We start from the raw sequence: 57,671 nt of genomic DNA on the forward strand, positions 1-57,671 counted from the left end.
CACAATTATATGGACTTCTTCCACTTGTAGACCGATTACGTCATTCAGCACATATTTCACCTTGGATTGAATGTTATGCGCTACTTCGGAAATTTTCGTTCCATAGCTCACGATGATGTAGAGGTCGATATGCAGCTTTTCATTTTCGCGCCTAACTTCGACGCCGCGGGTCAAATTATCCCGTCCGAGCAACTCGGCAATTCCGTCCTTCAACTGTTTGCGGGAAGCCATTCCGACAAGTCCATAACAATCCATGGCCGCAGAGCCGGCAATAATGGCTATGCAATGATCTGAGACATGTATGGAACCTAATTCGGTGCTTAGCTGCAGAGGCATGGAAATACACTCCCTTACTGTATATATTATGGACTACGTTCATTGTACTATAAACGGGACCTTTATAGAAGTCCGTTCAATAAATCCAGTATTTCTGCGTCATTACTAGCTTTGAAAGCGATGTGCAACAATGTTGTCCATATATTTAGGTTGAATAGAACCGATGTTTATGATACGATATTCAAGTGTGTTTAAATGTTATTTCGCTTACGAATGAAGTTTTCCTCACGCATAACGAAGCCATTGTTAAATGGAATCAGTTTTGCTCTAGCAAGACTTAAAGGAGGTGTAGTCATGTCCCGCAAATGTTTTCTTACAGGTAAAGCACCTGGTAAAGGTAACAACGTTTCCCACGCAAACAACAAAACACGTCGTTCTTGGGGCGTAAACGTGCAAAAGGTTCGCATCTTGGTTGACGGTAAACCAAAACGTGTTTATGTCAGCACTCGCGCACTGAAAGCTGGTAAAGTTACCCGCGTATAATGATGGCTTTGGCCATAGACAAAAGCACCTGAGCGCTCAGGTGCTTTTCTTTTACTTTTCATACGATCACGGCCGAAGGGTGCCCTGCAGCATCTGACCTAATTTTTTTGGAAGGTATTCAAAATCGCCTTTACGAACCCGCCCAAAAATTTAGGCAGTTTGATTGTATAAAATTTCATGCCTCATCCCTCCTCAGACACGCTCATCGAATTAATCCGTGACAAAATTCCTACGCTCATGTAAACATCCTATGCGTTATCAGTTCGTCCTATTCCATCGTGAGCTAGTGAAGCGAGGGGACTACAAGCCCATTATTGTGTCTGATTATCTCTCAAAAAGATAAAAGCAGCAACAACAACAGCGATTAGCAAATAAAATATGATCGCCAGAACGAAGAAAGTAATCCGCAGCCCGACCGTCTCAAACCTCCGAAAGAAACGTATGCCTATGTATAGGGCAAGCAAAGAGAATAGATATCGATAAATTTCCGTCAGCATCGAGAAAATCGCCAGCATCAGGCCTGCAAGAAAGGTGTAGCCGAGCAGCCAGAACGTAGTTTTCAACTTCTCGTTCATGCGCCCGCCCCTATCGTAATACCGCGATTGCCGCGGCAAGATCGTTCTCTGCAAATACGGCATTCCCCGCAACAAGCACATTAGCTCCAGCCTCGCGGATGACCGCTGCGGTCGTCTTGTTAACGCCTCCGTCAACCTGAACATGCACCTCGTCCAGGCCCTGCTCCTCCAGCATAGCGCGCAGCTGGCGCAGCTTTACCAGTGAGTACGGAATGAACTTTTGTCCCCCGAAGCCTGGATTTACCGTCATAATGAGCACGAGATCAAGATCATGCAAAATAGGCTCGAGCACGGATACTGGCGTTGCTGGATTAATGGCTACGCCAACCGGAAGCCCCTTCTCTTTTATATAATGTACCGTTCTATGCAAATGCACGCACGCCTCGGCATGAATCGTAATGCGGTCAGCTCCAGCGGCTATATAGTCTGCAATAGACAGCTCTGGACGCTCGATCATGAGATGAACATCGAACGGCAGCTTTGTCGCTGAACGTACCGCAGAAATGACTGGCGGGCCAAAAGTAAGATTGGGAACAAAATGACCGTCCATCACGTCAATGTGAATCCAGTCCGCTCCAGCCGCATCCACGGCTTTAATTTCTTCACCTAGTCGTGCAAAATCTGCTGATAATATGGAAGGTGCAATAATAGTCATCGTGTTTAGTACCTCCGTTTTTTTTCTTTCATCTCAGCTAGAAACAGGAGGTAGTGATCATGCCTGCTTTTCTCAATTGTGCCGCTCTCAACCGCAGCGAGCACCGCACAGCCTGGCTCATGCACATGCGTACAGCCTCTAAACTTGCAATCTGGAGAGAGCTCTCGCATCTCGATAAAGCAATAGCCTAGATCCTCGATCCCTAGTTCCTGAAAATCCAGCTGGCTAAATCCGGGTGTATCCGCAACTAAGCCGCCGCCGATTTCAATGAGCTCAACATGCCTGGTTGTGTGCTTGCCGCGACCAAGTCTATTGCTGATTTCGTTGGTCTCGAGCTCCAGACCGGGCACGATCGCATTAAGAAGCGACGACTTCCCAACGCCTGATTGACCGGCGAATACCGCCAAATGGCCCTTCAGCCTCTCTTGAAACGGGGCAATCCCTTCGCCAAGACGGGAGCTTGTCCCATATACCTCATAGCCGAGGGCACGGTATATACGATTAACAGAGGCGGCCGCAGCCCGCGCCTCCTCTGTTTCCAAACCGTCATTTTCCAAATCCTGCTTGCTTAAGCAAAGAACCGCCGTAATGCCCGCATGCTCAATATGCACAAGAAACTTATCGAGCAGCTGCAAATTAAGCGCCGGCTCCGTCACCGAAAAAACGAGAATCGCCAAGTCGATATTAGCTACAGGAGGACGGATAAGCTCCGACCTGCGAGGAAGGAGCTCCTCAACGGTTCCCTCCCCATTCTCAGTCAGGCTGTACATAACCACATCGCCAACGAGCGGAGTAAGGCCTCTATTTTTAAAAACGCCCCTGGCACGGCATTGGATCGTTACAGAGTCCGATGCCGTATTTTCCGCTCGCACATAGTAATATCCGCTGAGCGCTTTTACAATCGTGCCTTTGAGATGACCTTCTTTGCTGTTATGGCTGCTGTTGCTGTTGCTCTTCTTCAACTGGCTCATCGCTTTCGGTAACCTCCGTTTGTACCGGCGCATCTGTCGCCTGCACTTCTTCACCCGGAATGGTCAAGGTGGATGATTTCGTACCCTGCAATAATTCGTCGTACGTGATCGTTTTGCTATCGATGAACTGATTGTCACGGAAGACCGTCACTCTAGCTTCTGTATCCGGCGCAATCAGAACGGTCACAGGGAATGTTTGCGTGCTCGTAATTTGCCGTTTATCCCACTCGATATTTTCACCGCGCGCATCGGAATATTCAATTCGAATTTCACTTGTCTTGCCAGCTACAGCCGGCGAGATCGTAATGTTGAATTGGTGCTCCTTTGCATCCGCAGGCGGCCCTGAGCTTACTCGGATCGAAATTTTTGCCCCTATAGATACAAGATCCTTCGGTTTGTACGGGTCTTGGCTAATGACAAAATCCTTCTGATGCAAATAGCTAGGTTCGTACAAAATATCGGCGTTATCAAGCGTCAGTTGACTTGCCTTAACCATATCCTTGGCTTCATCCAAGCTTTTGCCAATTAAATTTGGCATCTTCACAGTCTCGCGGCCTTTGCTGATCATAAAATGAAATTCTACGGATTCCGGATTATATTGCTCTCCTGGCTTTGGCGACTGCTGAAGTATCGTATCCGCAGCCTCCTCGCTGAACACCGGTTCAATATCGATCTGCTCCGCTGTTATGCCTAAAGCGCCAAGCTCGTCAATCGCAGTCTGCAGCGGCTTACCTACATAGTTGCCAAGTTCCTCGAGCTGCGGTCCATCGCTGACTGTAATTTGAATTAAGGAGCCTTCTTTCACTTTCATGTTCATCTTAGATTGATTGAGTACCTGATCCTTCGGAATTTCCTTGTTATGCTCATGAAGGACCGGCTCTTCCACCTTAAGACCTGCGGCCTCAATCATTTGCCGCGCCTCGGTTTCCGGCTTGCCTACGACATATGGCACGTCTACTTCCGCTACGTCAAGGAAGCCGAGCAGCCAGATAAAGCCCCAGATGATGAGCCCCAGCACAGCTAGCGTGACACCAACGACAGTAAGCGGCTTCTTCCAGCCTTTCGCCTTTGGAGCCAGCTCCTTATCATCGATCGCCTCTTCCTTCTTCGCTTTAATCGGCTGCTCTCGCTCCATGGGAGCTGCAGAACCGATATCGCCGCGGATAGCAGGCATTACGCGCGTCTCTTCCAGATCGTTAACATGCGTAAACGTAATTTTGGGCTCCTTCAACCGCTCTGGGCGCATACAAGTATCCAGATCGAGCAGCATTTCATGCGCGGAGTTATAACGCTCGCTCGGATTTTTGCGCATCGCTTTAAGAACGACATTTTCCACGCTTTGCGGAATATGCGGATTAACGATACGCGGCTCCTCGAAATTTTCCTGCAAATGCTTCAAAGCTATGCTAATCGGACTTTCGCCGAGAAACGGAAGCTGTGCAGTCAGCATTTGATAGAGCACGATGCCAAGCGAATACAAATCAGACTTTTCCCCCGTATTAATTCCTTTCGCATGCTCCGGAGAAAAATAATGAACCGAGCCCATAACAGAGCCGGTCTGTGTAATCGTTGACGATGTAACCGCGCGCGCGATACCGAAGTCAGTAACCTTAACGCGCCCGTTTTTGCCAATTAATATATTATGAGGTTTAATATCGCGGTGAATAATATGGTTCTGATGCGCGTGATCAAGCGCATCTGCAATTTGCATGGCAATACGCACCGCTTCATCTGTTTGCAACGGCGCACGCTCTTGTATAATTTCATTCAAATTGTGGCCTTCAATGTATTCCATAACGATATAATGTGTATCCTCTTCTTGTCCTACATCATAAATGCTGACGACATTCGGATGAGACAGCGCAGCTGCTGACTGTGCTTCACGACGGAAACGGCGTATAAATTCCTCGTCATGCACAAATTGCTGCCGCAGCACCTTCACTGCGACCTTTCTGTTAAGCAGCACATCATGGGCTTTATATACAAGCGCCATTCCGCCGCCGCCGATACGTGTTAAAATCTCATAACGTCCGCCTAAATCCTGTCCGATCATCCTTGTCACCCCTCTCGATTCGTGCCAGCCGCTTCTTGCAGGAGAACGACCGTAATATTGTCGTCTCCGCCAGCATGCAGCGCAAGCTGAATGAGATGATCAGCTTTAGCTTCCAGCTCCAGCTGCTCAGTTGTGACCGTTAGCAGCATTTCCTGCTCGCTCACCATATTTGTTAATCCATCGCTGCAAAGGAGCAGAACGTCTTGAGGAGACAGCTCCACCGATTGCACATCAATATCCACATGCGAATCCGTGCCTATTGCACGGGTGAGCACATTGCGGCGCGGATGGTGCGCGGCCTCCTCTATGCTGAGCTGGCCGGATTTAACCAATTCATTGACCAGCGTATGATCATTCGTAATTTGCGTGATGACGCCTTCGGTAATTTTGTAAGCGCGGCTGTCGCCAACGTGCCCAATGATCGCATTATTCTGCTTAACCAAGGCAGCGACAATCGTAGTGCCCATATTGTGATATTGCTCATTGCGCGAGGCCAACTCAAAAACAGCCTCATTTGCTTGCGAAATGGCTTGCCGAATGAGCATTTTACCTTCTTGAAGGGACAGGTCAGCCTTGGCTGCGCTTTGCTCCAGCATACTGCGGAACGCGTCCACCGCTTTCTGGCTTGCTACGTCGCCAGCCTGATGTCCGCCCATGCCATCAGCTACGATGGCAAGGGTGATCCCGTTATTCAATTGACTTACCCAAGATTGATCTTCATTGACATGACGAACCCGTCCGATATCACTGCGGTTTGCCGTTAACAATCAGTCATCACCTCGCCTGAGACTCCATATGTTTCGCTCTTAATTGGCCGCATGCAGCCGCAATGTCATGTCCTTGCTCCCTGCGAATCGTTACGCTCACTTTATTTTTCTCGAGCACGCGTTGGAATTCAAAGATGTCCTCGCGCGGTGTACGGACATAATTCCGTTCAGGCACATGGTTTACAGGAATCAAATTGACGTGGCAGAGCATTCCCTGAAGCACCTCTGATAGCTCTTGTGCATGCTCCGCACGGTCATTGACGCCGCCGATCAATGCATACTCAAACGTAATTCTTCTTCCGGTCTTCGCAATATAGTTATGGCAAGCAGCTATTACGTCATCAAATGGGAAGCGGCGGTTAACCGGCATCAGCTTTGAGCGAAGCGCATCATTTGGCGCATGGATCGATATCGCCAAGTTGATTTGCGTATTTTCCTCCGCGAACTTATACATGCTTGGCACAATACCGCTTGTTGATACAGTTATATGGCGTTGTCCGATGTTTAGACCCTTCTCATGAATCATGATGCGAAGGAATGCCATCGTAGCGTCATAGTTTTCGAACGGCTCGCCAGAGCCCATAATAACGATACTGGAAACACGCTCACCAGTAGCGTCAAGCATTTGCTGCGCAGTCACGACTTGAGCGACGATCTCGCCCGCAGTCAGGTTCCGCTTCAAGCCGCCCAGCGTCGATGCGCAAAACGTACAGCCGATTCGGCAGCCGACCTGCGTGGTGACGCAAATGCTGTTGCCATAGTTATGGCGCATAATAACCGTTTCGATGGCATGCGCGTCATGAAGACCGAACAAAAACTTAACGGTTCCGTCCTTCGATTCAAACTTCGTAATTTCGTTTAATGTTATAATTTGAAAGCTTTCCTCAAGCTTTTCTCTAAGCCCCTTAGATAGGTTGGACATATCTTCAAAGCTCTTCACCCGCTTCACATACAACCAATCAAACAGCTGTCCGCCGCGAAATGCCGGCTCGCCGTTGTCTATCATCCATTGTTGAAGCTGCTCGAGCGTGTAGTCATATACGCATGGTTTCATTTCATCACACCTGTACCTTATAGTAGGGCGGCTAAACCGTTTCGGTCGCCGCCATCGATTTATTTTACCACAAACGCCCATGTTCAGCCATAAGCATAGGTTATGGACGCTTTACCATCCTTGCAATGTAGAAACCGTCACTGTCAAAATGCTGCGGAAGCAGCTGTGCTTGTCCATCGAATTGCTCGTCGATCGCGCCCACTTTCTTGAGCTGCTCAACGACGGCCTCAGGCCAATTGCGATCCAATTCAAATTCAGGATGCTCCTGCAAAAAGTTCGCAACCTGCCGCTCGTTCTCGTCCTTCTCGATCGTGCATGTGCTGTATACGAGAACGCCGCCAGGCTTAACCAAATCACACACCGCGCCCAGCAGACGCTGCTGAACGGCTGCAATATCGGATACATCGCCTGCGGTTTTGGTCCATTTGATTTCCGGTTTCCGTCTAATAACGCCAAATCCGGAGCACGGCGCATCCAGCAGGACGGCATCCATCGATTGCGGCTTGAACCGTTCTGCTAGCTTAAGCGCATCCTCGGTAATCGCCTCGACGTTGCGAAGCTTCAAACGCTCGGTCTGCGTGACGATCAAATCCCGCTTGTGAGCATGCAGATCATTCGCCCATACTTTGCCCTTGCCGCCCATAAGCTCAGCCAGATGCGTGCTTTTGCCGCCAGGGGCAGCGCAGCAATCGAGCACCTGCATGCCTGCTTTTGGCGCTACGACCTCCGCAACCAGCATGGAGCTTTCATCCTGAACCGTCCACATTCCTTCACGGAATCCGTCCGTATCGGCAAGATTGCCGCCGCGATTTATCGCTATGCCCGCAGGCGCGATCACGGATGGCTCGGCATCATAGCCCGCTTCCTTCAATAGCGCTGTTACCTCTTCGCGAGTTCCGCGAAGCGTATTCGCGCGAACGCTGGAATGCGGATGATCGTTGCCAGCAGCGCAAATGGCCTCAGCCGTTTCCGCGCCATAAGCGGCAACCCATCGGCTTACGAGCCACTCCGGATAGGAATGGCGAAGCGCGATTTGCACGATTGGATCAGCATGCTTAATCTCGGAAGCCTGCAGCTCCCCGCGACCGCGATCGATGCTGCGAAGCACGCCGTTGACCATGCCGGAAATGCCGGAGTGGCCTCGCTTCTTCGCAATCGTTACCGCTTCGTTCACCGCTGCATGCGCTGGAATGCGGTCCAAGTACAGCAGCTGATAAGCACTCATTCGAAGCAGCTGATGAACCCATGGCTCAAGCTTATGCAGCCCCTTGGAAACAAATCGGCTCAGCCAGTAATCCAGCGTCGCTTGCCGCTGGATCGTGCCATACACTAGCTCGGTTACAAGACCGGCATCCGCCCGCTGAAGACCAGCATCCTGCAAGGTACGATTAAGCTGCAAGTTGCTGTAAGCGCCGGTTTGCGCAACCTTTACCAGCGTATCCATCGCCAGCTCGCGCGGCGATTTCGTTTTGCGGGAACCAGGCTGTTGCATCTGCTGCTGCGAAGCTCCCGCAGGTTTGCTGCCGCTGGCTGGACGTTTATGGCCTTGTCCAGCTTTAGGCTTCCCTTTCCCGCCATTGCTGCTGTTGCGGTTGGCGCTAGGCTTCTGCGTGCTCTCCGTCATACAGCACCTCCGTCGCCAAGCAGGGTGCCCGCTTCAAGGCGCGCACCCTTCAGCCAATCCGATGCGTTCATCGCTTTTTTCCCTGCTGGCTGAATTTGCTCCAGCACCAGCACGCCATCACCCGTTTGGACAGATATGCCGCTGCTGTCTGCAGCTAGAACCGTCCCAGGGGCAGAAGCTGCTGCTTTCGAAGTTGACGAAGGAACAGCACATTGCCAAACTTTGAAAACCTCGCCATTCAAGTAGGTGAAAGCCCCCGCCATCGGCGACAAGCCGCGCACCTGATTAAATATGGCGCGCGCGGACTTTGTCCAATCGATTCGTTCGTCTTCGCGAGTCAAGTTCGGCGCATAAGTCGCCTGCTCGTCCTGCTGCGGCACTGCCTTCGCCTCCCCAGCAATGATAGCCGGCAGCGTTTTGCCAAGCAGCTCCGCACCTGCGATGCTAAGCTTCTCGAACATCGTTCCCGACGTATCCTCGTCCGTAATCGGAAGCTCAACGACGCTAATCATATCGCCCGTGTCTAAACCCTCGGCCATATACATGATCGTCACGCCCATCGAGCTCTCTCCATTGATAATGGAGCGCTGAATAGGAGCTCCGCCGCGATATTTGGGCAGCAAGGAGCCATGCACGTTAATGCAGCCTAGACGCGGAATTTCAAGCAGCGCTTTCGGCAAAATTTGGCCGTAGGCAGCCGTTACGATCAGGTCCGGCGCAAACTCCGCCACTGCTGCAACAGCTTCATTGTTCCGCATCCGCTCTGGCTGCAGCACAGGCAGGCCAAGCGACAACGCCGCTTCCTTTACAGGCGGCGGCGTCAGCGTTTTTTTGCGGCCCTTCGGCCGATCAGGCTGTGTTACGACAGCGACAACATTGTACTGCTGCTCAAGGAGCAGCTTCAAAGAGGGAACGGCAAAATCCGGCGTTCCCATAAATACGATACGCATGAAGCTATTCGCCGCCTTTTCTAGCTCTTTCCGATATGTCGTAAATGTTCTCCGCCAAATCGGTAAACAAAATGCCGTTCAAATGGTCGATCTCATGCTGAAAAGCGCGAGCAAAGTAACCCTGTGCTTCAAGCGTAAACGACTCGCCGTCAATGTGTTGACCTGTCACGACAATGCGGTCAGCACGGAGCACATCACCGTTTAGGTTAGGAATGCTCAAGCAGCCCTCAGGACCAAGCTGCTCGCCATCCTGCTCAACGATAACAGGGTTAACCATTGCGATCAGACCGTTGTCATCGCCTACATCAACTACGATAACCCGCTTAGAAATACCGATTTGCGGCGCTGCAAGGCCAACGCCATCAGCGTCATACATCGTCTCAGCCATATCTTTTACTAGCTTTTCCAAATTGGAGTTGAATTTCGTTACTTCCTTAGCTACTTCCCGCAATACCGGGTCTGGTTCTTTCACAATTATACGGATACTCATAGTATTCCCTTCCTTTTCGTTCATTAAAATAGTAATAGCTATTTATAATATAACTTGCGGATCTACGTCAATACTGAACTGCACCTGACGCTGCGGCGGTCCGTCTGTGAACGAAGTAAGCGCCTTGCGAATGAGAGCCGAAGCATCGATGTTCCCCCGATATTTTATCACACATTGAAAACGGTAGCGATCCTTGATTCTCGAAATCGGCGATGCTACAGGCCCAAGCACCTCGAGCGCCCTACTAAATCCGCTGTTCAGAGGCAGCAGCACGCCTTTATTCTCTGCTAACTCACGCAGATCCGTTGCAAAGCGCTCGCTGATAGATGACAGCAAGGGCAGCTGTTCATGTGACATCGTCACAAGGATCAGCCTGCAATAAGGCGGATAGCCCATGGCGCTGCGATGCCGCAGCTCCTCGCTTACAAAAGCTGCGTAATCATGCTGCTGCGCCGTTACGACCGCATAATGCTCAGGCGCATAGGTCTGTATGACAACCTCTCCCGGCAAATGATGCCTGCCCGCTCGCCCCGCAACCTGCGTAAGCAATTGAAACGTTCGTTCGGCTGCGCGAAAATCAGGCAAATTAAGCGAAGTATCCGCCGCGATGACTCCGACTAGCGTAACGTAAGGAAAATCGAGTCCCTTCGCAACCATTTGCGTGCCTAGCAGCACATCTGCTTTTCGCTCTCCGAACTGCTTCAGCAGCTTTTCATGCGAGTTTTTCTCCGTCGTCGTATCCACATCCATTCGGATCACCCGAATGCCCGGAAATAGCTTCGAGAGCTCTTCCTCAACTCGCTGTGTCCCTGTGCCAAAATATCGAATATGCTCGCTTTGGCAGGAAGGGCAGGTCGTTGGCGCCTGCTCGGCATGCCCGCAATAGTGGCAGCGGAGAGCACGCGATTTCTGATGATACGTGAGTGAAATATCGCAGTGCGGGCAAGCCGCCGTGTAGCCGCAGGAGCGGCACATCACGAATGTCGAGTAGCCCCGCCTGTTAAGCAGCAGCACCGACTGCTCTCCGCGCTCGAGCCGCTCTGCAAGCGAGCTGTGAAGCAAGCGGCTGAACATGGAGCGGTTGCCCTCTCTCAGCTCCTCGCGCATGTCGATAACGGCAACGGGAGGAAGCGGCCTGCCGCCTACGCGGATCGGCATTGGCAGCAGAGCCGGCTCACGGCCCTCATCCCGGGCCGTTAGCGGCCTGCTTGCCGCCGCGAACGACTCAAGTGAAGGTGTCGCCGAACCTAGCACGACTGCGGCGCCATGCTGCTTCGCCCTACGCACAGCCACATCTCGCGCATGGTATTTCGGGCTTTCCTCCTGCTTGTAGGACGATTCGTGCTCTTCATCAATTATAATAAGCCCTAGTCGTTCAAACGGTGCAAAAATCGCGGAACGCGCGCCGATCGCTACCTGCACCTGGCGGCTGCGAATTTTGCGCCACTCGTCATAGCGCTCGCCATTGGAGAGCCTGCTGTGCAGCACTGCTACCGCATCTCCGAAACGTCCTTTAAAGCGCTCAACCATTTGAGGGGTTAGCGATATTTCCGGGACGAGCACGATCGCTTGCTTCTCCTGCTCCAAGCAAAACTTAATCGATTGCAAGTAAACCTCCGTCTTGCCGCTGCCCGTTACGCCGTGCAGCAGCATCGTCTGAGGCTCGCCTGCATGAACAGCTCTGGCGATTCGATCATATACATCCTTCTGACCTTCGGTCAGCGCAAGTGGCGTCGTTCTCTCGAACGCCCGGCCAGCATAAGGATCGCGCTGCTGCTCTACCTCCTCAAGCACAAGAAGCCCTTTCTCCGCTAATGAACGTACGCTTGCTGCTGATCCGCCTGCCTGTGCGAGCAGCTGCTGCATCGGCAATGGTCCGCCGTGATCGAGCATATAGGCTAATAATTCGCGCTGCTTCGCCACTCGTGCCGGCAAAGCTTCCATTTGCCTGCGGACTTCCTCCGCATCATCAGGAACGAATACGGTCAGAACCTTGCGGATCGCAAGCCGATCTCGGATCGAGGTTTGTTCCACCAGCACTCCCTCGCGAAGCGCGGCCTTCACTGCTTTCGCATGCTCTGGGAATCGCTCCAGCAGCACCTCCAGCTTTACGAGCTGTCCACTCGTTCCCATCCAATCCGTCATAGCTGCTGGGAGATCCTCCTTCGCCGCTTCCTCGTCCTGAATGCCGACAAGGCGCTCAGCCTTCCCCTTCAAAGCAGCCGGGATCATCGCTTGCAGCGCCGTTGTCCAAGAGCAGCAATACTTCTCGCTCATCCACTTCGCAAGCTCGATGAGATCGGGCAGCAATGGCGGTACGTGATCGAGCAGCTCCGAGACGGGCTTGAGCCGCTTCATGTCTACGTCCGTTGTCTCTGCAAGCTGTGTAACGAATCCCTGCAAAACACGCGGCCCGAAGGGTACGCCGACGCGGCTTCCGACTTCGACCCAGTCCTCTAACGCCGCAGGCACCTCATAATCAAACGGCCGATCCGTCTGGCGGCTCGGCACGTCTACAATGACTTTAGCAATCATTCGCCTCTCCCTCCAAGAGAAGGAAGACGGGCAGCAATCAACTCCAGCAAACGTGAAGCAACCTCGCGCTTAGACAAGAGCGGCATCGACTCAACAAGCCCCTCCGAAGCAAACACTTGAACGATATTCGTATCCCCGTTAAAGCCTGCCCCATCCTTGCTTACGTCGTTAGCGACAATGAGGTCGCAATGCTTCCTGCGCAGCTTGTCCATCGCATAGTGCTCAATTTGCTCCGTTTCTGCCGCGAAGCCAACAAGAAACTGATGCTTCTTTCGCTGCCCAAGCGTCTCCAAAATATCCGTCGTCCGCTCAAGCTCCAGCACCAGCTTCTCGCCGCTCTTTTTAATTTTCTGATCGCTAACGTTTACTGCCCGGTAATCAGCCACGGCAGCCGATTTTACAACAATGTCCATGTCGTCATAGACGCTCGTTACCGCCTCCAGCATTTGCTGGGCGGATGATACCCGGATGACCTTAACGCCGGCAGGCGGCGCGAGCGAGGTGCGTCCTGCGACAAGCGTCACATCAGCGCCCATCAGGCGAGCCGCCTCTGCAATCGCAAATCCCATTTTACCGGAAGAATCATTCGTCAAATACCGTACAGGATCAAGCCTCTCCATCGTGCCGCCTGCGGTTACCAGCACCTGTTTTCCTTTCAGCTTGCCGCCTTTGCCGAACCACGAATCAATCGCCATAACGATGTCTTCCGGCTCCGCTAGACGCCCCTTTGCGACGTATCCGCAGGCAAGCTGGCCTGTGCCGGGCTCCACGAACATAACGCCGCGTGATGCCAGAAGCTCCAGATTGTTCACAACGGCAGGGTGCTCATACATATGCACATTCATTGCCGGAGCGATTAATATCGGGCAAGTTGCTGCTAGCAGCGTCGTGCTAAGCATGTCGTCCGCATGGCCTCCGGCCAGCTTCGCAATCGCATTGGCAGTAGCCGGAGCAATGACAATCAAATCCGCATGGTCAGCCAAATGTATATGTGATACGACCGCGGGATCTCTCTCGTCGAACGTATCGATATAGACCGGGTTTCGCGATAACGTTTGCAAAGTAAGCGGCGTAATAAACTTTGTCGCTGATTCCGTCATAATTACATGTACAACCGCGCCAGCCTGCACCAGCTTGCTGCATAGCGCTGCGCCTTTATAGGCTGCAATTCCGCCTGTAATGCCGAGTATAATCGATTTTCCTTTTAGCATGGTGTATCTCCCTATCAAGCGTAAACGGCTAAAGGCCGCAATTGCAGCAAAAGCTCGTTTCGCAATAAAAATGATAAGCCGCATGATGAGCGTTAGGCTTACCATTTTTTATATTTTCACATTTGCAATTCAACTCGGTTGTTCAATACTATTCAAACGCCTACCAGTCCTTGCGTTCCCTCAAGCTCGTAATTTGAGCAACATGATGCTTTCCATGCCACGCTACGAATCCTAGAAAATTGGCCAATCCGATTTGGCTGCCCTTCTCCGGATGGTAGAACATTTTTTCGAAATCTGATGCCTGCATCGAACGAAGAAGCAAGACTAAGCGTACATAAATGCCCTCTACGATCGCTACGCTTACCTCTGGCGAGGCTTGGAGGCTGTCTGCCGTCTCCGCCCAGCGTTCTTCGTTAAATGGCTTGATGGTCGGATTGGACTCTGTGAGCGCAAGCTTGAAGCGTGAGAAGCAATTCATTGAAGCATCTGCAAGGTGATGGACGACCTGGCGCACGGTCCAGCCGCCGCTCCGATAAGATGTATCTAACTGCTCATCGTTCAAATCCGCAAGCGCCGCCTTAAGCTGCCCCGGCAGCTTCTCGATGTCTGCAATCCATTGCTCGCGATGCTTTACGGTCATTCCCTCGAACGAGTACCTGCCAATTGGATAACGCAATTTGTCCATTCCGTTCCCTCCTGTTCATTCGTCCCTGAAACGTAAGTCCCGCCATCTATCATAACATATGCGGCTTCAAAATCTAACCAGACCGATTACATTTTATATGATAAAATCTGATTTCTATGTTTAAATAATACCGTTTTTCAATTGATGCGCCATCTTGTAAAGCTCTGCGATATCGCTCCGGCCGATTTCCTCGAACCTTCTTACTGCCTCATCAATGTCAACAACCTCAACCGCAATGACCTGCTCGCCATCCGGCGGGTTTAAAGGCTCGGCGACAATACTGACTTCACCGTAGCCGACCAATCTCACGAAATGGGGATGGGGAATATGGGGTCGGTAAGGCTTGCTCGCAGACGAATGGCATTTAAAGCATCCAAAGAGCGTGTAGGATACGAGCTCCGCGCCAATCTCCTCCATCACTTCCCGCTCTAACGCATCCAAATAATGCTCTTCAGGCTCTAGCGTCCCGCCAATAAGCTCCCATTTGCCATTATCAATCTTCATCACGACATATTGGTCGCCTACCGTCGGAATGATGCTAATATTGCTCACCGATGCCGCATCCACTTCATAATCGAGCGAAAAGCAATTTTCAACAAAGCCCCATACAATCCCTTTAGAGAGCGCGGGATATTGATTTAATGTAATTGCCATGACTTCAATCTTCCTCTTCATTTATTTAAAATTACTAACAAACTGCACAACGCCAATAGAAATAAACATCACAAAAAATACGATTAGAAAGCCGATCGCAAACCTAGACCATCCTGATCTCTGACGCTTCGAATCAGCTCTTAATTGAGCGACTTGGCCTTCCAGCTTCTGCAGCGTTTGTTTAATTTCTTCCAACTCTTGTTCGTTAGCCAAAGTCACCAACCTCTCCAACAGCCCTATTTATCGTTTATCCATTATCATGCTGTGCTTCATTGAAGCTATTATTAGTTTATCAAATTATTGGCGTTCATACTTAAAAAAGCTGCCCAAAACCGTAAAACGGCTATTGGGCAGCTTTCCTCGCATTAGATGCTTATTTTTGATTTCGCTCAAGCAGCATATCTGTAATTTCCTCAGCTTGTGCTAGCACCGAGACCGGATCAAAATACCAGTAGCGATCAGCTGCAAGCTCGTATACATGGTTATTTTTTACCGCGGGGGTCGCCTTCCAAATTTCACTGTCCTTGAATTGATCCGTGCCATCCTCTGAAAACAAAAGAACATGATCAGCAGCATAATCCGGCAGCACCTCAAGTGTAAGCTCCTTCCACTGCGTTTTCATTAGCTCTTTCTTTATAATGTCAGACGGAGTCAGCTTTAAAGCGCCATAAATAGCTTGACCCCCTCTTCCGAAATTGTCTCCAAACGTATAAAACACTTTAGATGCCGCCTCGATAATCGAGAATGTTTCCGTTGGAGCAATGACCCCTTCGAGCTTACTGCGCAGCTGAGCGATTTTCTTATCATATTCGCCGAGCCATTGCTCAGCCGTCTCTTGCTTATTTAGCAGCTCACCGATTCCTCTTACTTCAGCATGCACGCCTTTAAACGTAGCATTCGTTCCAAACGGAATGTTGACAGTCGGCGCAATTTTCGCAAGCTGCTCGTATGTATTCGAATCCTCGGTCGCCGTAATAATGAGATCAGGCTCAAGCGCTGTTATTTTTTCCAGATTGACTGCGCTTCTATCTCCGATGCTTTCGATTCTCTGAGCTTGATCCTTCGTGTAGGGATTATCAATATAATATTGATCGGCGCCTACCGGCTTAACACCTAAAGCAAGCATCGTTTGCAAATACTGGTCAGCGACTATTCTTTTGGGATTGACCGGAATCTCGATATCGCCATGGATCGTATTGTAGAGACGAGTTTTCTTCTCCTCTGCAGCTGGCGCTTCAGTACTCACGCTTTCCAGTGTCGCTTCACTTTCTGCTTTGTTCAGCTTGCTATCGGCCCCGCCGCAAGCCGTTATCAAAATAATAAATACGAGCAAAACAGATCCTATCCACATACCTTTGTTCCATCTCAACATTCTTTTGTTCCTCTTTCCTTCAGTTATTTAATACGAATGATAATCATTCTCAAAAATAACTTTACCAACAGAGCGCCTCAAACGTCCATGCCTTAATGTGATGCAGCTTGCGAATTTGCTTTTCATGTTCTGGTCAGCAAGGTTACGATATCGAGTAGCTGCTTTTGAGTAGAAGCCGGATCAAAGCCATAAAAGGATTCTCCGTCAATGGAATAGGCCTGTTTATTTTTGACGGCCTCGATACGATTCCAGCTTTCTGTATTCATAGCGGCAAGTACCTTCGCTCGTTCATCCACACATGGCGGCAGTGCAAAAAACAAATGATCGGCGGCGTATGTAGGAACGGACTCAATCGACATCTCAACATAGCCAACTCTGCAGCTTCCGTCCTGCAGAAGACTTTGAGGCGGCGCGAACTGAAGTTGATCATACAGAACATGCGTGCCTCGTCCCCACCTTTCGCCAAAAACATAACACTTGTCCATGCCAAGCTCCACAACAACGGCTGTTCCGCGAGTGCCCATCTTTTGATCCAATTTCCGATTTGCTTGCTCAATTAATCCCTCGAGCCGATTCAAACATTCGCTTGCTTCGCCACCTTTGCCTACGACATCTGCGATAAAACGAAACTGCTCATCCCAATCCATCTGCTCAAACGGCAGGCTTATTAACGGTGCAATAGCGCGCAGCGCTGCGGTTTGTTCCTCACTTATCCTATAATCAAAAATCAGATCAGGCTTATACGGACTTATCGCATCGCTTATACGAACTGGCACATTTCCAAACCATTGCTGTGGTTGTTCTTTCTCCACATTTCGAAAATGATTAGAAGCCCAGCCTGAGACGACCGCAATGCTTGGCATCACACCTAGAGCCAGTAGACTTGCCGAATAATTATAAGTCAAAGAAGCTATTTTCTTCGGACGTTTAATATAGAACATTGGTGCCGTACCAACCACTTGCTTGAATTTCCTGCTCAAATAAAATCCGTCCTTGTAGCCGACATTCAGCGCGATATCAACTAAACCCGATTTAGAGCTTAACAGCTCCTCCTGGGCCGCTCGAATGCGTAATTCCGTCAGGTACGCTTTGAATGTTTTGCCCGTATGCCGCCGGAACTCTCTTGAGAAATGTTCGATGCTAACGCCCGAAAGAGCTGCGAGCTGCTTTCTCGTTATCGGATCTCGATAATTGTCTCTAATAAATTCAAGTGCGGAATCCAGCCAAGGCTGCGCTATTGGTTGCTTTTGTCGGCCATGGCGCTCCGTTTTTGGATTGCTTGTTTCAGTTTTCTTGGACATTCGTCTAGGCCTATTCAGCATGTGGTCAGCTTCAGCAGCATTGATAACCACAGCCCTTCGCTGCGTCAACCATGCATCCTTGTCCAATCGCAGCTGTAACCTTACTTCATCCGCCTCTGCATCTGTGAGAACACCAAGATTCGAAATTAATCGATGCTTCGGCTTTCCAAGCTCATCTCGATAAGATTCAACCACTTTATAGTAATAACAGCTAACGCCTTTACGTTTCACAGGCACTCGTTTTAAAAACATCACAAACCACACCCTCTTTTTATAGGACTACAAACGAAATGATTATTTAAGTGATAATCGTTCTCATTATACCCAATAGGGTATCCATTTGAAATAGAAAATTGTTTTTATCCTTTTGAGCTGCCTTCGTGCAAAAAAAAAGAGCACCTACTATGCAGTAGGCACTCCGTTCCTTGTTAGCGAATATTGTATTAATCCTCTTTAGTTGCGAGGTTTTCTACTTGGAGAATGTCGCCGTAAATTTCTTCCAGCGCAACACCTACATACTTGCGGGAGCGTGGATTTTTAAGCTCCGACTTGTCTCCGTTGCGGAGCATGCGAGCGCGTCTGGAAGCCGCTACAACAAGCGTGTATTTACTGTCAACTTTTTTCACCATTTCATCAATGGACGGATATAACATCGTTCATTCTCCTCACTCATGCTTTCTCAATTGCGGCAACCATACCCGAAACGTAAGGCAAATATCTTTCTCTGCGGCAGTGCTCAGCAATCATGATGCTGCGAATACGATCGCAAGCAGCATCTATCTCATCATTCAATACCGCATAGTCGTAGTGGCCGAGCAAATTCATTTCTTCTACCGCTACAGACATACGATTATTGATCGTATCCAAGGTTTCTGTGCCACGGCCGGTAATTCGTTGCTTCAGCTCATCCAAGGATGGAGGCAAAAGAAATACGAAAATGCCTTCGGGAAACTTTTGTTTCACCTTCAGCGCACCCTGCACTTCAATCTCCAATATAACATCCTTGCCGCTTGCTAAAGTACGTTCCACGAAATCACGAGGTGTTCCGTAGTAATTACCAACATATTCAGCATGCTCCAAAAGTGCGTCTCGCGCAATCATATCCTGGAACTGCTCTCTGCTTTTGAAAAAATAGTTAACGCCCTCTACTTCACCCTGACGCGGCAGCCTTGTCGTTGCCGACACCGAATACACCAGCTCAGGAACCTTTTTACGAAGAACGGAGCAAACCGTCCCTTTGCCAACCCCTGAAGGGCCGGACAATACAATTAGCAATCCCTTATCCATATTACTCCCCGTACTATTCGTCGTTATCGTCGTCCTTAGTGGATAATCGGTGCGCAACCGTCTCAGGCTGAACAGCCGATAATATCACATGATCGCTATCTGTAATAATAACAGCTCGCGTGCGGCGTCCATATGTTGCATCAATAAGCATGTGCCTATCGCGTGCCTCTTGAATGATTCTCTTAATCGGAGCCGATTCCGGGCTTACGATTGAAATAATGCGGTTTGCTGATACAATATTACCGAATCCGATATTAATAAGTTTAATAGCCAAGCCTGGTTCCTCCTCCGCCTACGGCCTTCCCTGTGCATCTGCCTGCAAATGTTCAAATACTCGTTTATATTTTATAAATGTGAATACGACAAGTTTGCGTTCTTGCCAAAAACCGACAGAACTACTGCACTATTGTTGACGAAAAAAGTGCCGGACATACGTCCCGATGCACGCTAAAGCATATGCCGAAGCCGCTGATCGGCAGCCTGTCCTTGCCATGCTGTGTAAGCGTGGCAACAGTATCCATGCTTTATTTTAATTGATTTTTTACAAACGAACAAGCGAAAATGCGAAAACAAGCAAAAAAGCTTGATTTTCGCATTCTTTTCCGCTTATTTGGCTACATACGCTCTGTCTTCTTCCACACGTATTCCGTGAGCTGAACGCCCATATCATAGAACATAAACGGCGTAATTAAATATATTCCTTTAAAATGAGGCAATGCCGCGTCGAGAAGCTCCTTCGCGATTTGCACGCCTTCCGCTCGACCCGCTTCGCCTTCGAGACCCGACATCCGCTGACGAACCTCATCGGAGAGCTGTATGCCCGGCACCTCGTTATGCAAATATTCAGCATTTCGTCCACTAGCCAACGGCATGATGCCAATAAATACAGGTACCGATAAATGCTTCGTCGATTCTGCGATCCGCTCAATCAAGACCGAATCATAAACAGGCTGGGTCATGATATAGTCCGCGCCTGACGTGATTTTGCGCTCAAGACGCTGAACAGCCTTATCCAAATGCTTGACGTTCGGATTAAATGCCGCGCCTACTACGAATTTCGCCTTTTGCTTGAGCGGTTTGCCCGAGAATGCCGTTCCGTCGTTCAACTGCTTGATCATCCGAATCATTTCGAACGAGGTAAGATCGTAAACCGAGCTTGAATCCGGCAGGTCGCCGAACCGGGCAGGATCTCCCGTTACAGCCAGCACGTGATCAATATCGAGCGCATCCAGTCCCATCATATGAGACTGCGTCCCGATCAGGTTGCGGTCGCGGCAAGCGATATGGACAAGCGGACGAATGCCTACTTTCTCCTGCACCAGCGCCGCAAGCGCAATGTTGCTCATACGCGTAACCGCTAGCGAGTTGTCAGCCATCGTAACCGCATCCGCCTTCGCTTCCTTCAGCGCTGCCGCGCCATCCATAAACTTGCGAATATCCAAATCACGAGGCGGATCAAGCTCAACGATGACCGTATGCCGCTTCCTTACTAGATCAACGATTGATGGCTCCTGCACCGCAGCCTTCTGTGGTGCCGTTTCCGCTTCTGCCTGCTTCTCAACAGGCTTAACGACAATTTTCTCCATTACAGCCGTTGGTGAAGCTTGTCCGAGCTTAGGAATATAACCGTCAAGCGCTGCCGCTATTGCCTTGATATGCTCAGGCGTCGTTCCGCAGCAGCCGCCGATCAGGCGCGCGCCGCGATCAGCGAAGCGCTGGGCTGACTCTGCAAAGTATTCAGGGCCTGCGCTGTACGCATATTTGCCATCAATATAATCCGGTATGCCCGCGTTCGGATATACCGATAATGGCAAGCCTACCGGTCCTGCTATCGAATCAATCGCTCTCATAATTCCGTTAGGGCCGCTACGGCAATTGAAGCCAACTACGTCAGCACCAGCTTCCTGAAGCTGATTAAATGCCCCCAACATCCCATTGCCATCCTGCGTGCGGCCAACATCCTCGACCGCAAACTGGCAAATGACAGGTACGTTGGATGCCGCCCTCGCAATGCGAAGCGCAAGCAGCATCTCATCAAGATCGTAGAACGTTTCGAGCAGGAGTCCGTCCACGCCCTCTTCAAGCAGAGCATGCATCTGGCGCTGGTAGGCTTCGATTACTTTTGCCGTTCGCAAATTTTTCAGCTTGCCGTCACGAATGGAGCCTACCGCACCCACGACATAAGCGTCATCGCCGATGGCTGCACGGGCAACGCGCACGCCTGCACGGTTAATCGCATCCATATCGCCCTCCAAGCCATATTTAGAGAGCTTCTCCAAATTTGCTGAGAACGTATTTGTCTCAATAACACGCGCACCTGCCTCGTAATAGCGGCGATGAATGTTCTCGATGACATCGGGACGAAGCGTATTAAATTCTTCGTAAGAAACGCCGACAGGGAACCCCATCTGATAAAGATAGGTTCCCATCGCGCCGTCCCCGGTCAAGATACGCTGCTGGAGCGCTTCCCTCAAATCCGGTTTCATTATTTTCATACCACCCATCTGACGTTGCTCTTACAGTGAGCCGCGGAACGATACCGCAGCAGGACCAGTCATGTATACGTGATTGTCGGACTCGTTCCATTCAATGAGAAGATCGCCGCCTTTAAGCGATACGGTAGCCGTCCGATCCGTTGCGCCGGTCAATACCGAAGCGACGACCGTTGCGCATGCGCCGGTACCGCAAGCAAGCGTTGGACCCGCGCCGCGCTCCCAGACGCGCATGTCGGTATGGGAACGGGAATTAACCGTTACGAATTCCACATTGATTTTGCGAGGAAACAATGGATGCGTCTCAAGCTTAGGTCCCCATGTGTTCAGATCAAAATGAACAGCATCGTCTACATAGATCACGCAGTGAGGGTTGCCCATCGATACAGCGGTGAAACGGAATTCACGTCCATCCACCTCAATCGGATGCTCAATGACACGCTCAGCATCGACGGTAGTCGGCACTTGAAGGCCATTTAGAATAGGCTCTCCCATATCTACGCGGACCGATGACACTTCGCCCGCTTGAACGGTGAGCTGCACCTTTTGAGCGCCGGCGCCGAGCGTTTCGATCGTAATCTCTTCTTTATCGGTTAAGCCATTATCATAAACGTATTTAGCTACGCAGCGAATAGCGTTGCCGCACTGCTCTGCTTCAGAGCCATCGGAATTGATAATCCGCATGCGGAAGTCCGCGACCTCCGAGGGCAAAATATAAACAAGCCCGTCTGCGCCGATTCCAAAAAACCGGTTGCAAAGACGGATGGCCAAATCCGCCACATTATCAGGGAGCTGCTGCTCGCCCGCAATGACGATAAAGTCATTTCCTAAACCGTTCATCTTCGTAAAATTCATCTGTTAGCCCTCTCCTTGCCGCATCTCTAGGTATAATAAAACTATGATTAATTCCTAATAGCATACCGCAAAGCAAGGAGAAAGGCTATTCATAATTTGTATCATCATTTGTATTTTTACGTTATCTTGCCGCGGTTTGCGGACCAATCGGCCATTTTGTTTTGTTGTTGTTTTTCTTCTTCGTGCCGAGCACGCTGCCAATTCCCATTAAGAATGTCGGAATTCCAGCGGCTACAAAGACAAGGCACCATTCGCGGAAGTTAAGCGGAACGGTTTTGAAGATCGGCTGCAAGGCTTCGATATAGAGCACGCCGATCATAAGCAGCAGCGACGAGAGCACGGCGAGCACCAAATATTTATTTTGAAATGGATTGCGGTGAAAAATGGACCGAGAGCTCCTGCAGTCGAATACGTGAATGAGCTGTGCCATGACTAAAGTAGCGAATGCCACCGTCTGCGCCTTCATGAGCTGAGCGGCGCTGCTTGGCGCGTCATGCAGCGTAATCCAGAATGCTCCAAGCGTGCAAACCCCGATCAAAATGCCGCGGCTGATAATTTTCCAGCCGAGCCGGCGCGAGAAAATGCTCTCTTTGGCCGATCGCGGCTTCTGCTGCATCAAATCCTTCTCCGCCTGATCCACGCCAAGCGCCATCGCCGGCAAACCATCCGTGACCAGGTTGACCCATAATATTTGAATCGGCACCAGCGGCAGCGGAAGCCCCGCCATCATCGCCAAAAACATAACGAGAATTTCTCCTACGTTCGATGCAAGCAAATAGCGAATGAACTTGCGGATATTTTCATAAATACCTCGTCCTTCTTCAATTGCGGCTACGATCGTCGAGAAGTTATCGTCGCTCAGGACGAGCGCTGAAGCTTCCTTCGACACATCCGTGCCAGTGATGCCCATCGCGATGCCGATATCAGCCGCTTTTATCGCAGGAGCATCATTAACGCCATCGCCTGTCATGGCGACAACATGCCCTTGCCGCTGCAGCGCCTTGACGATCCGCAGTTTATGCTCTGGCGAGACGCGCGCATAAACGTAAATATTATCCACCAGCCGGTCAAGCTGCTCGTCGTCCATCGCTTCCAGCTGCCTGCCGCTCATGGCGATTCCGCCGCGCGGCATAATGCCGAGCTGTCCGGCTATCGCTTCCGCCGTCAATTGATGATCGCCAGTGATCATAACCGTCTTGATACCCGCGCGTCTGCACATTGCTATCGCTTCCTTCACCTCGCGGCGCGGCGGATCGATCATGCCGGTCAAGCCGACGAATACAAGCTGGCATTCCGCGTCGCTCTCCGTCTCGCATACATCGCCTGCGCGCAAATCGCGATAGGCAAGTCCCAGCACACGCAGGGCCGATTGCGCCATTAGCTCGCCCGCTTCCGCGCATTTGCGTTTTAACGTGGCTGTGAACGGCACAACCTTTCCTTCCCAAAGCACATACGAGCAATGATCCATGAGAAGATCTGGAGCGCCCTTCGTGCAAACGAGGCGTCCGCCCTGATGCGACACGACGACCGACATCCGCTTCCGCTCCGAATCGAACGGAAATTCCTTCTCCCGCTTATAAAGCTGCTCCAGCGCCTTGGCGGATGAGCCTAGCTTGGCAGACAGGACAGCTAGCGCACCCTCTGTCGGATCACCCTTAAGCACCCATTCCTCTTGCACATCCTTGCTTTTGCGTTTGCCCGTTTCCGCAGACTCAACCTTCACGATCTGAGCGTTATTGCATAGGGCGCTAATTTGAAGGAGACGCTTTACGGATTGATCATGCTTAATATCGAGGGCATTGCCCGCTTCATAAATAGCGCCGGTCGGATCATAGCCCTCTCCGCTTACCTCAAGCTGTCTTCCGCCAATCCATACATGGGTAACGGTCATTTTGTTTTGCGTCAGCGTTCCCGTCTTGTCCGAACAAATAACCGATGCGCAGCCGAGCGTCTCAACAGAAGGAAGCTTGCGAACGATTGCTTTCCGCTTGATCATCCGCTGTACGCCAAGCGCTAGGGCGATCGTCACGATAGCCGGCAGACCTTCCGGGATCGCTGCAACCGCCAAGCTTACGCCGGCTAGGAACATGCCATACGCAGGCTGGCCATGCAAAATACCTGCAACGACAACCATAATCGTCAGACCTACTGCGACGACGATCAATATTTTGCCAAGCTGCTCCAGACGGTGCTGCAGCGGCGTTTCCATCGATTCCGTCTGCTCGATTAGCCCTGCAATTTTGCCCATCTCCGTATCCATGCCCGTACGAATGACGACGGCTTTAGCCGTTCCACGCGTGATCATCGTACCCATGAACCCCATGTTGCGCTGATCACCGAGCGGCAAATCTTCTTCTCCAATAGCAGCAGCATGCTTCCCGACAGGCACAGATTCCCCTGTCAGGGCCGATTCCTCGACATAGCAGCTATTAGCCTCCAGCAGCCGAACGTCAGCCGGTATCCGGTCTCCGCTTTCCAAATAAATAAGGTCTCCGGCAACAAGCTCCTTAGCCGGAACTGTCATTAATTCCCCGCCTCGGATAACTTTAGCCGTTGGAGCTGACAATTCCTTGAGCGCCCGCAAGGAACGTTCCGCGCGAAATTCCTGAACGAAGCCTAGTACTGCGTTAATGGCGATGATGGCCACAATCGTGATTGCGTCCAAATATTCGCCAAGCAAGCCAGAAATCAAAGTCGCTCCCATTAAGACGAGCACCATAAAATCTTTAAATTGATTAAGGAACAGCAATATCGGCGATACGCGCTTCCCCTCGCTCAATTCGTTCCGACCATGCTTCTCCAGCCGCTGAGCCGCTTCCGACGTCGTCAGCCCTTGATCTGGGGAGCTGACTAACGCATCAACCAACTCATTTGTCCCCATTTGATGCCATTTCATTTGTTCCATGGTATAACTCCCTCCCGTAATATGCCGAGCCAAGCAGCAACGACGCCGGCCCTTCGGACAGCCTTTATAGGGTAAATGTATTCGGACAGCCCATAAAATATCCCATCAAGGACTTAAGTTTTTGTCTCAACTATGGCATGATAGAGAAAGAAAGACCAAGGAAGCGAGGAACTACACACCATGGCATTAGACGGTATCGTCACCCATGCGATTACGCATGACCTACAGCGCTGCGTTGGCGCGCGTATACATAAAATCCATCAGCCCACCGATCACGAGCTTGTTTTCAGCATTCGCGGCGCCGGTACGCAGGGCAAGCTGCTGCTGTCCGCCAATCCAACCTATCCCCGCGTCCACTGGACTACAGGTACGTATGTCAATCCGATGGAAGCGCCTATGTTCTGCATGCTTCTTCGCAAGCATTGCGAAGGAGGCATGATCGAATCCATTCGCCAAATCGGGCGCGAGCGGATCATTCATATCGAAGTGAAGCACCGCGACGAGCTCGGCGATCTATCAAACAAAACGATAGTCATCGAAATTATGGGGCGGCATAGCAACATTATTTTGATGGACCCATCAACAGGCATCATTCATGACGGCATTCATCATGTCACGCCAGCAATTAGCAGCCATCGCATCGTGCTGCCCGGCAGCAGCTACACTTCGCCGCCCGAGCAAGGCAAGCTTGATCCTTTAGCCATCGAGAACGAGCAGCAGTTTCTTGATGCGCTTAGCGATACCGACGAGACGGCCCCCTTGCACAAAAAACTCGTGGACAAGTTTAGCGGCTTTAGCCCCCTTCTCGCGAAGGAGCTTGTGCACCGTGCAAACATTGACGCGGTAGAACCTGCAGAAGAAGATGGCGAATCGCAGCAAAGTCTTGCATCATTGTGGAGCAGCTATTCGAGCTTTATCGAGCAAGTGAGAAACGATCATTACACGCCAACGATAAAAACAAGCCCGGACACCGGAAAATCGTTTTTCTCCATCACGGAGCTTACGCACATCGACGGTGAGGCTGTCCTTTATCCGGACATAAGCGCTTGTCTTGAAGGCTTTTACGGCAACAAGGCGGAACGCGACACCGTCAAGCAGCGAGCTGCGGATCTCATTCGCTTCGTTCAAAATGAAAAAGCCAAGAACATATCCAAAATCAAAAAGCTTGAGGATACGCTCGTTGAAGCGAAGGATGCGGAAAAATATCGAGTGCTCGGCGAGCTGCTTACCGCTTATATGCATCAAATAAAGCGAGGCGACAAGACTATTGAGCTCGTTAACTTTTACGATGAGGAGCAGGCTGTAGTCAAAATTGATCTGGATCCGCAGCTTACGCCATCGGACAACGCCCAGCGATATTTCCGCCGATACACGAAGCATAAGAACAGCTTGTCTATCGTCGCCGAGCAAATGGAGCTCGCCCGTACCGAAATCCAATATTTCGAAGCGCTGCTGCAGCAGGTCGACAATGCCTCACTCGGGGATATTGGCGAGATACGCGACGAGCTCGTTGAGCAGGGTTATATGAAGGAGCGCGGCCGGCGCGGTCCGAAGAAGAAAAAAACACTTAAACCGACCTTGCTGTGCTATACCTCCTCTGAGGGAGCAACGATATACGTCGGCAAGAACAATACGCAAAATGAATATTTAACGAACCGGCTCGCAGCGCCTTCCGATACTTGGCTCCATACGAAGGATATCCCTGGGTCGCATGTCGTGATTAGAGGCGGCGACTTCGGCAATGCCACGCTTGAGGAAGCAGCGATGCTATCCGCGCATTACAGCCAAGCGCGCGACTCAAGCTCGATTCCGGTGGATTACACGACGATTCGACATGTTCGCAAGCCAAATGGCGCTAAGCCCGGCTTCGTTATTTACGACAACCAGAAGACGCTGTACATTACGCCTGACGAGCAGCGCATTAAATCGCTTGCAAGCGAATTAAAGTAAACAGCAAATTAATGAAGCATGAAAAAACACGGCTGCTTATTCTTTTGGAATAAGCAGCCGTGTTTTTTTGCGAAGCTCTTGCTATCTCCCTCTAGGATAATTGCGCCTATACAGCCGTTCCACTCGGGACAAAATGCTATGATTCACTGCGTTCTTTCCGCAAGGCTGGCTCAAGCTGCTGAAGCACTTTAGCATCTACCGTACGATTGCCTATCTCACCATGAAAAATAACGCCTTGACGCGATCCATGAAAATCCGAGCCGCCTGTCGCAATTAATTGATATTTCGCTGCGAGCTGCGCATATCGGCTTTCATCCTCAGGGTTGTGATCCGAGTGAAACACTTCGATCCCTTGAATGCCATAGCGGATAATCTCCTCGACCAATGAATCATTGCCATATAATCCCGGATGCGCAATGACGCTGGTGCCGCCAGCTTCACGAATCCAATCCACAGCCTCGAACGGATTCAGCCTCGGAGGGTTGACGTAAGCCGCAGCACCTGTTTTTAAGTAAAGATCAAATGCTTCTTTCATATTGGAAACAATACCTTTGTTTACAAGCACGGCAGCAATATGAGGACGACCGATACTAACGGCTGCAGCCTGCAACGACTCCATGTTGCTGTTGCCGTGCGCCGCAGCTATGACCTCCTCCATCGTGACCGCAATTCCGAGCTCGTTCAGCTTATTTAGAATCATCTCATTTCGTTGACCCCTTAATCCCCGGAGGCTTGATAATCGCGAAAGCCACTTCTCGTCTTCGTTATTCGTGTAATAGCCAAGTATGTGAATATCCGTCCCGCTTGCAACGGTGCTCACTTCAACGCCGGGCACAACCGTAATACCTAACCGCTTTCCTTCCAGCATCGCTTCCGCTACGCCAGCAACGGTATCGTGATCGGTAATGGCGATTGCCGCAAGTCCTGCCTCTTTGGCCAACCGAACGTTCTCAGCTGGGGATTGCATGCCGTCAGAAGCAGTCGTATGGGTGTGAAGATCAGCTAGTCCGTTATTTAGAGCCATTGCTGTAAGTCCCTCTCTCTCAAAAAGGATAAAAAAGTGACGGCGGAAATCGGCAAAATGGCTGATTTCAAATATATCGAATAAAATTGCCGCTGGAACTTCGAATCCGACACCTTAATCATTCGGATTAAATCGAGCGCCACCTCATGCTTTACGGAAGAGGATGAGATGAAGGAAATGCCTAAGCCTGCCTCTACTGCTGACTTTACGGCACCCGTGCTTCCCAGCTCCATTACGATTTTCATAGAAGCGGGATCGATGTTTTTGTTTCTCAGCTGCTCTTCCATCACCAGCCTTGTCCCCGAACCTTGCTCACGCAGCACAAACGGATATTCCATAACTTCCTCTAACGTAACGGAAGCACGCTCCGCTAATGGATGCGACTTGGATACAATCAATCTCAGCTCATCGCTCATTACCGCTTCCATATGCATATCCGGATGATTAATCGGAGCCTCGATGAGACCAAAATTGAGCTGATGATTCAAAATATCCTCCATAATTTGCGAGGTGTTCATAACTTTCATGCTTATTGAAATATGCGGATATTCTTGACCGAACGGACCGAGCAAGCGCGGCAGTATGTATTCGCCAATCGTTAGACTTGAGCCTAGCTGCAGTCTCCCCTTCAGCTGTTTCGTGAAGGCTGACATCGCCTGATCCGTATCGCGAATTAAATCGATGCTGCGCTGGGCATAAGGCATTAGTGCCCGTCCCGCTTCTGTCAGCTCAATGCGCTTCGTAGAACGCTGCAGCAGTTTTGTACCGAAATAATCCTCCAACGACTGCACTTGCATCGTGACAGCGGGCTGTGTCATATGTAAAGATTGCGCCGCAGCCGAGAAGCTGCCGCGTTCTGCAACCGTACAGAAAATATGCAGCTGATGAAAATTAAGCGCCATGAACCAATCATCCTTTCTTCTGGTCAATATTATACTACAAAGCTTGATCAGAATCTTACAACCGCAATAAAAAAGCATGCAATCTATAGCGATTGCATGCTTTCACCGTTTATATATAGTTATAATGTCCTATTTACGTTTTCTACTGCTCTTCACAAGAGTCATTCGCCTAGAGTGTCGAAGCCATGAATAATAGGATTTCAGGTCCCTGAGCTCAATTGTTTCCGACATGCGTCCTAGAAAGGTTACGATGATCATCTTATGTAAAGGAACTCCGGTAATATCCGTTTCCGTTAATGATTCTGCAAATTCAGCAACAAATACGAGATCATCGTCTATAAGATAAACATCCTGTTCGTTGCGGTAATAAGGCTCGACCCGTCCTTGCTTCAGACATTCCCATAGAAATTCAGCAATGTCCTCAAAACCGGTTTTCTCGCTTTCAATCCGGTCTAACCAGCGGCTTTTGGCATGGTTCGTAATTACGATATCTGCAACTTTCTTATCACCCAGATCAATATAAAACGACTCATATGTGCTCCATCTTCTCGTCATTTTATCTTTCACTCCGCAACCTACTCCTTCCAAGGAACCAGGGCTTTTATACTATGTATTTTATTCCATTTTACCACGATTGTCCGAGATTACAACAATAAAATAAAGTCAAACCATTTTTGTAAGTTTTTGGCATTACAATACAAAAAAGACGCCTCCCAGCATTATTTCTCACTGAGAAGCGCTTGTAATTCGCAAGAATGTAATATTTTACATTATTACACAAACTTAACGAAAAATGCAACGGCATTCCCGTCAATTATTATCTAATATTTATTGAAAAACAACTTACAAGCTATAGAACCTTGTTTTGTCTTCGCTATCCTTGCTATATTCGGTCTTGATCTCATTTCGATAGGAGCGTTCAATCTTACGAACGTACGAAAGCTTCCCCATTTGCCGCACAGCCTCTTCAGAGCGCTCCGCATTCATATACATGACGACATAGTGCATTCTGCGTGACATGTAATGAACCGTCCCGAATCTTTCCAAAGACCTTGCAGCCTTCAAATCACTTACCCACACGATATAACCTGTTCGATCCGGTAGCATCCTTTCCCTCCTAAAAGGTTTGCGTAGCAAACCTACTTCGTAAGCATATGCTAAGGTTTGCGTAGCAAACCTACTTCGTAAGCACATGCTAAGGTTTGCGTAGCAAACCTACCTCGCAATCAATATGCTTAGCTGCAGCCGCCGCTTCCGCAGCTGCATGAACCGCCGCTTCCACAACTTCCGCCGCCAGCTTTTTCATTGCCTGGCACTTTAATATTTTCCGATACGGACTCCGCTATCGTACGAGAGACATCATAAAGCATCTCGTCTACGACCTGCTCGGCATATTTAAAGCGGCGAACGCTTTCAATCTCGCTTAGCTCCCGCTCAATGCCTTTTACTTTGTCCTTCGCTTCGTTGTAATCGGGGTGAAAGCGGCCAAAGCGTTGGCATTCTTCGAACAGCTCCTTCGCTTTCTCGAAGCGCTTCGTCATTTGCTTCACTTCTTCGTCCTCATTCACAGCCGACTTCCAATATAAATATTCGGCAACTTCCGCCGATTGATTGATCCAATCACCTAATTCATAGGCGCAAAGCAGCAGTGACGCCATATCGAGAGAAGAAACACCGCCTTGCGGTTGCTCCAACTGAAAAGCCGTTAAACCTTCAGCAGTAGGCATTCATCCACCTCATTTCATTTCGCTAAATTCTACACTATCATATCATATTCACGCAGCCAATAGATAGAGATTATATTGGAGTCCCTTGACCGGGAACGACAAGGCGCATTTCCTCCCACATATCCGGAGTTAACCGAATCATAAGTCTCTCCGGCTCATCGCGAAGCAATCCGACGACAGCCCAGCTATCATCCTGCTGCTCAAGCTTTTCAGGTATAAATGAACGAAGCTCGCGCTCCATTCGCAGCTGTACCGGCATTTGCCACTGCAATGCTTGTTCGATAAGCTCCTTCCTGGTGGAGTAGTGATAAGCTCGCAGCTGCTTCGTCCACATCGCTGGCACCCGGTCAAGCTCAGCCATCGATTCAAGCTTCTTTCTTGCAGCCTGTTCATTAAGTTCAAAATGTTGCAGCGGAAAAGCTTCATAAATATAGGACGGTACTGGTCTGCCATGCTTGCTGGTTGAGAGCTCTTCAAAAGCTTGCTCGTTAAAAGGCCGGACAATCGGATAGCTGCTATTTTCGTTTTGAGCGTCTGACTGCACAGCCTTGCGCGCTGGATAACCTGCCTTTTGCAGCAAGCCTCTAATTGCATTAATTTGCGCCCTGTCCACAATGAAATCTAGGGAACCCAGCTTCTGTACAAGCAAGGGAGAAATAGCTGGACTATTCTCAACGACCGCCGCCATCGCTTCGTTGTCGCAGCGCAAAAGCGCAACCTCTGCAAACGTTGTGCGGCATGCGCGACTCGTCCATTCTTCCAGCAAAGCCAGAGCCGCAAGCGGAAGCGATATTCCACCCGATGACTGCTGTAGAAAAGATTGAATAGACGCTTTTGTTCTTCCATACTCTAGTGCACGTGAAATCGATGCCGCTTCCAATCTATAGATCGTAATCAGCTCATCCGATTTCCGTTCCGCCAGAAGCTCAAGCTCCCATCTGATCCAAAAGGGGCATGCCGGCTCAACTATAATTTCCCCGTTCGGCTGTACGGCAATAAAAGGATGATCAGCCGAGTATGGTTGCTCGTTCACGCCACTTATTGGAGCTATAGACTTCCATCTAAAAAACAGCTCTTTGACATCGGAACGGTAACTATCCACAAGCTCAAGCCAGCCGAGGCTATACAACAGCCCGTACCAGCATGGGACCAGGCTGCCTTCAACGGATTCCGCGTCGCCGACTTCCAGCAAGCCTGCTTCGCTTAACTGATTGTCAAGCTCACTTACTAAATACCATTCCCCAGCTTGCAAAGCGGTTACCGCTGCCGCTAGATGCGCGCTCCAGCCTCCAGCCGGAAGCAGCAAAGCGAGACACCAGCTCAACAATTGACGCTCCCGCTCTGTCTCCTCAAGGCTCATCCATCTGCTGAGCACTTCATCATTCCATTGAAATGACCCATCCACGGCTTCAAACAAGCCAAGGGCGGACGCCGCTTCCAATATAAAGGCTGCTTTCAAAGGATAAACGTCAGAATAGGACCATTTTAGATCAAACGATTTCAAGTGGCTTTCATCTATATCAACGGCCTGCAGCAGCTTATTCACCGTTTTTTTCGGAAGCGTTCCATTTATCGTAAGCGCCAAGCCGCTTCGCCCCAATGCCGAAAGGGCGGAAAGCAGCTGCCTGCCAAATGGCCTGCAATACGGTCTGATGACCCCGTTCATTAGCCATTCCCTGTCCTCAGCTGTTATCGACATAGGCTTGCATGGGAATAGTGCCCTCTGCCAACTGGCAAAGCTATCGACCGGGACAAAATACAGGCTCTCCCCCCATACTTTTGTTACGGAGAATAAAATGCCAGCTTCCTCTAGCTCAGCTATTCCGATCTGACATTCTGCACCCGATAAATCGGTATTCCGACGCAATTGTTTAATGAGCCGCTCACCCTCGACAGGCGCAGCGCAAAAGAAACGCAGCATCTCCTTCAACACCAGCGCCGCGTAAGGAGATAGCAAAGCAGCTGCCTCTTGAATGGTCTCCTCCTTTGCCGCTGCTTCCTGCCACGACAATTCCCGTTGACTTGCAGGCTGCCATATGGACGCTTGCATGAAGCTCTTTAATCGCTCCTCCGGTAACTTATCTACTAATTGTTGCATTCTCATTGAGCAGCAGCCTCCACAACCTCGATCTCGTCATGAGGCAAGCTAACTCTTTCATACTGATAGCCTTGCTCAAGCATAAACAGCTGCCTCTTGAGAGCAAATTCCGTTTCCTTTGTTTGATCTGTCACAATGGTATAAAACCACGCGCTATTGTTGCCTGCCTTCGGTCTAAGCAGTCTCCCGATCCGCTGCGCTTCCTCCTGCCGTGAGCCAAAGCTGCCGGAGAGCTGAATCGCGACGGCTGCATCGGGCAAATCAACCGCAAAATTCGCCACCTTTGATACGATAAGCACTGATATTTGACCTGCCTTAAAGCTGTCATACAGCTGCTGCCGCTCCTGCTGAGATACTTCTCCGGTAAGTAAAGGGGCGCAAAGCTCAGTGGACAGCTCATGCAATTGATTCAAATATTGTCCAATGATCAAAGTGGGCTTGCCTTCATGCTCGCGCAAAAGCTGCTTCACAACAGGGATTTTACCCGGATTTTCCGCAGCTAGCCTGAGCTTTGAGCGGGCACTGGCCTGAGCATACAAAATCTCCTTATTTTTATGGAGCGGCACTCTAATTTCCGTACATGACACCGAAGCGATATAAGAGCCAGCCTCCGCTGTTTTCCACTGCATATCGTACTGTTTCGGGCCGATCAAGGAATAAACGTCCTCCGCGCAGCCATCTTCCCTCACAAGCGTCGCCGTAAGGCCAAGACGTCTTGTCGCTTGTATATCCGCTGTCATCCTGAATACTGGGGCAGGCAGCAAATGCACCTCATCGTATATAATGAGTCCCCAATCCCGTTCAGAAAACAGCTTCATATGGGTAAATGCGGAATCCTTAGACTTGCGGTGTGTCATCATATTATAAGTGGCAATCGTAACCGGCCTTACCTGCCGCAGCGTGCCGCAATATTGACCAATCTCCGGATCGGTAAGTGACGTTTTATCAAGAAGCTCGTCCTTCCATTGCTTTACAGAGGTGGAGTTTGACGTAAGAATAAGCGTTGCTCTGCTCAACCTGGCCAGTGCCGCAATACCGACAATCGTTTTTCCCGCACCGCAGGGCAGCACGATAACACCGCTCCCACCCTGCACTGTCCCTTCCTTATAAAAAAGCTCGACAGCAGCCTGTTGATACTCCCTAAGTTCAAAAGCACGATCACGCAGCGTTCGATTCCTCATTTGAACAGTAAGCTCCTCGCCCGCATGATAGCCGGCCAAATCGATAATTGGATATCCAAGACGCGTCAGCTCCTGCTTCAGAGCTCCTCTGCAGCTATCGTTCAGCTCCCAAGCGCCGTCACTCCGTGCCGTCACATAGCTCATTATCGATGTGTGAGCGGTCAACTCACCCATTATCGATATTTCTCCATGCAGGAAGAGTTTCCCCGAATCAGTCGATAGCCAGAGCTTGCCATATCGGCCCATCAGCTTGCGTATCATTGCCTCTGCTTGAAAAGGCAGCTCATAACGCCCATATTTCACAAGCAAGCCGATAATATCGTCCGTTGTAACGCCTGCCGCTGCCGCATTCCATAGCGTTAAGGGAGTTATACGGTAGGTGTGTATTGATCCTGCTCGCTTTACGGCATCCATGAAGAGAACGAGCTTCTCTCTTGCTTGCTGTGCCTTAGGCTTACTCTCATCAAGGAGCACCAATAAATCCGATTGGACGACTAATGGCCTTTCATGAAGATCGTGCATCATTCTCCTCCTCCAGCAATTTGTTCCTCAAATGATCCTTGCTGTCATTAGCTTTAGGTTTTCTACACAAAAGCCCTCTCCTGTCAGTATGAAGAATTTAACACTTTTTTATGCTGCTTCTAGCGCATGCACTACGCGATTTTTTTATATAAAATGTGTTATAGTAATTAAGAAGTTCTCATAATTGACCGCATATTGGGCTGGAGGTATCACTTCTATGAAAAGAATTATAATCATTCTCCTTATGCTCATTTGCATGCCGCTTGTTGGCTGTTCGGCCATTTCCGAGCTTTCCTCGAATGTTATTCAGACGAACCAATGGTATCAGGTAGCCGGGTATGTTGACGGTGACACCTTTAAGATCAAGACCGGTTCCGATGAAACGACGATTCGACTTCTATATGTAGATACGCCGGAAACCAAAAAGCCCAATAGTCCGGAGGAGCCATTCGGACCCGAGGCATCCGCAGTAACGGAGAAGCTGTTGTCTGAATCGCAAGAGGTCCGGCTTACCTTCGACAAGGAGACCGCTGATCAATATGGTCGTACGCTGGCAGTCGTTGAGCTAAAAGATGGCCGTATGTTAAACGAAATACTGCTGGAGCAAGGTCTGGCAAAGGTCCTTATTATTGAACCTAATGTCAAGATGGAAAACGCATACAAACAATTGGAGCAGCAGGCAAAGCAAGCCAAGCGAGGACTCTGGAGCAGCGACTTCGAGAGCAATCGCACGGAGTTCCCTGTTAAGAAGGCAGCTCGTAGCGGCATTATAATTGTAGTAGACAAGCAAGCAGAGCTTGTCACTGCAACGAACACAACTGATCAGGCGATTGATTTGAATGGCTGGAAGCTCGTAAGCGTACGCGGCAATCAGACATACCCGTTTGGGGATTACTTGCTGGAGGCTCACCAAAAAGTAGTTATTTCCTCCGCAGACGAGGCGATCTCATCAGATATAGCCATGCTGCAATGGGGCGCAACGAATATTTGGAGTAACAAAGAGTCAGATCCTGCTGAGCTCTATAATCAATACAATGAATTAGTGTCCGTCTGGGAAGATGAGTAAGTATGCTGTCTCCCATGCAAAATAAGGCTGCCCACTTGCGTAATCCTACGCATCGGGCAGCCTTATTTGTTTGTTCCAATGATTAATGAACCGCTGTATGCCCGTGCTCGGAAATGGCACTTAGTGCCTCCCCTGCTTCATTGACGAATATCTCACGAACCGCCAAGTCCCCAATCGCTAGCACGCCGACCAGCTCGCCGCCATCCACTACAGGCAGCCTGCGGATTTGCTTTGATGCCATCAGCTCTGCTGCATCATCGGCAGACGTATCCGATGTTATCGTATCCACATCCGTCGTCATCACTTCCGATACTGCCGTTGAGCCGGAATGCTTCTCCGCATAGCCGCGTACGACCAAATCTCTGTCTGTTACTACACCGATAAGCTTCTTGCCGTCAACAATCGGTACGAATCCGATATCATGCTGCTTCATCTTCACAGCCAGCTCGTATACATTATCCTGCATCGTAGCTGTGACGCAATCCGTGGACATAATTTGCTTAATGGTTTTCATCTGAATACCCTCCTTGATTGTGAGTCCAAGGAATAGCATGTCCGCTTCAAAGCTTGAACATTCATCTTTAAGGGGATTCAACAGATCCGCTCGCGTAATCTTCAGCCATTCCGATCAAAAGTCTCGCTGCCCGAACCATGGCCCTCTCATCGATATCGAACTTCGGGTGATGATGCGAGTAATGGGCTCCGCAGCTCTCGTTGCCGGCTCCTACAAACATAAAGCAGCCCGGAACCTTTTCCAAATAATAGGAGAAGTCTTCTGCCACAGTGATGGCCTCCGACTGGATGACAGCCGATTCACCGAACAATCGTTCACCCACCTTGAAAAAACGCTCAGCCTCCGCCGCATCATTCACCACAGGCGGATATCCGATCCGCATTTGGTAGTCGAACTCAGCTCCATGCATTTGGCAGACATGCGTAATCAGCGATTCCAAGCGTTCGTGAATCATTTTCCGCGTCTTCTCGTCAAATGATCTGACCGTGCCCATAAGCCTGCATCGCTCCGCAATGACATTGTTGGTAGTGCCTGCTTGGAAGGAGCCAATCGACACGACAGCCGGATGGAGGGGATTCACATTTCGGCTAACGATCGATTGAACCGCCTGTACGAGCGTAGAGCCGATCATAATCGCATCGATGGCTTGATGCGGCAATCCGCCATGTCCCCCGCGTCCAACGATATCAATGACGAATTCATCCGCTGCGGACATGAACGGCCCTGCTTTGGAAGCAACCAATCCATGTGCAAGCGGCGTCCACAAATGCACGCCGTAAATGGCATCTACACCGTCAAGCGCCCCGTCAATAATCATCGGCATGGCTCCGCCTGGCGTAACCTCCTCGGCAGGCTGGAACAGCAATCTGCGTTCACCGCTAACATTGGTGAGATTAGCGGAATAATAAGAAGCGACCGCAAGCAGCGTTGCCGTGTGACCATCATGACCGCATGCATGCATAACGTTTGGCACTTTTGAAGCGTATTCGCATTTTTTCTCGTCTTGGATGGGCAGTGCGTCAATATCCGCCCTAAGCGCAACAACCGGTCCCGGCTTGCCCCCTTTAAATACGGCGATTAGCCCGTGCCCGCCAACATCCTTCTGCACCTCGCAGCCTAGCTCCTCTAATTGGCTCGCAATCCAGCTCGACGTGACACGCTCATGAAACGAAAGCTCCGGATATTGATGGAGATGCCTCCGCCAGCGAATCATATTCGGGTATAGCTGCTGAAGCTCTAGATCTACGACATCCTCTGTCTGCAAATCGCAAACCTCCTAACATTTTTGTGAAACAAAAAACTTCTGAAAGCTCACTCTGCGTTTTATTTCACAAAGCGCACCTAAGGAAGCCTTGCTCCCTAACGGATAAGATCATTTCATCTATTTTACCAGAAGACGCCCTTATTAAGGAAGCGAATGCGACAATGAATCAAAAGGAAATATACATTTCTTCAAAATGTCACTTTTAACCGCGGTGAGGGGTTGGAGTAAGGGTTGCGCTTGCTGGGGAAACATACTATCATGAGAAAAGAATGTACAACTCTGTCTTTTGAAATGGAAGCATATGCTTACGAAGTCAGTTTTGCTTCACAAAACCTTTAGGAGGAACTACCATGATTATTGAAAATACCGGCTTAAACGGTGTTAAAAGCGAACTAGACCATTTAGATGAATCAGCTGAAAAAGTTGGCTTCGTCCGTTGGCAATGGGAATATTATCGCGCTACATACGATTTAAAACTTGAGGACCGTGCAAGCGGCTCCGAATATTTTCTAAGAATTACAACTCGTGCTGTTGAAGGTAAGCTTGAATCACCGCATGCTGTGCTAGTCATTGAATCCGTCTATATCGGACGAGCTACTTTTCCGCATGGCCTTGAATATGAATCTCCGGTACCGCAGCCAATTATGAATACGGCAACGCAAAGACTTCAACAATTGAAACAGCTGCTAGTATAACGGTGAAAACATGAAAGCCACGCAGAACGGTAGCCGTGGAAGACCGGACTTTCTGCTTCTCATTTTGACACTTCTGCTCTTAGGTTTCGGGCTTGTGATGGTATTCAGCGCAAGCTCAGGAATTGCAGCCGTTTCAAAATCAACAGGGAATGATTCACTTTACTTTATCAAACGCCAGCTCATTTGGGCTGGCCTTGGTACGTTCACCATGCTGTTTATGATGAACCTGCGATATCAAGTATATAAGAAAGCTTTCATGCTCTTCTTCGTACCTGTCATTTTCATGCTCGTTCTTGTCCCTTTTGTCAGCGAGTCTGTTAACGGTGCTCGAAGCTGGTTCGGTATCGGTTCACTCGGCATCCAGCCAACGGAACCTGCCAAGCTTGCACTCATCTTGTATCTCGGAGCGCTTATTTCCAAGAAGGGAGAGAAGTTTCGCGACTTTAAGAAGGGACTGCTGCCGGTCATCGTCATCGTTGGTTTCATTTGCGGCCTAATTATGATGCAGCCCGATCTCGGTTCTTGCTTAGTGCTCGGCTCGTGTGCAACCATAATGATTTTGGCGGGCGGCGCAAACCTTAAGCATCTTGTTGCGGTTGGAGTCGTCGTCGCGATATTTGGCGCCATAATCGTCAGCATAGGGATGGCTTTCGACCCAACAGGATGGCAGTATAGAATTGACCGGTTTACCGCTTATTCTGATCCTCTTGCTGATGCACAAGATACTGGCTTTCAAATTGTGTCTTCTCTGCAAGCGTTGGGACATGGTGGATTGACAGGAGCTGGTTTTGGAGAAAGCATTCAAAAATTGCATTACTTACAATACGCCTACAATGATTTTATCTTCTCGATTATCGCCGAAGAATTTGGCTTTATCGGAAGCACGATTTTCTTATTATTTTATTTGGTATTTTTATGGCGCGGCCTTATCGTAGCTTTGCGATGCCCTGATGAATATGGAACGATCGTAGGCATCGGCATCGTCGGCCTGTTGACCATGCAGGCTTTCATCAACATCGGAGGCGTTACCAACGCGATTCCAATGACGGGCGTCACCCTGCCATTTATAAGCTATGGAGGTTCATCCTTGCTTATTTGCCTCATGAGCATGGGCGTTCTTCTAAGCATCTCAAGAGAATCGAATAAAGTTGAAAATCGAAATGCGAAAAACGGTTCGCAAAACCGATTTACAACAAAACAAAAGACCTCTTCTATGTAAGAGGTCTTTTGATTTCTTGGCTATCCATTTCCTTACTTCAGCCGTTGCTGCTGCTGCTGCGATTCTTCTATTTCTTCCTCTTTGAAAGCAACGCCTTCTACCTTCACATTCACTTCCACAACATGCAGGCCAGTCATATTCTCTACCGACTCACGAACATTAAGCTGCAGTTGACGGCATACCTCTTGAATCGGGATGCCGTAATGGACGATAATTCGAAGATCAATAGCTGCCTCAGTTGTGCCGACCTCAACAGATACGCCTTTTTGCACGTTTTTGCCGCTCAGCCTTTTGGCAAGACCTTCGGAGATTCCGCCAGACATTGCTGCAATGCCTGGTGTTTCAAGCGCTGCGAGTCCAGCTATCGTTGCTACTACATCATCAGAGATTCGGATTAGACCAGTTTGAAGTTCTTCGGACATGTGACTCACTCCTCATTTTGCCATATACGTTTATTGTAATGGAACGTCAGTCGCGAAGCAAGAACACTGCTTTTAAATGAATGCGAAAATCTGTTATTTTAAAATATAAGAATTTGTAAGTTTCATTTTGATCGTATGATGGTAAAGTTTACATGTCTCATCATTTCCGCTATATTATTAACAGGTTTTCAGCAAATTTGCGAAGAGGTGCTTAGTTTGAATCAAAAATTGTTTTTCACAGGCTTAATCGTCATGTTCGCGCTAAGCGGGATCGGTCATTTTGCCCACTTTGGCAACACGCTGCAGTTCATTATCTCCGCGATTGCCATTATTTTTGTGGCAGGCTTCCTTGGCAAAGCGACCGAGAGCGTCGCGCACTATGCGGGTCAGCGGCTAGGCGGCTTTCTAAATGCAACATTCGGCAATGCCGCTGAGCTTATTATCGCAATATTCTTGATCAAGGAGCAGCAATTCGACATGGTGAAAGCGAGCTTGACGGGCGCGATCATTGGAAATCTGCTGCTCGTGCTGGGACTTAGTATTTTGCTCGGCGGACTGAAATACAAGGAGCAGCGCTTCAACAACCGATTGGCCGATCACAACTCTACCCTTATGATCATGGCTGTTATCGGACTCTTCGTACCCGCAGTATTCGTTGTTTCAGAGAAGTTCACCTTTGAGAAGGATCAATTCCTAAGCCTAGCGGTTGCCGGTATTCTGATCATCTCCTACATTTTGTGGCTCATCTTCTCGATGGTCACCCACAAGGATATGCTCTCTGACGAGGTCATGAATGCCGATCACGGCGAGGAGCCGGCTTGGTCCAAAGGGAAATCGATCTTCTTCCTCGTCCTAGCTACCGTCATGGTCGCTTTTGTGAGTGAATGGCTCGTACATACCCTTGATGCATTTAGCGAGCAATTTGGCCTATCTGAGCTGTTTATAGGGGCATTTGTCATCGCTATCGTCGGTAATGCCGCAGAGCATAGCGCAGCCGTGATCTTGGCCATGAAAAACAAGATCGGAGCGGCCGTTGAAATCGCCATCGGAAGCAGTCTTCAAATCGCGTTGTTCGTTGCGCCTGTGCTCATTCTCGTCAGCGCGATGTTCGGCAACACGATGGATATCGTGTTCACCCCTATCGAGTTGACCGCAATCGGCGTATCCGTTTTTATCGCCAAATCCGTGTCGCGCGACGGACAGACGAACTGGTATGAGGGCGTTCTTCTCCTAATGGTCTATGTAATTCTCGGTATTGCCTTCTACCTTGTATAGGCAAATACCAATGCTCCATCCTAACAAAAAAAGAGTAGTCTCCATTTGGAGGCTACTCTTTTCTTTCCAAAGCTTCGTATAGCATTGCTAAATTACGCTCTAATCGACTCACTATTTCCTTGCCTGCAAGCTCTGCTATCAGCCCTGCACGAACAGCAAAGTCAACCTCTCGCGAGAATCCATACATTTGCGTATCTAGCACTTCCTCGTACAGCGGACATTGACGGGTTGTCAAGTTTTCCATCTGAACTTCGATTAGCTTTTCTATTTTACTCGCATCTTCTTGAAGGAGACGAAGCGCTTTTTCATGCAATTGTACCGTAATTTCCGGTGAAGACATCGTTTTCCCCCCTGTGCGCGTATCCGCCGTCTTCTATACCCTTTATATTAGACGAAAAAGAGGGATTATACAAGGTCAAAACAGAAAAGCGCCCCTTCAAAAATGAAGGGACGCCATTCTGTAATATTATAATACTACTAATCCGTAATAACGGTAACGTTCAAGTTATGCTTTGCAAAAACATCAGCCATCGCTGTTTTTGCTTGCTCAGCATCAGGTCCGTGTACATGCAGTTCATATGCATGGCCGCCTACTAGTGTTGTGAATAGCCCGAGAATGCTTTTTACATCAATATATTTGCTCTCGGCTTGCAGAACGATGGACGAAGTGAATTGGCTAGCCGTTTGGGAAATTTCTACAATAGCTGCATTGTTGGACATGGGAGATCCCTCCAGTTAAATTAGTAAAGCTTACCTTTGTCACCATGATAACCCGAAATGTAACATCGAGCAAGTGTTAAAATGAAAAACGCTTTATTTTCCATTTATTATATAAGAAAGCAATGACACTTTCTTCATTTATTTCAAGTTTTCTGAATTTAACGCTTCAAGCTCAGGAATAACGAACACGCCATCCTTGCGAATGAGAATATCGTCAAAATAAATTTCTCCGCCGCCGTACTCCGGACGCTGGATGAGCACCAAATCCCAATGCACGGAGGAGCGGTTGCCATTATCCGTTTCCTCATAAGCTTGGCCTGGCGTGAAGTGCAGGCTGCCCGCAATTTTCTCATCGAACAAAATGTCATTCATCGGATGCAAAATATGCGGATTAAACCCTATAGCAAATTCACCAATGTAACGAGCGCCCTCATCCATGTCTAAAATTTCATTCAATCGGGCTGTGTCATTGCTCTCTGCCTTCACAATTTTCCCGTTCTCAAACGTGAGCGAGATGTTCTGGAACGTTACGCCAGAATAAACGCTAGGCGCGTTATACGTGATCGTGCCCTGCACGGAGTCGCGTACCGGCGCGGAGAATACCTCTCCGTCGGGAATATTGCGATGCCCGGAGCATTTTTTAGCTCCGATGTTTTTGATCGAGAAGCTAAGGTCCGTTCCTGGCGATACGATGCGGACGCGATCTGTTTTGATCATAAGCGCCTGCAGCGGATCCATCGCTTTGTCCATTTTGGCATAATCCAAATTGCATACATCAAAATAGAAATCCTCGAACGATTCCGTGCTCATATTCGCCAATTGTGCCATTGAAGGGGTCGGGTAACGCAAAATGACCCATTTCGTTTTTTTAACGCGCTGCTCCATATGTACCGGATTTCTGTAAATTTGCTCGTATAAGCGCATATTCGCATCAGGAATACCTGCCAGCTCGTTGACATTGTCGCCTGAGCGAACCGCGATATAACCCTGCATGTTTTTCATCCGCTCCAAGTCAAGCGATGACCATAGCTCCATTTGCTCTTTGGTCGCATGCTGAAGCAAAGTACGAAGCACGGAGCGATCGCTCGATTCTACGAAAGGTCTTCCGCCGCGCCTTGCAACCTCTTCTATTAAACATTTTGTCAGCTCCCGTTCTGAACCGACCATGTCAATTAAAACATTTTCGCCAGGCTGAACATCAATGGAATATTCGACTAAATTTTTTGCCAGCTTTTGCAATCTAGGGTCACGCATGTTAAAAATCCTCTCCTTCTTCCTTTGTTCTAATCCATCGTAACACGTTTTTGCGTACGTTGAACAGTTTCGCTCGATGCTCCGTTAAAGGATTGAAACCTTACAGTCGTATACCTTTCCTCTGATACCGGATTATGATTGTACGAATAGCTGAAGGAGGTTTTCTCCTCCATTTTCAGCGGAAGCATCCGATTTCGGTCAATGACCAGCTCATACTTTGTCATGGCTTGCATAGATGCCAGCATTTCATCTAACTGCTTGCGAGAGCGCGCAAGCTCCTTCAACCATTCTTGGCGGTACGGACGATCCTCTGCCGGGACGTCGAGCTGATCGAGCTGCTGACGCAGCCTTTGCTCCCATCTTTCCTTTGTTACGGTTGCATTTTCAGTTATCAGCAGCGTGACCGTTTCAGGGTCGTAGGTGTCGTTCGCCAAACGAACGTCCTCATTTGCATTGTTCAAGGCCTCCAGCACTTGCACAGGATTCCAATGCAGCGGATCAGCCGTATTCGTCTGGATCGTTAATTGCTGATGATCCACCACTTTGCCTTCGAATACTTCCGGCTTAAACTCCAAGCCATCCGCCGTCTTTATGCTCATCGAGCCCGTAAAAGCGTATTGATCGGTAGCCGCAAGCCCTGAATAGGATAAAGAAAGCCATTCCCCCGGCGATCGCTTATCTCCGGCATCGCCGCATCCGAGCATCGACAATATGAATGCTATTGCGAGTAGACACACTCCAATTGCTTTGTTTCGTCTCATTTCTGCTCCTCCCGTCCAAATCGGTTATTGTAGTATCGTCCCTAACCTGCCTGCTACTTATTCCACTTAGGAGCAAAAAGAAAAGGATGCCCGCAAAGGCATCCTTTATCTGACCTGTATTTCTATCAATAACAGGCTATATTCCGTTTTGTCCTACGAATATACAATTTCTTCCGTTATGCTTGGCCTCATAAAGCGCCATATCGGCACGGTAAAACAACGTTTCCACGCTAATTTTATCATCCTCAAACGTCCACTCGGATACGCCGCAGGAGACGGTAACGACAGGGTCCGTCTCTTTCTCCACCTGCTGCCTGATCCGCTCAGCTATGCGGAAAGCCTGCTCAGCTCGAATGCCCGGCAGATATACCGCAAGCTCTTCGCCGCCCCACCTCGCCGCGATGTCGCCTTGTCTGATCGAGTTCCTTATAATGTCGCTCACTTGAATGAGAATCCGATCACCGACCTGATGCCCGAACGTATCGTTTACGCGCTTGAACAAATCAATATCCACAAGGATTAGGGATCCAAACGGATCCTTGCGCTGACGGTTTTGAATTTGTTCATTTAAATAATGACGAGCATGAAGCCCGGTCAGATTGTCAGTAATAACCATCCGGCGCACCTCAGCATGCAAGGAAGCGTTCGTCACGGCAAGTCCGATATGGGTGCTCATCACTTGAAGCAGCTTATAATTTTCGTAAGAGAAAAAATTTGGCGCCTTATGCGTAACAAGAATGACGCCAACGACTTCGTTATCCGCCAAAATCGGCGCTGCGATAAGCGATCTCGAGCCCGTATTGTCCATCAGCTTGGAGGTCACAACGCGCGTATGCCAGTAATCGGATATGATTAAAGGCTCTTTAGTCCGGTAAACCATGCCGCAGAAGCCATAGTCGGGCGAGAAATGCTCGCTCGCAAGTGCCGGGAAATTGCTGGACATCACGACAAATTGATTCTTATCTTTATTCAGCTGCAGGACGCAGCAAAAATCAGCATCAAATATCGTCAGAAGCTCGCTTGTCGCAAATTGAAAAATTTCTTTCAGCCTAAGCGACTGGTTCAGTCGTTTCGTAAGCTCATTAATAAGGCGCAGCTCATTGATAAGCAAATTAGACTGCTCGTACAGCTTCGCATTCTCGAACGCCGACCCTGAAGTATCGGCTAGCAGAAGAAAGGCCGGCAAATCTGCCTCATCCCATTGGCCTGGCCCGATAGACATGCATAACACGCCATACGCAGCTTGCTTGCCGGTCATCGGAACAGCCAGCCGTAGCGTTCCGTCCCTCTCCTGCTCGGACACCGATTTTCCGTTCAGAAACGCTTTGGCCACGAGATCATGCTCGGCATTTTTGAATACGAGCGGCTTCACGCGAGGATCGCCGTTCAAGTGATCCTGCGATAAATACAAATGGACCTCGGAGCTCGGGTATAGCATCTCTAAACTGCTAAGAAGCTCTGAGAGAACAGAGGAAACGTCGATTTGATCATACAGCCGTTTGGCAGCTTGAAACAGCTCATTTCTTTTTTTCTCTTCCTTCTCTGCCCGCTGCTGCTGCTGGAGAAGATCCTTGACGAAAATTTGTTCGAAGTTATGGTAAAAACAGCTGCGAAAATGAAGCGAGCAGCCTATAAGTTGGGACACATCCCACTGAGAGCCTCTTGATGTTATATATGTGAAAACGCCGAAAACAGCGCCATCATTACGCCGATGCAAAGGCACCGCTGCCACAAATAAATCTTCCTCGCTGCACACATCGTTCTCTCCGCTGCTCAGAACACGGCTGGCAGCCCTTTCAAGCGCAGCATTACGATTTCCACGATCATCGGCATACTGCCCGGCTGCAGCTACCTCTTCCGCATCTTGATTGAATAGCACAAACTCGCCATTCTCAAATGCTGATGCCAAAGCTGCTGATTCATTTGCCCACCGATTAAAGCTTTCTTGTAACAAAATAGACAGCAATGGCTTGTCCGCATCGCTAATATCTTCTCTACTGAACCAAACCGGTTGTGATTGTGCTGATGTATCCACAATTGTAGTGGTTTTATGATATGCAAAATTGCTATTCACTTGATCAACCATGCAGCCCCAACCCTTTCATCTTATAACCAAGGAGATGAGCTTCCCATTTTAGCTTATTATAACAATCATCATACTCCATCTTTGAGAAATTTGCACTACTAACTATATAAAACATAGGACTTTTGATGCTCATACAATCTCGTTTAAATTCATGCATGAACCTTGACAACGACTATATATTTCATATATTATTTATTGATGAATAGATGGGCGTACGGTTTTGTGTCACCCTCATGAAATACGTTCGCTGTAGGCCAGCGGCTGACTAGCCTATCAGGGACGAGCTTGCTCGGACGTTGAACGTATTCGGCGAAACACAACCCCATTCACAAATTTATTTGATGAAGGAGTTAATATTACGTATGTCACGTTATACAGGACCTAAATTTAAACTAAGCCGTCGCCTTGGAATCTCTTTGAGCGGAACGGGTAAAGAACTTGCAAAACGCGCATTTCCACCAGGTCAACACGGCCCTAACCAACGCAGAAAAATGAGCGGTTATGGCGTTCAATTGCAAGAGAAACAAAAGCTTCGCCACATGTACGGTTTGAATGAAAAACAATTCCGCAACTTGTTTGACAAAGCGGCAAAAATGAAAGGTAAAGCCGGTGAAAACTTCATGGGCCTCCTTGAAAGCCGTCTTGACAACCTCGTTTACCGCCTTGGCCTTTCCAACTCACGCGCAGGAGCTCGTCAGCTGGTATCACACGGTCACGTAACTGTAAACGGCAAGAAAGTGGATATCGCTTCATACAGCGTTTCTCTTGGCGATGTAATCGGTTTGCGCGAGCGCAGCCGCGGCCTAAGAACAATTAAAGAAGCTATGGAAGGCCGTCACCACCTTCCGAACTACCTAGAGTTCAACGATCAAACATTGGAAGGTAAATTCCTTCGTCTGCCTGATCGCGGTGAGCTTTCCCAAGATATCGACGAGAAACAAATCGTCGAATTCTACAGCCGTTAATGATAAGAAAAACCTTGAACCTATTGGTTCAAGGTTTTTTTTTGCTCTTTCTTACGATTGTTCAGGCAGCTTAGCAGCAGCAGTAATATCTACAGGTTTTCTGCTTTCGCTCGGTGCACTGATCGCTTTGGATGTCAGTCCTTTAATAAGGGCATTCACATCGATGCCGGACACGCTTTTCAGCATCTCTGGCGCGGTAGACATCAAGGAAGTCACATAATTGCTTAATCGCGCTGCCCCTTCTCCATTCCCGGTGTCTACAACGGTAAGCTTATCAATGTTGCTGAGCGGCTCAGCCACTTTGCCGGCAAGCTCAGGCAGCATTTTGACAATGATATCAAGCACGGCAGCTTCTCCGAACTTCTCGAATGCTTCAGCAAGCTTCTCTTTCGCTTCCGCTTCCGCCAAACCACGAAGCCTGATTACGTCTGCCTCCGCCGTTCCCTTCGCTCTCTCCGCATCAGCAACTGCTAGACCGTCCAAACGCTTCTGAGCGGCATGCGCCTTCGCTTCTGCCTCTATACGGTATTGCAACGCATCTGCTTCACGAAGGAGCTTCGCCTTATTCGCTTCAGCCGCCTGCTCGACCGCGTAACGGTCCGCATCAGCTTTCTTTTTCACTTCTGCATCGTACTGCTTCTCGCGGCGTAAAATTTCTTTCGCTTCGAGATCGATCTCACGCTCCTTGCGCACGAGCTCTACCTTCATTTGCTCCTCGACTACGCTTTGCTTCGCGCGGGCTTCATGAATCGAATAAGCCTGATCCGCTTCTGCCTTGGCTGTATCCTGATCCCGTTTAAAGGAAGCAACCTTCATTTCCTTCTCTTTCTCCGCTTCTGCAATGTTTGTATCGCGCACGAGCTCGGCTTTTTGACCAGCCTCGGCTGCAAGCGCCTTTTGAATTCTAGCATCCCGAACCGCTTCGGCCTCAGCAATCTCCGCGTCACGCTTAACTGCTGCGATACGCGGCTTGCCTAGTGCGTCCAAGTATCCATGCTTATCACGCAGGTCCTTGATCGTGAAGGATACGATTTGAAGGCCCATTTTCTTCAAGTCCTTAGCCGCAACGCCTTGCACTTCCTGCGCAAATTTGTCACGGTTCCGATACACCTCTTCTACTGTCATAGAGCCTAGAATAGCACGCAAATGCCCTTCCAGCACCTCCTGCGCTTCACCCTTCAGCGCCTCGGTCGGCTTGCCTAGAAACTGCTCCGCCGCCGTTGCCACATCCTCTACCGCTCCGCCGATTTTAATAATCGCCACGCCGTCGGCCATAACCGGAACCCCTTGCTCCGTATAAACCTCTGGTGTCGACACATCAAGCTTATGAGACAGCAAGGATAAAAACTCAGCCTTCTGGAAGATTGGCAAAATAAATGCGCCGCCGCCTCTAATGATCTTTACTTTACGACCCGATTCATCCGTGCTGGCATTGCGAGAACCAAGAAACGAACCCGTTACGAGCATCGCCTCATCCGGGCTAACCGTCTTATAGCGCGCCCAGAAGGCAAGACCCAAAACAACAAGCACTCCGACAACGATTGCGGGTATTACGAAAACCTCCGGCATTGACATTCCCCTCTCTCCTATATGAATTAAGATAAGTTCACTTCGGACACATAAAGCGTACTGTCTCTTACCTCGACGACGACCACTTTAGATCCGCCTGCAATTTCAACGCCCTCAAAGCTTGCGGCGATCTGATTCGTAAAGCCAGCACCGACCTTTACCATCACTTCACCATAGCCCTCAGCCGGAATCGGTACCAATACTTCCCCAAGCATGCCGGACATGCCATTAAGTGAAAAAGCGATTGAGTTCTCACTCTGCTCCATAGGCTTAATATACAGGAAAAACACGCCCGTTCCCGCTATGAGCGCAATCAATAAGGCGACCAATAAAACGGCTGACGCTCCTAAAGAGGTGTATCGTTCGAGCATGAGCCCTGCCCCACCAAATACGGTAATTCCTCCAACAAGCGCAGTCGGCGACAGCCATGAATGACCGTCTAACGATAAAAAATCGAGCGCTCCGTCCAACAGCAGCCCCAGCCAATCCCCGAATATTACACTAACGAGAGCATACAAAATTCCGCCGATTAGACAAGACATAAATAGCGTCTCCAACTTCCTCCCCCTCTCATAGAATCCAGAACCTGTTAATACTTCCGTTATTTATTACGTTGGAAACGTTTTTATGTTTCTAAAAAAAATAAAACTTGCTGAATTTTATCCATTCAACAAGCTTTATTAGAACCATTATCCTAATTTAATTTTGACGAACTTGCGTTTGCCAACCTGAAGCACGTCACCATCATGAAGTGTAACATCAGCATTTACATCGGTAATTTTCCCTTCATTAATACGTACCGCTCCCTGCTGCACGCTGCGCCTTGCTTCACTGCTCGTCGGGAGCAAACCAAGCACAGTAAGAAGCTTTACGATGCGAATTTGTCCGTTATCCAAATCTCCCAAGGAGACGTGCACCTCTTGAATATCATCCGGGAGAGCGCGCTGCTGAAAGACAGTAATAAAATGATTTTCGGCGGCATTCGCTGCTTCTTCACCATGGTACATTCGCACAAACGCAGCCGCCAGCTGCATTTTTGCATCGCGCGGATGTACGGAGCCATCCTCAAGACCGGACTTCAAAGCGGCCAGCTCCTCATTGCTTAAATCGGTTGCAAGTTCATAGTACTTGAACATAAGCTCATCTGGGATCGACATCGACTTGCCGTAAATTTGGTTTGGCTCCTCATCGATACCGATGTAATTGCCCAAGCTTTTGCTCATCTTGTTTACGCCATCGAGGCCCTCGATCAACGGCGTCGTAATGGCTACCTGAGCCTCTTTGCCATATTCCTTCTGCAGCGTTCTGCCCATGAGCAGATTAAATGTCTGATCCGTACCGCCAAGCTCTACATCGGACTCTAGAGCAACCGAATCATAGCCTTGCATAAGCGGATAAAAAAATTCATGTATGCTGATCGGCAATCCGCTCGTGTAGCGCTTAGTGAAGTCGTCACGCTCCATCATGCGCGCAACGGTTACTTTCGCAGCTAAATTAACGACATCAACGAAGTTGAGAGGCGCCAGCCACTCCGAGTTGTAGTAGAGCTTCGTTAGCTGTGGATCCAAAATTTTGTAAATCTGCTTCTGGTACGTTTCCGCATTCCGCTTCACATCTTCTTCCGTCAGCTGCTTCCGCGTTTCCGATTTGCCGGTAGGATCGCCGATCCTCCCCGTAAAATCACCGATTATTAGCTGAATCTGGTGGCCAAACTCTTGAAACTGACGCAGCTTGTGCAAAACAACGGTATGCCCGATATGAATATCTGGCGCCGATGGATCAAGGCCCAGCTTTACTTTAAGAGGCGTGCCTGTCGCGACTGATTTTGCTATTTTATTTTTCAATTCATCCTCAGGCACGATTTCTACGACACCTCTCCGAATAACCGCAAGCTGGCGCTCGACCTCCAATTGTTGCTCTTTCGACAAACTTTCCCACTTTACCATACAACTTTTCCTCCCTCGTATACGTCTATATAGACATAAAAAATCCTTCTTGCCCCAAGGGACGAGAAGGATTAGCTCGCGGTACCACCCTCGTTAGAGTATGTCTGTCATTCAATGACCTTAATCATTGGGACTCGAGCAATACTCTCACTTCGTTGTTGATAACGGAGACGGGCTCCGAAGTGAACTACTACGGCTTTCGTCAGCTGCCTTATCAGGCAAATACTGATCGTTAGCATCGGTTCCTTCACTTAGCTCCAGGCGGTAATTCAACATGCGGCGCATACCGGTTTCCACCACCCACCGGCTCTCTGAAATTACGATTCGCTGTCTACTCATGCCCTTCAAAGCATTGATTAGATAAAACATTATAGATTTTATACCATAGTACAAAGCAGGAAGTCAATGCTGTTAAAGCATGCGTTACTTTGGTGATTTATGTTATAATAGGTGTGCTATTTGGAGGAGGAGTCATAAAAATGCAAGAGGATCGTCAACCGTCGCCAGTCAAAAGAAGCAAATGGCGTACATTCGGAATCGTAACATTTATAACAGTCAAATGGATGGTATACTTCGGAATCTTCATCGGATTGCTTGCAGGCGGCGCAGTTACTGGCTATGTTGCAGCACTCGTGAAAAATGAGGAGGTAAGGCCTCGGACCGTCATTGAAGAAAAAGTCGGCGAAAATGCCATCACCGGGTTCGTTTATTTCAATGATGATACACTTGTCGGACAGCTTAGAACGTCTGAGGATCGGATGATCATTACATACGATGATTTACCGCCTCAAGTTATCAATGCCGTACTCGGTATTGAAGACAACAACTTTTTCGAGCACAAAGGGGTAGACATCAACGGACTTGGACGCGCCGTGAAGCAAAAGCTTCTTAACGAGGATACGCAAACCGGGGGAAGCACGCTTACCCAGCAGCTAGCTCGCCGCGTATTTCTAAGCTTGGACAAAACGGACAGCCGTAAGATCAAGGAAATATTTTTGTCCCTGCGCATGGAGCGCTATCTAACGAAGGAAGAAATTTTAACGGCTTACTTGAACAAGGTTCCGTTTGGAAACGGTTCTAGCGGCTACAATCTATTCGGTATTAAAGCAGCAGCAAAAGGTATTTTTAATATTTCCGATCTTAACCAACTAAATCTTGCGCAGTCTGCCTATCTGGCAGGTCTCCCGCAGCGGCCTTCAGCCTACACTGCATTCACGGGAAAAGGTCAATTCAACCAAGGCGGATTCGACTTGGCGCTTGGCCGGCAACGGACCGTGCTGATGCGGATGTTCGAGACGGGCCGCATCACGCAGCAGGAATACGATGAAGCGCTCAAATTCGACATTCGGAAGACGCTAGCCAAGCCATCTGAGAAAGCCTATACGACTTATCCTTATTTGATGCTTGAAGCAGAACGCCAAGCAGCGGAAATTATGCTTATGGCGCAGGATAAGACGTTGACGAAAGCTGATCTTCGCAAAAAGGAAAATGCCGCGTTAATCGAGGAAGCCCGTGATCATCTGCTTCGCGGCGGTTATCATGTCTATACGACGATTGACAAGGATATCTATCAGCTTATGCGTGAGATCGGCAGCAACGATGAAAACTTCTCACCTTACAGTGAGGAAAAAGGTCTCGAGCAAATCGCAGCGATTATGCTGGATCACAAAACCGGAGCCATCGTCGGAATGCTCGAAGGCCGCGACTTTTACGAGGAGCAGCTAAACTATGCTACTCAAATGACTAGGCAGCCAGGCTCTACCATGAAAACGCTAGCCGCCTATTTGCCTGCTATTGAACAAGGCCTTATCCAGCCTGCCAGCATCATTGATGATGCACCGATCGTCCTCAAGGACGGTCAGAAGGGCTTCCATATCCCGATGAACGTCAACCGGAAGTTTGCGGGTCTCGTTACGGCGCGGGAAGCATTAAACCGATCATTGAATTTGCCAGCCTTGAAAATTTTTAATGAAGAAGTCAAAATCGAAAATGCTTGGGCTTTTGTCAAAAAGCTCGGCATTACGACGCTCCAGCCGGAAGATGCCTATGCGCAAACCGGCGTAATCGGAGGATTAAGCATCGGCACATCCGTGGAAGAGCTTACGAATGCTTACGGCTCCATTCCGAACAAAGGCGTGTTCAATGATGCTTATATGATTTCAAGAATAACCGATGCCAACGGCAAGATCGTATACGAGCACAAGCAAGAGCCAAAACGCGTGTTCTCGGAGCAAAGCGCATTCCTGATGACCGATATGCTGTCTACCGTTATATCGGACAGAAGCGGCTCTGCCAACAAGCTAAAATCACAATTCAAGAAATACGGCGAAATCCCGATTGCCGGTAAAACAGGCTCGACACAAAGCTATGGCGACGTATGGTTTATGGGCTTCTCGCCTGATATTACCTTAGGTGTGTGGTCCGGCTATGAAGAGCAGGTTAACTCCCTCTCGGAGAACGGCAAAGCAAGAGCCCGTTCAATATGGGCGTTAATTATGAACAAACTAGCAGAAACAAAACCAGAAATTTTCGTAACCGATAAATTCGAGCGGCCTTCCGGCGTCGTCAAAGCGACAGTGTCCAGCGCAAGCGGCTTGCTGCCAAGCCAATTAACGAAGGAAGCCGGCATGCTCGTAACCGATTGGTTCAACAAAAAGGATATTCCGAAGAAAACAGACGATACTCTAGTTAAGATGGCGTATATTACTTACGAGGGTGTAAATTACGTCCCTAACCCCGCTACGCCAAGCGATATGGTTAAAGAGCAAATCGTCATTAAACGAAAAAAACCTTTAGATGTCCTGATGGATGAAATCAGAGCTGCCCAATCCAAATTACCGGCAAAAAGCCGGCGTCCGATATCGGTATACTTGCCTGCGGACGCGGAAAACAATGCGCCTTCCAAGCCAGATCCGCGTAACGATGACGGTGCTGCTCCACCGCCTCCTGCAAGCATTAAGCTGCAATCAACGGATGGTGTGCTCATTTTGACATTTAGTGAAAGTTCAGCTAAGGATGTCGTTGGTTATCGCGTCTACAGATCGATTAATCAGGGCGCTTACGAGAAGCAAGGAGGATCCATCATTGCTGGTGACGAGAAGCGGATGAAGTTCAACACCTCCAGCTCTCAGAGCTATACGTATTACGTGACTGCGGTAGATGTCGTCGGCAAAGAATCCGCTCCAAGCCAGTTGGTTCAGTATGGAAATACGCCTGTCATCCCAGATCCGCCTGAGGGCGGCGATAATCCGGGAGGAGAGCAGCCAGGCACAGCAGCGCCTGCTGCTCCAACAGGCTTAAAGGCTGCAAAAACGGATCTTAGCGTACGCTTAACTTGGGCGTCTAACAGCGTCTCAGATCAAGTGGTACAGTATCATGTATACTATAGCTCAAATAATGATGGTCAATATTCGAAGATCGCTTCCACCTCGGAAACAAGCTTTGAATATGTTGCACCGCTCGTAACAGGAAGCTTCTATGTAACTTCGGAAAATGCAAGTGGCGAATCTGCACCATCCTCGAAGCAAACCATCAGTTAGCAAGTACTTGTTGCTTCGACCGTAAGTAAGGCTAGTCACATAAGGCCATTTAGTCAAAAAGGCAGCAGCCTCGTAAGAGGCTGCTGCCTTTTTTTCATATGACATAGGATGAATCCGTTTCAAATAATCGGCTGATTTGCTCAAAGTCTTCTCTTGATAAGCTCCATTTTGCAGCAGCAACATTTTCCTCAACCTGCTTAATCGTTTTTGCGCCTGCAATGACGCTCGATACTTCCTTCCGATATAACAGCCAATTTATGGATACCTGATTAAGCGGCTTTCCGATAGCTCTTGCTATACCCGTAAACGTTTCAATGACCACCAAATTTTTAATAAACTGTTGTTCAGAAAATAACGGGTTAAGCTGCGCTCGCACATCTGTCTGAGGGAGCCTCGTTAAATAGTTGAATTTACCCGTCAACAAGCCTTGCGCCAGTGGGCTATACGGAATAAAACCGATATTCAGCTGTTTGACATAAGGCAGCGCTGCATGCTCTACGTCTCGTTGAAACAGGTTATATGGCGATTGCAAAGAAACGATAGAACTAACCGTTTGCGCAGCAACTAATTGCTGAACATTGAAGTTTGAAACGCCGATATAGCGTATCTTTCCCTCTTCCACTAACTGATTCAACGATTCGAATGTCTCTTCGATTGGTATATTGTTGCTTGGATCAGGTGCTTGAACTTGATACAAATCAATATAGTCCGTATTTAAACGCCGCAGGCTCTCCTCTACTTCGCGCACGATATTCGCCTTTGCTGCTTTAATGCTCCCCTTCTCATGTTCGTGCCAGGCGAGGCCAGCTTTTGTCGCGATAATGACTTTTTCACGGACAGGCTGAAGTACTTTTCCAAGCGTTTGCTCGGAGTGCCCCAAACCATAAACAGGTGATGTATCAAAAAAGGTAATGCCCAAATCATATGCACGATGTATGGCGGCCTCAACCTCGTGATCATCGACCTCGCCCCAGCCCTTCTTCCCGGCAGCCCAAGCGCCAAAGCCAATAACTGAGGGAAACAGCTCGCTATTTCCTAATTTCCGTTTCTCCAACTAGCCTGCCTCCTTATCATAATTATTCCCATCCGTTTACTAGGATCTAACAACATTATAAAGGTGCACACATGAATGTCAATCCATTTTCTTCAAAATGCAATGCATAGACAGCTTTCTCCTCCTTATGATAAAATTTATTGATTACATAAACGAAAAATTTTATATTTTATCTTAGGAGGGAGCAATAACGATGGCTAACAGACGCTTGGATCATGTTGGAGTAATGGTGAAAGATATTGAGGCTTCCATAGCCTTCTATACCAACATCATCGGTTTTGAGCTTAAAGGGCGCACGCTTCATACAAATGGGGTTATTGAGCTCGCTTTTCTCGGCTTTGGCGAAACGGATGAGACGGAGCTGGAGCTAATCCAGGGTTATAACGATAGCCTTCCGATTGAAGGCAAGGTGCATCATTTCGCCGTTACCGTTGACGATGTGGAAGCGGAGTTCGAACGTCTGAAGCAGCTCGACGTATCCTTTGTTGATGAAGAGATTACGACGCTTCCGAACGGTTATAAGTACTTTTTCGTAAGCGGGCTTGATGGCGAGCGGATTGAGCTATTCCAGCGGTAATTTACTGAAAAAGAGAGGATGCCTCCTGAACGGGAGACATCCTCTCTTTTATGGTAATGATCTTAATCCTCGATCGTGGACAAATCGCCAGTTGGCAAATTCAGCTCCCACGCTTTCAGTACGCGGCGCATGATTTTACCGCTTCGTGTTTTTGGAAGCTTGTCCTTAAACTCGATTTCTCTAGGCGCAGCATGCGCGGATAATCCTACTTTTACGAATTGCGATATTTCCTGCTTCAATTCATCTGATGCCACATATCCTTCGCGCAGCGCGATAAACGCTTTAATAATTTCCCCACGCATCGGGTCCGGCTTGCCGATTACGCCCGCCTCCGCTACCGCCGGATGCTCGACCAGCTTGCTCTCTACCTCGAATGGTCCAACACGCTCACCCGCTGTATTGATAACATCGTCGATACGTCCTTGGAACCAGAAATATCCGTCTTCATCCATATACGCGGAATCACCCGAGATATACCAGCCTTTCAGGTAGAAATACTCTTCGTATTTAGAAGGATTATTCCACACCTTGCGCATCATGGACGGCCATGGGGTTTGAATCGCAAGATTACCCATACGATATGGCGGAACCTCATTGCCGCTATCGTCAATAATCGCAGCTTTAATTCCCGGAAGAGGCTTACCCATAGAACCTGGCTTGATATCCATGCTTGGATAGTTGCAAATAAGCTGGCCGCCAGTCTCCGTCATCCACCATGTGTCATGAATGCGTTGGCCATATACCTTCATTCCCCAACGAACGACTTCTGGATTGAGCGGCTCTCCAACGCTTAGCACATGCCGCAGGCTTGTCAGATTGAACTGCTGCGAAATATCGTCGCCAGCACCCATCAGCATGCGGAAAGCTGTTGGTGCGCTATACCAAACCGTGACGCCGTATTTCTGAATAACGCCATACCAATCGCTTGGGCTAAAGCGTCCGCCTCGAATGACATTCGTTGCGCCGTTCAGCCAAGGTGCAAATATACCGTACGATGTGCCAGTAACCCAGCCTGGATCGGCAGTGCACCAATAAATATCATTCTCTTTCAAATCAAGCACAATTTGTCCTGTATACATATGTTGAACCATCGCATTTTGTACATGGTAGACGCCTTTGGGCTTACCTGTCGAGCCGGAGGTATAATGTAAAATAAGGCCATCCTCACGGTCAAGCCATTCGATTTCCGCTTCATCCGATGCAATTGCCATCTCTTCCGCAAAATCGATAATGCCCTCTTCCTTCGGCACATCCTGACCGAATACGATAATATGTTTCAAGTTTGGCAGCTCATCGCGCTTTATTCGTTGGAATAAAGCAGGCGTCGTAATAATCGCAGTAGCTTCGCTATCCTGCAGCCTGTCCTTTACTGCCGTCTCCATAAACGCTTCGAATAAAGGCCCTACAACTGCGCCAATCTTCAACGCGCCAAGCGCACTGAAATAAAGCTCTGGCGTCCTAGGCATAAAAATAAAGACACGTTCGCCTTTCGAAACGCCAAGCTTGCGTAAAACGTTTGCAAAACGATTGGATTGCTTGCTCAGCTGTTCAAAAGTGTAGGATTCATCGCGCACACTATCACTGTAGTAGAGAGCGATTTTCCCGCCTTTGCCTTGCTCAACATGCCGATCGATGGCTTCATAAGCCATATTCACTTTTCCTGTCGTATGCCAGCTGAATTGACTTTCGATCTGACTCCAATCAAAAGAGTCTACTGCTGCTTCATAGCTCGGTAAGTTTGAATTTAGTGCCGTTGCTGGAATTCTTTCTTGATGCAAGTTGATCATACTGTCACTCTCCCATCAAATCTGTGTGCTTCATCCACAAGAATGCGCTTTCATAAACTAGTCAAACCTGAGGCAAACAAGCTGACAGCTATAGGCACCCTTATCACTTCAACCGCCTAACCCATTATAGCATAACCTATTTATTTTCGACTACGCTTTTCATTTTAACCAATGTTTGTTATAAAAGAATAGTAGGGGCATGAGATCCGACAGCAGCCTATCAACAAAGGAGGTTCAGCCTTGGAACATCGAAAGCGTTTGCAGCGGGAACAGCTCGCTCTAGACGCAAGCCGTGAGCT

The 57,671-nt window shown here is 49.0% G+C and carries 54 protein-coding genes and 1 other annotated feature (2 of these 55 only partly in view); of the genes, 10 read left to right on the forward strand and 44 right to left on the reverse strand.

Features of this window, described 5'->3' with window-relative positions; genetic code table 11:
- Nucleotides 1–336: the 5' portion of an Asp23/Gls24 family envelope stress response protein gene (locus tag HI950_RS06915; protein ID WP_053375640.1), read on the reverse strand. Its footprint begins 24 nt before the window's first position; only the first 336 of its 360 coding nucleotides appear in the window; it begins with the start codon at nt 334–336; its stop codon lies beyond the left edge, outside the window.
- Nucleotides 337–630: 294 nt separating this feature from the next.
- Between HI950_RS06915 and rpmB the strand changes: the two genes are divergently transcribed.
- Complete coding sequence (gene rpmB / locus HI950_RS06920) at nt 631–819, forward strand: 50S ribosomal protein L28 (protein WP_053375639.1); 189 nt, start codon at nt 631–633, stop codon at nt 817–819.
- Between the two features lie 98 nt (nt 820–917).
- Here the strand turns inward: rpmB and spoVM are convergent, their stop codons facing one another.
- The 23 genes from spoVM to HI950_RS07035 form a co-directional block, all read right to left on the reverse strand.
- Nucleotides 918–998 carry a stage V sporulation protein SpoVM gene (gene spoVM / locus HI950_RS06925; RefSeq protein ID WP_010345573.1) on the reverse strand — a complete coding sequence of 27 codons (81 nt, stop codon included), beginning with the start codon at nt 996–998 and terminating at the stop codon, nt 918–920.
- 132 nt (nt 999–1,130) lie between these two features.
- Entirely contained in the window at nt 1,131–1,394 is a 264-nt protein-coding gene (locus HI950_RS06930) for a hypothetical protein (RefSeq protein WP_169083144.1), read from the reverse strand.
- A gap of 10 nt (nt 1,395–1,404) precedes the next feature.
- Nucleotides 1,405–2,049: a ribulose-phosphate 3-epimerase gene (gene rpe, locus HI950_RS06935; protein ID WP_169083145.1), complete on the reverse strand. Its 645-nt coding sequence runs from the start codon at nt 2,047–2,049 to the stop codon at nt 1,405–1,407.
- Between the two features lie 5 nt (nt 2,050–2,054).
- Complete coding sequence (gene rsgA / locus HI950_RS06940) at nt 2,055–3,020, reverse strand: ribosome small subunit-dependent GTPase A (RefSeq protein WP_169083146.1); 966 nt, start codon at nt 3,018–3,020, stop codon at nt 2,055–2,057.
- Nucleotides 2,980–5,073, reverse strand: coding sequence for a Stk1 family PASTA domain-containing Ser/Thr kinase (gene pknB, locus HI950_RS06945; RefSeq protein WP_169083147.1), 2,094 nt, complete (start codon nt 5,071–5,073; stop codon nt 2,980–2,982). Before pknB ends, rsgA begins: the two co-directional genes overlap by 41 nt.
- Nucleotides 5,074–5,078: 5 nt before the next feature.
- A complete protein-coding gene (locus HI950_RS06950; protein ID WP_169083148.1) occupies nt 5,079–5,840 on the reverse strand; it encodes a Stp1/IreP family PP2C-type Ser/Thr phosphatase in 762 nt (253 codons plus the stop codon).
- Between the two features lie 7 nt (nt 5,841–5,847).
- On the reverse strand, nt 5,848–6,894 hold the full coding sequence (gene rlmN, locus HI950_RS06955) for a dual-specificity RNA methyltransferase RlmN (RefSeq protein ID WP_169083149.1): 1,047 nt from the start codon (nt 6,892–6,894) through the stop codon (nt 5,848–5,850).
- 100 nt (nt 6,895–6,994) lie between these two features.
- Nucleotides 6,995–8,386, reverse strand: a complete 1,392-nt coding sequence (gene rsmB / locus HI950_RS06960; RefSeq protein ID WP_411268078.1) for a 16S rRNA (cytosine(967)-C(5))-methyltransferase RsmB — start codon at nt 8,384–8,386, stop codon at nt 6,995–6,997.
- 128 nt (nt 8,387–8,514) lie between these two features.
- Complete coding sequence (gene fmt, locus HI950_RS06965) at nt 8,515–9,468, reverse strand: methionyl-tRNA formyltransferase (RefSeq protein ID WP_169083151.1); 954 nt, start codon at nt 9,466–9,468, stop codon at nt 8,515–8,517.
- Nucleotides 9,469–9,472: 4 nt separating this feature from the next.
- A complete protein-coding gene (gene def, locus HI950_RS06970) occupies nt 9,473–9,958 on the reverse strand; it encodes a peptide deformylase (protein ID WP_169083152.1) in 486 nt (161 codons plus the stop codon).
- A gap of 42 nt (nt 9,959–10,000) precedes the next feature.
- Entirely contained in the window at nt 10,001–12,493 is a 2,493-nt protein-coding gene (gene priA, locus HI950_RS06975) for a primosomal protein N' (protein ID WP_169083153.1), read from the reverse strand.
- On the reverse strand, nt 12,490–13,704 hold the full coding sequence (gene coaBC / locus HI950_RS06980; protein WP_169083154.1) for a bifunctional phosphopantothenoylcysteine decarboxylase/phosphopantothenate--cysteine ligase CoaBC: 1,215 nt from the start codon (nt 13,702–13,704) through the stop codon (nt 12,490–12,492). Before coaBC ends, priA begins: the two co-directional genes overlap by 4 nt.
- A gap of 160 nt (nt 13,705–13,864) precedes the next feature.
- Nucleotides 13,865–14,389, reverse strand: coding sequence for a YfiT family bacillithiol transferase (locus HI950_RS06985; RefSeq protein WP_169083155.1), 525 nt, complete (start codon nt 14,387–14,389; stop codon nt 13,865–13,867).
- Nucleotides 14,390–14,509: 120 nt separating this feature from the next.
- A complete protein-coding gene (locus tag HI950_RS06990) occupies nt 14,510–15,043 on the reverse strand; it encodes an NUDIX hydrolase (protein ID WP_169083156.1) in 534 nt (177 codons plus the stop codon).
- Nucleotides 15,044–15,064: 21 nt separating this feature from the next.
- A complete protein-coding gene (locus tag HI950_RS06995; protein WP_169083157.1) occupies nt 15,065–15,256 on the reverse strand; it encodes a hypothetical protein in 192 nt (63 codons plus the stop codon).
- 160 nt (nt 15,257–15,416) lie between these two features.
- Entirely contained in the window at nt 15,417–16,415 is a 999-nt protein-coding gene (locus HI950_RS07000) for an ABC transporter substrate-binding protein (RefSeq protein ID WP_223285156.1), read from the reverse strand.
- A 122-nt stretch (nt 16,416–16,537) separates the two neighbouring features.
- The gene (locus HI950_RS07005) at nt 16,538–17,968 is read right to left on the reverse strand and encodes an AraC family transcriptional regulator (protein WP_223285180.1); all 1,431 of its coding nucleotides are present in this window, start codon (nt 17,966–17,968) and stop codon (nt 16,538–16,540) included.
- 191 nt (nt 17,969–18,159) lie between these two features.
- Entirely contained in the window at nt 18,160–18,369 is a 210-nt protein-coding gene (rpoZ, locus tag HI950_RS07010; protein ID WP_053375625.1) for a DNA-directed RNA polymerase subunit omega, read from the reverse strand.
- Between the two features lie 16 nt (nt 18,370–18,385).
- Nucleotides 18,386–19,003: a guanylate kinase gene (gene gmk, locus HI950_RS07015; RefSeq protein WP_169083159.1), complete on the reverse strand. Its 618-nt coding sequence runs from the start codon at nt 19,001–19,003 to the stop codon at nt 18,386–18,388.
- A gap of 13 nt (nt 19,004–19,016) precedes the next feature.
- Entirely contained in the window at nt 19,017–19,277 is a 261-nt protein-coding gene (remA, locus tag HI950_RS07020) for an extracellular matrix/biofilm regulator RemA (RefSeq protein ID WP_005548256.1), read from the reverse strand.
- 340 nt (nt 19,278–19,617) lie between these two features.
- Nucleotides 19,618–21,489: a bifunctional homocysteine S-methyltransferase/methylenetetrahydrofolate reductase gene (locus HI950_RS07025; RefSeq protein WP_169083160.1), complete on the reverse strand. Its 1,872-nt coding sequence runs from the start codon at nt 21,487–21,489 to the stop codon at nt 19,618–19,620.
- 30 nt (nt 21,490–21,519) lie between these two features.
- A complete protein-coding gene (gene dapF, locus HI950_RS07030) occupies nt 21,520–22,350 on the reverse strand; it encodes a diaminopimelate epimerase (protein ID WP_169083161.1) in 831 nt (276 codons plus the stop codon).
- A gap of 121 nt (nt 22,351–22,471) precedes the next feature.
- Complete coding sequence (locus tag HI950_RS07035; protein WP_169083162.1) at nt 22,472–25,255, reverse strand: calcium-translocating P-type ATPase, SERCA-type; 2,784 nt, start codon at nt 25,253–25,255, stop codon at nt 22,472–22,474.
- 180 nt (nt 25,256–25,435) lie between these two features.
- Between HI950_RS07035 and HI950_RS07040 the strand changes: the two genes are divergently transcribed.
- On the forward strand, nt 25,436–27,205 hold the full coding sequence (locus tag HI950_RS07040; protein ID WP_169083163.1) for an Rqc2 family fibronectin-binding protein: 1,770 nt from the start codon (nt 25,436–25,438) through the stop codon (nt 27,203–27,205).
- A gap of 136 nt (nt 27,206–27,341) precedes the next feature.
- Here the strand turns inward: HI950_RS07040 and HI950_RS07045 are convergent, their stop codons facing one another.
- The 7 genes from HI950_RS07045 to HI950_RS07075 all read right to left on the reverse strand — a co-directional run bounded on the left by HI950_RS07045 (nt 27,342) and on the right by HI950_RS07075 (nt 34,662).
- Nucleotides 27,342–28,229 (reverse strand): PHP domain-containing protein, encoded by an 888-nt coding sequence (locus HI950_RS07045; protein ID WP_169083164.1) that lies wholly within the window; start codon nt 28,227–28,229, stop codon nt 27,342–27,344.
- Nucleotides 28,220–29,131, reverse strand: a complete 912-nt coding sequence (locus HI950_RS07050; RefSeq protein ID WP_169083165.1) for a selenium metabolism-associated LysR family transcriptional regulator — start codon at nt 29,129–29,131, stop codon at nt 28,220–28,222. The genes HI950_RS07045 and HI950_RS07050 overlap by 10 nt, the downstream gene beginning before the upstream one ends.
- Before the next feature lie 129 nt (nt 29,132–29,260).
- Nucleotides 29,261–29,698, reverse strand: coding sequence for a hypothetical protein (locus HI950_RS07055; protein WP_169083166.1), 438 nt, complete (start codon nt 29,696–29,698; stop codon nt 29,261–29,263).
- A 276-nt stretch (nt 29,699–29,974) separates the two neighbouring features.
- Complete coding sequence (locus HI950_RS07060) at nt 29,975–30,238, reverse strand: YlbG family protein (RefSeq protein WP_169083167.1); 264 nt, start codon at nt 30,236–30,238, stop codon at nt 29,975–29,977.
- Nucleotides 30,239–30,366: 128 nt separating this feature from the next.
- The gene (locus tag HI950_RS07065) at nt 30,367–30,858 is read right to left on the reverse strand and encodes a YlbF/YmcA family competence regulator (protein ID WP_169083168.1); all 492 of its coding nucleotides are present in this window, start codon (nt 30,856–30,858) and stop codon (nt 30,367–30,369) included.
- A 70-nt stretch (nt 30,859–30,928) separates the two neighbouring features.
- Nucleotides 30,929–32,962: a helicase-associated domain-containing protein gene (locus HI950_RS07070; RefSeq protein ID WP_169083169.1), complete on the reverse strand. Its 2,034-nt coding sequence runs from the start codon at nt 32,960–32,962 to the stop codon at nt 30,929–30,931.
- Complete coding sequence (locus HI950_RS07075; protein WP_317618310.1) at nt 32,959–34,662, reverse strand: DNA repair helicase XPB; 1,704 nt, start codon at nt 34,660–34,662, stop codon at nt 32,959–32,961. Before HI950_RS07075 ends, HI950_RS07070 begins: the two co-directional genes overlap by 4 nt.
- A gap of 214 nt (nt 34,663–34,876) precedes the next feature.
- Here HI950_RS07075 and HI950_RS07080 point away from each other — a divergent pair, with 214 nt between their 5' ends.
- Nucleotides 34,877–35,725, forward strand: a complete 849-nt coding sequence (locus HI950_RS07080) for a thermonuclease family protein (RefSeq protein WP_169083170.1) — start codon at nt 34,877–34,879, stop codon at nt 35,723–35,725.
- A gap of 82 nt (nt 35,726–35,807) precedes the next feature.
- On the opposite strand, the gene HI950_RS07085 is transcribed toward HI950_RS07080, so the two are convergent.
- Nucleotides 35,808–36,239 (reverse strand): CBS domain-containing protein, encoded by a 432-nt coding sequence (locus HI950_RS07085; protein WP_169083171.1) that lies wholly within the window; start codon nt 36,237–36,239, stop codon nt 35,808–35,810.
- A 67-nt stretch (nt 36,240–36,306) separates the two neighbouring features.
- A complete protein-coding gene (locus HI950_RS07090; protein ID WP_169083491.1) occupies nt 36,307–37,452 on the reverse strand; it encodes an amidohydrolase in 1,146 nt (381 codons plus the stop codon).
- 401 nt (nt 37,453–37,853) lie between these two features.
- Between HI950_RS07090 and HI950_RS07095 the strand changes: the two genes are divergently transcribed.
- A complete protein-coding gene (locus HI950_RS07095; RefSeq protein ID WP_169083172.1) occupies nt 37,854–38,198 on the forward strand; it encodes a YugN family protein in 345 nt (114 codons plus the stop codon).
- A 10-nt stretch (nt 38,199–38,208) separates the two neighbouring features.
- A complete protein-coding gene (gene ftsW, locus HI950_RS07100) occupies nt 38,209–39,417 on the forward strand; it encodes a putative lipid II flippase FtsW (protein ID WP_169083173.1) in 1,209 nt (402 codons plus the stop codon).
- 32 nt (nt 39,418–39,449) lie between these two features.
- Here ftsW and HI950_RS07105 read toward each other — a convergent pair whose 3' ends face one another.
- On the reverse strand, nt 39,450–39,839 hold the full coding sequence (locus HI950_RS07105) for an Asp23/Gls24 family envelope stress response protein (protein WP_169083174.1): 390 nt from the start codon (nt 39,837–39,839) through the stop codon (nt 39,450–39,452).
- A 216-nt stretch (nt 39,840–40,055) separates the two neighbouring features.
- Here HI950_RS07105 and cax point away from each other — a divergent pair, with 216 nt between their 5' ends.
- A complete protein-coding gene (gene cax, locus HI950_RS07110; protein WP_169083175.1) occupies nt 40,056–41,114 on the forward strand; it encodes a calcium/proton exchanger in 1,059 nt (352 codons plus the stop codon).
- A 52-nt stretch (nt 41,115–41,166) separates the two neighbouring features.
- Here cax and HI950_RS07115 read toward each other — a convergent pair whose 3' ends face one another.
- From HI950_RS07115 to HI950_RS07135, 5 genes are all read right to left on the reverse strand, one after another.
- A complete protein-coding gene (locus HI950_RS07115; RefSeq protein WP_054028048.1) occupies nt 41,167–41,454 on the reverse strand; it encodes an Fpa/YlaN family protein in 288 nt (95 codons plus the stop codon).
- 137 nt (nt 41,455–41,591) lie between these two features.
- Nucleotides 41,592–41,834: an HPr family phosphocarrier protein gene (locus HI950_RS07120; protein ID WP_169083176.1), complete on the reverse strand. Its 243-nt coding sequence runs from the start codon at nt 41,832–41,834 to the stop codon at nt 41,592–41,594.
- A gap of 138 nt (nt 41,835–41,972) precedes the next feature.
- Nucleotides 41,973–43,088, reverse strand: a complete 1,116-nt coding sequence (locus HI950_RS07125) for an aminopeptidase (RefSeq protein ID WP_169083177.1) — start codon at nt 43,086–43,088, stop codon at nt 41,973–41,975.
- A gap of 29 nt (nt 43,089–43,117) precedes the next feature.
- Nucleotides 43,118–43,849, reverse strand: coding sequence for a hypothetical protein (locus HI950_RS07130; protein WP_169083178.1), 732 nt, complete (start codon nt 43,847–43,849; stop codon nt 43,118–43,120).
- Nucleotides 43,850–43,985: 136 nt separating this feature from the next.
- Nucleotides 43,986–45,935 (reverse strand): sensor domain-containing diguanylate cyclase, encoded by a 1,950-nt coding sequence (locus HI950_RS07135; RefSeq protein WP_169083179.1) that lies wholly within the window; start codon nt 45,933–45,935, stop codon nt 43,986–43,988.
- Nucleotides 45,936–46,297: 362 nt separating this feature from the next.
- On the opposite strand from HI950_RS07135, the gene rpsD reads away from it, so the two are divergent.
- A complete protein-coding gene (gene rpsD, locus HI950_RS07140) occupies nt 46,298–46,900 on the forward strand; it encodes a 30S ribosomal protein S4 (protein ID WP_169083180.1) in 603 nt (200 codons plus the stop codon).
- A gap of 51 nt (nt 46,901–46,951) precedes the next feature.
- On the opposite strand, the gene floT is transcribed toward rpsD, so the two are convergent.
- From floT to tyrS, 3 genes are all read right to left on the reverse strand, one after another.
- The gene (gene floT, locus HI950_RS07145; RefSeq protein WP_187768055.1) at nt 46,952–48,469 is read right to left on the reverse strand and encodes a flotillin lipid rafts scaffold protein FloT; all 1,518 of its coding nucleotides are present in this window, start codon (nt 48,467–48,469) and stop codon (nt 46,952–46,954) included.
- A 26-nt stretch (nt 48,470–48,495) separates the two neighbouring features.
- A complete protein-coding gene (locus tag HI950_RS07150) occupies nt 48,496–49,026 on the reverse strand; it encodes an NfeD family membrane protein (protein ID WP_187768043.1) in 531 nt (176 codons plus the stop codon).
- 132 nt (nt 49,027–49,158) lie between these two features.
- Nucleotides 49,159–50,415, reverse strand: a complete 1,257-nt coding sequence (gene tyrS / locus HI950_RS07155; RefSeq protein WP_169083182.1) for a tyrosine--tRNA ligase — start codon at nt 50,413–50,415, stop codon at nt 49,159–49,161.
- A 54-nt stretch (nt 50,416–50,469) separates the two neighbouring features.
- Nucleotides 50,470–50,772, reverse strand: a binding site (T-box leader).
- 122 nt (nt 50,773–50,894) lie between these two features.
- On the opposite strand from tyrS, the gene HI950_RS07160 reads away from it, so the two are divergent.
- On the forward strand, nt 50,895–53,954 hold the full coding sequence (locus HI950_RS07160) for a transglycosylase domain-containing protein (RefSeq protein WP_169083183.1): 3,060 nt from the start codon (nt 50,895–50,897) through the stop codon (nt 53,952–53,954).
- 94 nt (nt 53,955–54,048) lie between these two features.
- Here the strand turns inward: HI950_RS07160 and HI950_RS07165 are convergent, their stop codons facing one another.
- Nucleotides 54,049–55,008 carry an aldo/keto reductase gene (locus tag HI950_RS07165; protein ID WP_169083184.1) on the reverse strand — a complete coding sequence of 320 codons (960 nt, stop codon included), beginning with the start codon at nt 55,006–55,008 and terminating at the stop codon, nt 54,049–54,051.
- A gap of 193 nt (nt 55,009–55,201) precedes the next feature.
- Here HI950_RS07165 and HI950_RS07170 point away from each other — a divergent pair, with 193 nt between their 5' ends.
- On the forward strand, nt 55,202–55,585 hold the full coding sequence (locus HI950_RS07170; protein WP_169083185.1) for a VOC family protein: 384 nt from the start codon (nt 55,202–55,204) through the stop codon (nt 55,583–55,585).
- 62 nt (nt 55,586–55,647) lie between these two features.
- Here HI950_RS07170 and acsA read toward each other — a convergent pair whose 3' ends face one another.
- Nucleotides 55,648–57,372 carry an acetate--CoA ligase gene (gene acsA / locus HI950_RS07175; RefSeq protein ID WP_169083186.1) on the reverse strand — a complete coding sequence of 575 codons (1,725 nt, stop codon included), beginning with the start codon at nt 57,370–57,372 and terminating at the stop codon, nt 55,648–55,650.
- Between the two features lie 240 nt (nt 57,373–57,612).
- On the opposite strand from acsA, the gene HI950_RS07180 reads away from it, so the two are divergent.
- Nucleotides 57,613–57,671, forward strand: the 5' end (the start) of a protein-coding gene (locus HI950_RS07180) for a GNAT family N-acetyltransferase (RefSeq protein ID WP_223285157.1). The gene runs 577 nt beyond the window's last position; only the first 59 of its 636 coding nucleotides appear in the window; it begins with the start codon at nt 57,613–57,615; its stop codon lies off the right edge, out of view.

This window comes from Paenibacillus sp. PL91, assembly GCF_012935325.2.
Classification (GTDB): Bacteria; Bacillota; Bacilli; order Paenibacillales; family Paenibacillaceae; genus Pristimantibacillus.

Bases quoted from the DNA above. Each gene is read 5' to 3' on its own strand.
- rpmB (WP_053375639.1), top strand. From the start codon at position 631: ATGTCCCGCAAATGTTTTCTTACAGGTAAAGCACCTGGTAAAGGTAAC.
- spoVM (WP_010345573.1), bottom strand. From the start codon at position 998: ATGAAATTTTATACAATCAAACTGCCTAAATTTTTGGGCGGGTTCGTA.
- HI950_RS06930 (WP_169083144.1), bottom strand. From the start codon at position 1,394: ATGAACGAGAAGTTGAAAACTACGTTCTGGCTGCTCGGCTACACCTTT.
- rpe (WP_169083145.1), bottom strand. From the start codon at position 2,049: ATGACTATTATTGCACCTTCCATATTATCAGCAGATTTTGCACGACTA.
- rsgA (WP_169083146.1), bottom strand. From the start codon at position 3,020: ATGAGCCAGTTGAAGAAGAGCAACAGCAACAGCAGCCATAACAGCAAA.
- pknB (WP_169083147.1), bottom strand. From the start codon at position 5,073: ATGATCGGACAGGATTTAGGCGGACGTTATGAGATTTTAACACGTATC.
- rlmN (WP_169083149.1), bottom strand. From the start codon at position 6,894: ATGAAACCATGCGTATATGACTACACGCTCGAGCAGCTTCAACAATGG.
- rsmB (WP_411268078.1), bottom strand. From the start codon at position 8,386: ATGCAACAGCCTGGTTCCCGCAAAACGAAATCGCCGCGCGAGCTGGCG.
- fmt (WP_169083151.1), bottom strand. From the start codon at position 9,468: ATGCGTATCGTATTTATGGGAACGCCGGATTTTGCCGTTCCCTCTTTG.
- def (WP_169083152.1), bottom strand. From the start codon at position 9,958: ATGAGTATCCGTATAATTGTGAAAGAACCAGACCCGGTATTGCGGGAA.
- priA (WP_169083153.1), bottom strand. From the start codon at position 12,493: ATGATTGCTAAAGTCATTGTAGACGTGCCGAGCCGCCAGACGGATCGG.
- coaBC (WP_169083154.1), bottom strand. From the start codon at position 13,704: ATGCTAAAAGGAAAATCGATTATACTCGGCATTACAGGCGGAATTGCA.
- HI950_RS06985 (WP_169083155.1), bottom strand. From the start codon at position 14,389: ATGGACAAATTGCGTTATCCAATTGGCAGGTACTCGTTCGAGGGAATG.
- HI950_RS06990 (WP_169083156.1), bottom strand. From the start codon at position 15,043: ATGGCAATTACATTAAATCAATATCCCGCGCTCTCTAAAGGGATTGTA.
- HI950_RS07000 (WP_223285156.1), bottom strand. From the start codon at position 16,415: ATGTTGAGATGGAACAAAGGTATGTGGATAGGATCTGTTTTGCTCGTA.
- HI950_RS07005 (WP_223285180.1), bottom strand. From the start codon at position 17,968: ATGTTTTTAAAACGAGTGCCTGTGAAACGTAAAGGCGTTAGCTGTTAT.
- rpoZ (WP_053375625.1), bottom strand. From the start codon at position 18,369: ATGTTATATCCGTCCATTGATGAAATGGTGAAAAAAGTTGACAGTAAA.
- gmk (WP_169083159.1), bottom strand. From the start codon at position 19,003: ATGGATAAGGGATTGCTAATTGTATTGTCCGGCCCTTCAGGGGTTGGC.
- HI950_RS07025 (WP_169083160.1), bottom strand. From the start codon at position 21,489: ATGAAACCGGATTTGAGGGAAGCGCTCCAGCAGCGTATCTTGACCGGG.
- dapF (WP_169083161.1), bottom strand. From the start codon at position 22,350: ATGAATTTTACGAAGATGAACGGTTTAGGAAATGACTTTATCGTCATT.
- HI950_RS07035 (WP_169083162.1), bottom strand. From the start codon at position 25,255: ATGGAACAAATGAAATGGCATCAAATGGGGACAAATGAGTTGGTTGAT.
- HI950_RS07040 (WP_169083163.1), top strand. From the start codon at position 25,436: ATGGCATTAGACGGTATCGTCACCCATGCGATTACGCATGACCTACAG.
- HI950_RS07045 (WP_169083164.1), bottom strand. From the start codon at position 28,229: ATGGCTCTAAATAACGGACTAGCTGATCTTCACACCCATACGACTGCT.
- HI950_RS07050 (WP_169083165.1), bottom strand. From the start codon at position 29,131: ATGGCGCTTAATTTTCATCAGCTGCATATTTTCTGTACGGTTGCAGAA.
- HI950_RS07060 (WP_169083167.1), bottom strand. From the start codon at position 30,238: ATGCTACCGGATCGAACAGGTTATATCGTGTGGGTAAGTGATTTGAAG.
- HI950_RS07065 (WP_169083168.1), bottom strand. From the start codon at position 30,858: ATGCCTACTGCTGAAGGTTTAACGGCTTTTCAGTTGGAGCAACCGCAA.
- HI950_RS07070 (WP_169083169.1), bottom strand. From the start codon at position 32,962: ATGAGAATGCAACAATTAGTAGATAAGTTACCGGAGGAGCGATTAAAG.
- HI950_RS07075 (WP_317618310.1), bottom strand. From the start codon at position 34,662: ATGATGCACGATCTTCATGAAAGGCCATTAGTCGTCCAATCGGATTTA.
- HI950_RS07080 (WP_169083170.1), top strand. From the start codon at position 34,877: ATGAAAAGAATTATAATCATTCTCCTTATGCTCATTTGCATGCCGCTT.
- HI950_RS07085 (WP_169083171.1), bottom strand. From the start codon at position 36,239: ATGAAAACCATTAAGCAAATTATGTCCACGGATTGCGTCACAGCTACG.
- HI950_RS07090 (WP_169083491.1), bottom strand. From the start codon at position 37,452: ATGATTCGCTGGCGGAGGCATCTCCATCAATATCCGGAGCTTTCGTTT.
- HI950_RS07095 (WP_169083172.1), top strand. From the start codon at position 37,854: ATGATTATTGAAAATACCGGCTTAAACGGTGTTAAAAGCGAACTAGAC.
- ftsW (WP_169083173.1), top strand. From the start codon at position 38,209: ATGAAAGCCACGCAGAACGGTAGCCGTGGAAGACCGGACTTTCTGCTT.
- HI950_RS07105 (WP_169083174.1), bottom strand. From the start codon at position 39,839: ATGTCCGAAGAACTTCAAACTGGTCTAATCCGAATCTCTGATGATGTA.
- HI950_RS07115 (WP_054028048.1), bottom strand. From the start codon at position 41,454: ATGTCTTCACCGGAAATTACGGTACAATTGCATGAAAAAGCGCTTCGT.
- HI950_RS07120 (WP_169083176.1), bottom strand. From the start codon at position 41,834: ATGTCCAACAATGCAGCTATTGTAGAAATTTCCCAAACGGCTAGCCAA.
- HI950_RS07125 (WP_169083177.1), bottom strand. From the start codon at position 43,088: ATGCGTGACCCTAGATTGCAAAAGCTGGCAAAAAATTTAGTCGAATAT.
- HI950_RS07130 (WP_169083178.1), bottom strand. From the start codon at position 43,849: ATGAGACGAAACAAAGCAATTGGAGTGTGTCTACTCGCAATAGCATTC.
- HI950_RS07135 (WP_169083179.1), bottom strand. From the start codon at position 45,935: ATGGTTGATCAAGTGAATAGCAATTTTGCATATCATAAAACCACTACA.
- rpsD (WP_169083180.1), top strand. From the start codon at position 46,298: ATGTCACGTTATACAGGACCTAAATTTAAACTAAGCCGTCGCCTTGGA.
- floT (WP_187768055.1), bottom strand. From the start codon at position 48,469: ATGCCGGAGGTTTTCGTAATACCCGCAATCGTTGTCGGAGTGCTTGTT.
- tyrS (WP_169083182.1), bottom strand. From the start codon at position 50,415: ATGGTAAAGTGGGAAAGTTTGTCGAAAGAGCAACAATTGGAGGTCGAG.
- HI950_RS07160 (WP_169083183.1), top strand. From the start codon at position 50,895: ATGCAAGAGGATCGTCAACCGTCGCCAGTCAAAAGAAGCAAATGGCGT.
- HI950_RS07170 (WP_169083185.1), top strand. From the start codon at position 55,202: ATGGCTAACAGACGCTTGGATCATGTTGGAGTAATGGTGAAAGATATT.
- acsA (WP_169083186.1), bottom strand. From the start codon at position 57,372: ATGATCAACTTGCATCAAGAAAGAATTCCAGCAACGGCACTAAATTCA.